The sequence below is a fragment of the Arthrobacter sp. CMU6 genome (assembly GCF_059090205.1).
The window spans coordinates 56,253-113,923 of sequence record NZ_JBNHFL010000001.1 but is presented as its reverse complement, the minus strand read 5'-3'; the positions used below and the strand labels follow the sequence as shown (position 1 = coordinate 113,923).

Here is a 57,671-nt window from a genome sequence, read left to right as displayed (position 1 = left end):
AGCACGCGTTCAACCGAGGCACCCGCTGCTGCGTTCTGCTCGCCGGCCGCGGCAGCCGCATCAACGCCACGGCGCATGCCGATGCCGTGGTCGCCGTCGCCGGCAATCGCGTCCAGGTCGCCGAGTTCCGCTTCGTGTTCGACGACGACGTCCCGCACCTGGGCGAGGACGGCGGCTGCCAGCCGTCCCAGGTCAGCGGACGCCGCGGTTGCCTTTTCGGTCTCCTCGGCAGCCGTGGCTTCGGTGCCGGAGAGTTCGCGGCGGGCGCGCGGCGCGGTGTTGCCCTTGCGGAAGGCCGGGGTGTCGGCCGGCGCCGCCCAGAACTGCTCGAGTTCGTCGTCGAGCCACAGCAGGGTGAGCGAGAGCCCGGACATGTCCAGGCTGGTGACGAGTTCGCCGCACTCCGGTTCCACGATGGTCAGGTTGGCGGCGCTGAGGAGCTTTTCGACCTTGCCGAAGAGGAGGAAGAGTTCGTCGTACTTGACGGTTCCCAGGCCATTGACGATGGCGACCACGCGGTCGCCGGCGTCGTCCGGCTTGTCCTCGAGCAGCCGGGACACCAGCAGTTCCGCGAGTTCGGACGCGGTGGGCATCGGGTGCTCGGAGATGCCGGGTTCGCCGTGGATGCCCAGGCCCAGCGACATCTGGCCGGGCGGCACGGTGAAGAGCGGCTCGGAGGCGCCGGGAAGGGTGCAGCCGTCGAAGGCGACGCCCAGCGACCGGGTGCGGTGGTTCGTCTTGATGGCCAGGCGCTCCACCTCGTCGAGGTTGAGGCCAGCTTCGGCGGCGGCGCCGGCGATCTTGAAGACCGTCAGGTCGCCGGCGATGCCGCGGCGTTTCTCGATCTGGTCCAGCGGGGCGCTGGCGATGTCGTCCGTGACCAGAACAGTGCGCGTCTCGATGCCTTCGGCGTTGAGCCGAAGCTGTGCTTGGCCGAAGTGCAGGACGTCGCCGGCATAGTTGCCGTAGCTCAGCAGCACCCCGCCGCCCGCGTTGGCGGCCTTGGCCACGCGGTAGACCTGCCCTGCGGCAGGTGAGGCGAACATGTTGCCGCACGCTGAGGCTGCAGCCAGGCCGGGGCCCACGAGCCCGGCGAAGGCCGGGTAGTGTCCCGAGCCGCCGCCGATCACGAGCGCCACCTGGCCGGAGGCCATTTCCGTGGAGCGGACGACGCCGCCGTCGACGCGGGCAACGTAACCGCGGTTGGCGGCGACGAAGCCGTCCAGTGCCTCGTCTGCGAAATCAGCGGGATTGTCGAAGATCTGGGTCATGGTTCCTCATTGAATCCGGGTTGGTTGGTCGGTTCTGGTGCGCTGTTTTAGTGGGCGACGGCGGCGGGCTGCTGCCGCCCCTGCGCCACCTGGCTCTTGCCGAGGGCGTAGCCATCCTTCTTGGGCAGCACGTGGCGGCGCAGGTAGTCCTGGTTGCTGGCCGTCACGGAGAGTCCGTCGCCGCCGTAGTGTTCGGTGCAGATGATGCCCTGGTAGCCGACGGAAAGGGCAACCTTGAACGCCTCGCGGTAGTTGATAAGGCCGCTTTCCATGGGGGCGGGCATGGCAACGTACATGTCGCGCGCCACGTCCTCGTCACGGATGTAGTTCTTCATGTGCCAATAGTTGGAGTACGGCAGGGTCTTGGCAACAAGTTCCCGCCAGTCCTCGATGGGCCGGTGCAGGCGGATCAGGTTTCCGATGTCCGGGTTGAGGCCGACGTTGGACATGCCGATGTCCTGGACGAACTGCACGGACGAGTCCGCGGTACCGATGTAGGTGTCCTCGTACATCTCGAGCGAGAGCAGGACGCCCACCTCTGCGGCGTGCCGGCCAAGTTCCTGGAAACGGGCGACGGCGTTGTTCCAGGCTTCCTTGTCGCCAACCGGATCCTTGTGGCCTTCGACGGTCCAGAACCAGAGCTGCTTTTGCTGCTCCGGGGTGATGGCCTGGTGCAGGCCGAAGGAGGCAACTTCGCAGCCGAGTTCAGCGGCCGCGTCGATGGTGCGGTGGCTGTAGGCCAGGTTGTCCTCCCACTTGCCCTCCTCGATCACACTCTGGCGGATGGCGGAGATGACAGGGATGCCAATGCCCACGTTGTCGGCGGTCTGCTTGAACTCGGCGAGGCGCTGCTTGCTGAGATCGCCGGGACGGACCCAGCTGTCAGTGAGGTCGGCGTTGGCGAAGCCGGCTTCCTTGACCTCCGTGAAGACTTCCGCCCAGACAGAGGCGTCGGCGTCGTTGATGTGGGTGCCCTGGGCGTCGACGCCCGGAAACTGCAGCAGTGCCGCGGTGATGGGCCAGTTGTCGGCGGTATAAGCCATGGTATTCACTCCCTTGTGGAATCCTGTTTCCTATAGGATCTACTATCGACTAAGAGTTGTCAAGGTCACATTGCCCGCCTGCGCGGCGTTTCACAGCCATCGAAGATCCTATAGGGATGGCGTCCGCATGTGAAGAGCCTCACGCTCGAGGCATCAAGTCATTGCACCTTCCACGCTACGCCTCCCTGAACCAAGTAGCAGCAGAGGGCGTTCCCACGGCTGAGAACGCCTCTGCTACCGAGCTGGGACGCGCCGTCCCTCAGGGCGCGCGGTTGCCTACGTGCGGGTGCCGCTACTCCTCCGAAGCGTCCGCCATGGCGCGTTCGCGGACCTTCTGAATGTGGGCCGCCATGGCGGCTTCTGCCTTGTTGGGGTCGCCGCTAGACAATGCGTCCAGGACGGACTGGTGCTCGGCGATGGCATTCTCGGCGTCGGTGATTCCCACGCCCCCGAAAAGCCGGAAGCGCTGGACCTGCCCGCCGAGTGCGGCGTAGGCGCCGACGAGGAACTGGTTGTCCGTCTGCTGGGCAATCAGCTGGTGGAAACGCTCGTCCGCCTCGAGATAGTCCTTGTACTCGGCAAAGGACGGGCCGCGCGGCGCCGCCTTCAGGTCGGCGACTGTTTGCTCAAGTTCGGCGAGCCGGTGCGGGTTCAGGCGCGCGCAGGCAAGCCGGGCATTGACGGGCTCGATCGCAAGGCGGGCCTCCATGAGATCCGCAAAGTCCTCGCGGGTGAACACCGGCGCGACGCGGTAACCCTTGAGCGCCACCCTGCGGACCATGCCGGTGTGCTCCAGACGGGCCAGTGCTTCGCGGACGGGGGTCGGGGAAACGTCCAACTCGCGGGCAGTTCCGTCAATGCTGACCGCGGCCCCGGGTTCCAGCCTGCCGTCCATGAGCGAGGCCAGCAGCTCCTCGTACACGTGGTCGGCCAGGACCTGGCGGCTGACCGTCCGGCCTCCCTTGCGCCCGGTCTGATCCTCGGGCCGGCTGCCGGGGCGGGTGCCGTTGGACGCTTTTTGCATGATCAGATCCTATAGGGGCGCTTCAGGGAAGGCCGCACCTACGTCCTTCAGATGACTCGTTTGCTCCGTCTTACGGCTGCTAGAGAAAGAATGGTCAGGACTCTGGGCGGCCAAGAGATCAGGATTCGCTCAAGAAAAAACGCGCGGTTATGCCAAAGGAACCGCCCGGCGAACGGGCGGTTCCTTTGGCTGTTTTGAAAGGTGTGCTGAACCAGCGCGAGGGCTAGGCTGGCTGGTATACGGGGTAGTCGGTGTAACCCTTCGCGCCTTCGCCGTAGAACGTGGACTGGTCCGGTACGTTCAGCGGCAGGCCCTCGCGCCAGCGCCGGGCGAGGTCCGGGTTGGCGATGGCGGGCCGGCCCACCACGACGGCATCCGCGTGCCCGTCGGACACGAGCGACAGTGCTTCCTCGCGCGTGGTGATGAGGCCGAAGCCGGTGTTGACCAGAAACGTGCCGTTGAAGCGGGACCGCAGATCCTGCACCAGGTCACCGGTGGGGTCGGCGTGCAGGATGCTCAGGTAGGCCAGGTTGAGCGGAGCGATGGAGTTGACCAGCACTTCGTAAGTTGCCCGGACGTCGGCGGCGTCAGTCTCTTCGATGCCCTGGACGTTGTGCTCGGGTGAGATCCGGATGCCGACGCGGTTGGCACCCAGGGCCTCGACGACGGCGTTCACCGTCTCAATGACGAAGCGGGCGCGGTTTTCGGGCGAGCCGCCGTAGCTGTCGGTGCGGACGTTGGTGTTCGGCGCCAGGAACTCGTGGAGAAGGTAACCGTTGGCGGAGTGCAGCTCAACGCCGTCGAACCCTGCCTCAATGGCGTTGCGCGACGCCGTGACGATCTCCTCGCGGACCACAGGCAGCTCATCGGTGGAGAGCTCGTGCGGGACGGGGTGCTGCTGCTTGCCGTTGTAGGTCCGCGTTTCACCTTCGACGGCAATGGCGCTGGGGGCAACGACGCGGTGGCCGCCGTTGATGTCCTCATGCGAGACGCGGCCACCGTGCATGATCTGGGCAAAGATACGGCCGCCCTCGGCGTGGACCGCGTCGGTGACCTTCTTCCAGCCGGCGATCTGTTCGGGCGTTACCAGACCGGGCTGCCCCGGGTAGGAGCGGCCCGCCGGGGTGGGGTAGGTTCCCTCGCTGACGATCAGGCCGAGCGTCGCGCGCTGGCGGTAGTGCTCCACCACTAGCGGTCCGGGGACGCCCTCTTGGCCGGTGCGGACCCGGGTCAGCGGCGCCATGACGAGGCGGTTGGGAAGTTCAAGCTCGCCGAGTGTCAGCGGGGAAAACAGCATGCGGAGTTCCTTTCAGAATGCATCAGGTTCACCCGCAGTAACTGCCACGCGTGTGCAACTATTCCGGGTGTGGCGGAGTTCACCCATGCTGAGTTAGGAATGTCCGACGGCGGCACCCAAGGTGGGTGCCGCCGTCGGGCGTCTGCTTGCTGGCCCGCTCACCCTAGGGGTGAACGATGATTTTGACCGCGGTGTCGTTGTGGTTGATCAGGGTGTCGAATCCCTTGTCCACGAGGTCGTCCAATGCTATTCGTCCCGTGATGAACGGTTTCAGGTCCACCTTTCCTTCCTGGACCAGCTTGATGGCCGCGGCATGATCCCCCTTATAGGCGATGGTGCCGCGAAGATCGACCTCCTTGAGCACGACCTTCTGCATGTCGACCGTGGCCGGGCGGCCCCAGATGGAAACGTTGACCACAACACCCGCTGGCTTCACGACGTCCAGCATCGTGTCGAGCACCGCGTTGACACCGGCGCACTCGAAGGTGGCATCGGCTCCGCCGCCGCCGGTCAGTTCCAGCACGCGCGCCTTCACGTCCTGCACGCTGGGATCGATGACATGGTCGGCAACGCCGGATGAGACTGCCTTCTCCTTGCGGGCCGCGGACAGCTCAGTGACGATCGTCGTGATCTCAAGGCCCTTCAGGACGGCAGCAGTCAGTAAACCGATGGGGCCGGCCCCCCCGACGACGGCCACATCCCCGGCCGTCAGGCCGCTCCGGCCAACTGCATGGTAGGCGACGGCCAAGGGCTCGATAAGGGCAGCCTCGTCCAGAGGAATTGAGCCAATTGGATGGACCCACCGGGCATCGACGACGATCTTCTCACTGAGTCCTCCCCCGCCTCCTGCCAGCCCGATGAAGCCCATGCGCGTGCACAGGTTGTAATTGCCCGCCCGGCAGGGCTCACAGTCGTCGCAGACGAAGTATGGTTCGACCACGACGTTGTCCCCCACCGAGAGGCCGGCCACCCCAGCGCCCAGTTCCTTGACGGTCCCGGAGAACTCGTGGCCCATGGTCACCGGCGCCTCTTCGCCTGTGAGCGGGTGGCCATGGCCGGGCGACGGGATGAAGATCGGCCCCTCGAGGAATTCGTGGAGGTCGGTTCCGCAGATGCCGCACCAGGCTACTGCGATCTTGACCGCTCCGGGGCGCAGCTCCGGCTCCTGTACGTCCTCAATGCGCAGGTCACGCTGGCTGTAAAACCGTGCAGCTTTCATGGCGGGGCCCCTTTCAGCGGGTGTGGTGGGATGGCTGCAGCTCGTACACCGGAGTGGGAAGGCCTTCCATCCTGGCCTTGAGCTGCAGCGCCAAATACGTGGAGTAGTGCCTGCTCTGGTGAAGATTTCCGCCGTGAATCCAGAGGTTCTCCACGTTCGTGGGCTTCCACATGTTGCGCAGCTCCCCTTCCCATGGGCCGGGGTCCTTGGGCGTATCTGAGCCGAATCCCCAGCACTTGCCGACTGCGTCAGCCACCTCGGGCGAGACGAGATCGGCAAGCCAGCCGTTCATCGAGCCGTATCCGGTGGCATAGATGATGACGTCGGCTTCGAGCTCTGCGCCGTTATCGAGGACGACGGCGTTGCCCGTGATTTTGCCGACCTGGCCGTTGGCGAGCTTTACCCTGCCGTCGATGATCAGCTGCGAGGCGCCGACGTCGATGTAGTAGCCGGAACCGCGCCGCAGGTACTTCAGAAACAGCCCGGAACCGTCCACGCCGAAGTCAAGGTTGAAGCCGGCGGCCTCAAGCTGGGAGTAGAAGTCGGCGTCGCGCCGCGCCATCTCCCGGTAGACCGGGATCTGCGCCTCAGGGAGGATCCGGTACGGCAGCGAGGCGAAGAGCAGGTCGGCTTTTTCAGTCGTGACACCGTTGGCCAGGGCCTTTTCCGAGTAAAGGTCGCCGAGTGCAAGGTCCATGAGGGACTCACTGCGGGCGATGTGCGTGGACGAGCGCTGGACCATGGTGACGTCAGCGCCGTGTTCCCAGAGGTCGGCGCAGATGTCGTGGGCGGAGTTGTTCGACCCGATCACTACGGCTTTCTTGCCCGTCCAGTCTCCACCGCCCGGGTGCTTGGACGAGTGGTACTGCTCCCCCATGATCGTCTCGGCGCCGTCAAACTTGGGAATATTGGGGTAGCCGGACACGCCCAGCGCGAAGACGAGCTGCTTCGGGCGCAACGTGACCGGTTCGCCGTCGCGCATTACGCTGACTTCCCACTCACGGGTGTCCTCGTCCCAGCGTGCATTGGTGCATTCGGTGCTGGACCAGTAGTTGAGCTCCATGATCCGCGTGTAGTGCTCCAGCCAGTCGCCGATCTTGTCCTTGGCGGCGAAGACGGGCCAGTCATCCGGAAACTTCATGTAGGGCAGGTGGTCGTACCAGACGGGATCGTGCAGGTGCAGCGACTTGTAGCGGTTCCGCCAGGAGTCACCGGGACGAGCGTTTTTCTCGATGATGATCGTGGGGACGCCAAGCCGGCGGAGCCGTGCGCCGAGTCCGATGCCGCCCTGGCCGCCGCCGATGATCACCGTGTAGGGCTGTTCCTCGTAGCCAAGCTTGGCGGCCTGCTCCTCCTTGAGATCGAGCCAGGACTTTCGGCCCTTCTCGATGCGGTGGGCCACGCCCTGCTCGCGGTTGGGCCCCTTCTTCTCCTCGAACCCCTTGAGCTCCTGCATGGTGGTGAGCAGGGTCCAGCACTTGCCGTCGCGAAGGCGCAGGTGGGCGTAACCGCGGGCCCGCACAGTTTCGAATGTCACCCAGGCCTCGGTGCTCAAAGCATCGCCGGTGGCGTCCTCGGCGAGCGCCCAGTTATGCGGCCCGACGTCGTTGAGGGTCGCATCGAGCATTCGCCTGATGCTGTCCTTGCCTTCCATCGTCTTGAGGTTCCAGGTGAAGGACACGAAGTCGCGCCAGTAGGACTCTTCGTCGAACAATTCGAGCACGGCTTCGGTATCCTTCGTGCGCAGTGCTTCGTCGAACTGCTCCAGCCAGCCGGCGACGATGCCGTTTGGTGTCTCGGGCATGATTCCTCTTTCCTTTGATGACCCGGCCATGTGTTGGCCCGGCGCCACGGTGCCGATGATAGGAGCGCCACCCCAATCCGCCTCCGTGACCCGCATCACAAGTAAATGCCAGGGAGGGTTACAATCGGGTTGCATGTTTTCGTCCGCTGATGGGCGGTCCTAGGCACGATTCAATGGCGAGTTGGGAGGAGGCGTATGCCGAAGTCCTACGCTGCCGCCAAGACACGGGATCTCCGATTCACGTCTCCGCTCGAATACGCCAAGGCGCTGCGGCGTGCCCACGAGGCCACCATTTCCGGGCGTTCCGATCCGCACATCGCGCCGTCGCTGGTGAGCTCCTGGCAGCGGTCCCTGGCGCTGGGCATTGATCCCGACCGGCACCGCCCCGTCCACCGCCACGAGGTCAGCGAAGCCCGCCGGCTCGGCGCCGACCACCGCCTGGCAGCTGTTATGCCGGCACTGTCCCAGTTGATTGCCGACGAGACGACCGATGGGCAGCATCTGCTCATCGTCACGGACCATCTTGGCGAGGTTCTTTGGCGGATCGGCAGCAGGCATGCGCTGCGGCAGGCGGATTCCTTGGAGTTCGTGGAGGGCGCCGACTGGTCCGAGGCCGGTGTGGGAACCAACGCCATCAGCGAGGCCCTCATCACGGGCACCCCGGCCCAGCTGTTCTCCGCGGAGCACCTCGTCCGCACGCACCATGACTGGGCCTGCACCGCGGCCCCGATCCGAGATCCGTTCACGGGCGACGTATTGGGCGTCCTGGATGTCTCCGGCCCGATCGAATCCGTGACGCCAGACAGCCTGCGGATGGTGCGCTGCGGGGTCCGGCTGGCCGAGGAACTGCTGAAGTCAACAGGCGCGCCAACGATCGGCACGGCGCCCGGGCGGTCGCCTGCCAAGCCGGTGGCTAAAGCCCGAAGCGAGGCTCGCACACTGACCCTCCGGATATTGGGTGACAGGCCCACAGCAGAGGTCGACGGCGGGGCGCCGCTTGCGCTAACGCTGCGCCGTGCCGAAATCCTGGCGATGCTTGCATCGCGGTCCATTGGCTGGAGTGCCGAGGAACTGGCCTACGAGCTCTACGGCGAGGACGGCGCCGCGGCATCGGTCCGGACTGAGATGCACCGTATTCGCGGGCTTCTTGGGAACATTGTGGAGCCCAATCCGTATCGGTTCACCGCTGGGGTCCAGGTGGAGACCGACGCGTCGGTGGTGGCTGCCCATCTGCGGGCGGGGCGCGTGACCGAAGCACTGGCCGGGTATCCGGCGAAGCTTCTGACCCGTTCAGCCAACTTCGCTATCGAACTCATGCGCGATGAACTGAATGAGGCAGTGGCAGCCTCTGTGCGCGCCAGCGGTGAGGCTGCCCTGATCCTGGAATGGTGCTCGACAGACATGGGCGGTACCGACTCCGCAGCCGCTGCCGTGGTTGAACGAACACTTGGGGCGGCTGATCCTCGGCTTCAATTGCTGCGGGCCAGGATGGCACGGATGGATCGAGAGTTGCGGGCATAGGTAGGGCCGGCGCTGTTCAGCGTTTCCCCGGAGCAGCGCTTGGGCAGCCTTCACCGCCTGGATTGGTGTTGCAATCGTCGGCATAGTTGCGGGTGACCGAGCGCCAGACACTCACCGTTTGGGGCGGCGAACTGAACTGTCCTTGGTTCGGTATGGGAAGGTTCGGGCCGCCGTTTACGGAGTACGTCCCCCGGAAGTAGGTGGTGAGGACGACGCTGAAGTCGCCGGTCGCGGCGTAGGCGTGACTGGTCCGGGTCTTCTCACCCCACCTGTCCTGCGGAAGGGGTCCGCCCATGGTGGTCGTGGGGCCGAGTGAGGTTCCGTCGCCATAGTCCCAACGGTATTGGACAGGTTTGGCGATGATGTGAATTTTTTGGGCCAGGATGGTGATGTCGAATGGCTGCTCTGTGGCCTTGGCGTAGAAGTTGGTCTCGGCGCCACGGAGTGTGTGCGGGCTGGGTTGCGCAGTCAACGTTCCCGGAGCGACGGGAAGCCTGTCGAATTCCCTCTGGATGAGAGCGGCGATTCGCGGAAGCAGGTCTTCGGGATTCCTGTCGTAGAGGCACGTCGGTCCGCCGCCATTGCCTTGCCAGTCGGTCCAAGTCGGGTTCGCAATGGATCTCGGAGCGACTTTCCAGATCACAGGAACGCCGGGCTTCCCATCGGCCCTGGGCGGACATACGCGTTGCTTCGCCAAGCAATCGATGGCCAAGTTGCCATCGTCTACTTGGCACTGTGGAAAGGCGTTGTATTGGTTGGGGTCGTTGCTGACGTAGCCGGGAGGGGCTGGAACAATTTCGCCGGTATCCTCGTCGCGGACCCAGTTGCTTGCGTTGACGTCAATCCCGGTATCTTCGAACCCGACAATCGGAGTTCCATGCGCGTAGGCTGCGGGACCGATTTGGGTCAGAGCTACGAACAACAGGGACGCGGCCAACCAGTTCCGCCTCACGAGCTTCATGGTCAGCGAATTAGACCGAGGTCAATCACGGTCCAACCCGACGAACCGTACTTAACCACGGCCAGCGATCCGGTATTGGTCTGTTTGGTCACGTCAGGGAATGGCACCCCATCCGGCTTGTAGATGGTGATCTCCTGCTGAATGACTTGAACTGTCGCTTTCTGCGACGTTGCGCCTTCTTTGAATAGCCCTTTCACTGACGGAGTTTGTATTTTCCCTCCGACAATCCATTGTTTACCTTGCCAGGCATTATTGATGTTATCCCTAAGGCCATTGCAAAAGCGGCAGTTAGGACCGCTTCCTGCTTCTAACAACTCAGTATTGCCAGTCTCGTAGGCGTACGAGAGGGCTTGAAACCAGTACTTCGTAAACGCCTCCAGCCCCTCCTTCGTGTTCTTATCAGCCAAGGCTGGTTTGACCGGCACAGGGACGTTCCGTGCCCTCCCCTTGGCGTCGGCTGGCTTGTAGGCGGGCTTCGGTTTGGGCGTGGCGGTGGCGCTTGGCGTGGCAGAAGCCGACCCCGAAGCGGACTGGGCCGGCGACGCGACGGCCGAAGCAGTTGGACCGGCCTGGGGGTCGCCTCCACCGCTGCAGCCGGTGATCGCCAGGACGGACACAGCGACGGCGGAAATCAAAGGCAAACGGAGGCGTTCAGAAATGCAGGTACGAGAAGTCATGCGCTAATCCCCCCGGATAGGTTTCAAGACATCTGTGTCCGAACTATGGTTAAAGGGTAACTGAGATCACACCCTTCGGCTCAAAGTTATCCACAGCCCCTTCGCCGCCTAGCCGAACCACCAAGTCGCCACGGCACAACTCAAAACGGGCCCGGTGAGAATCTCACCGGGCCCGTTTCAGTCCCAATCACAGCACCGGCGGCACGGCGCCGCCCGGGCTTCACATTGCGCTACCCCGGGGCTGTGCTGGCAGGACCAACTCCCCTGTCTTGTCCGTCGACAAGGCGAGCGACGAAACGTACTGGGGTTCGCCGTCGGGCCCGTCCTGGGCGGAACGCACCATGTCCGGGCGTTCGAACTCGATCCCGGTCACATGGCAGAGCAGTTTTGCGTCGCTCGGGTTGCCGTCGGCGTCGTACATCGGCAGGTCAATGCCGTCATCGGTGCGGCGCAGGTAGTACCTGCCCCTGGTCAGGACGGCCAGGGCCGGCGGAAGGACGAGCGCCAGGCCCACTGCGAAAATCGGCGAGTACGGCTGGATCCCTGAACCAAAGGCCCCGAAGAACACCCCGATTGAAACCCCGGCAGAAACCAGCAGGGACACAAATCCAACCGGGTTCAGGGCGTAGAGCATGCCGCGCCGGAATTCGGGCGCCTTGGGTGAGACCTTCAGCAGGTACTTGTTGATGGCGATGTCCGAGGCAACGGTGACCACCCAGGCCATGGCGCAGTTGGCATAGAAGCCCAGAATCGTGTTGAGGAAGTCGAACATGTTGGCTTCCATCAGGACCAAAGCGATCAGCAGGTTCACCGCAACGAACACCATCCGCCCGGGGTAGGTCTTGGTCACGCGGGTGAAGCTGTTGGTCCACGCCAGCGAGCCCGAGTAGGCGTTGGTGACATTGATCTTGATCTGCGAAATGACCACCAGCACCACGGCCAGGCTCATGGCCAGCCACTCCGGCATCATCTCCTCGTAGACGCCGAGGAACTGGTGCACCGGTTCATTCGCCGTCGCCGAGGCGGCCGGATCCAGCTTGGCCAGCAGGTAGACGGCGATGAACATGCCCACGATCTGTTTGACCGCACCGAACAGCACCCAGCCTGGCCCGGCAAGGATCACGGCACGCCACCACGCGCCCTTGTTCTCGGCGGTCCTGGGCGGCATGAACCGCAGGTAGTCGATCTGCTCCGCGATCTGCGCCATCAGAGAAAGGCAGACGCCGGCGGCAAGCATGACCGAGGCCAGGTTGGTTCCGGCAACACCGGAATTGCCCGTGTAGGCGAAGAAGTCATCAATGCTGCCGGGGTGGGACACCAGCAGGTAGCCGACCGGAACCACCATGAGGAGCAGCCACAGCGGAGTGGTCCACACCTGCAGTTTGGCCAGCGTATTCATCCCGTAAATGACGAGCGGAATGATGATGACCGTGGAGGCGGCGTATCCCAGCCATTGCGGGATTCCCAGCCCCAGTTCGAGACCCTGCGCCATAATCGATCCCTCCAGCGCAAAGAAGATAAACGTGAAGGTCGCAAAGATCACGTTGGTCACCACGGAACCGTAATAGCCGAAACCGGAGCCGCGCGTAATCAGATCCAGATCGATGTTGTAGCGGGCCGCATAATAGGCGAGCGGAAAACCCGTGGCGAAGATAATCACGGCGGCCACGACAATCCCGAGGATCGCATTCATCGTGCCATAGGCAATCCCGATATTTGCCCCGATCGAGAAATCAGCCAGGTACGCAATTCCTCCCAGCGCACTCGTCGCCACCACGCCCGCGCTCCACTTGCGATAGGAACGCGGCGCGAACCTGAGGGTGTAATCCTCCAGGCTTTCCTTCGTGGCACTCAACGCGTCCGCGTTAGCGGCCGCCGGGTTGCCGGCAGCCCTTGGCCGCTTGGCCTCCAGCCCGACGGCGGGGCGTCCGACGGCGTCACCGCTACCCGGGCTATCCAACAGTTCGCTGCCCCTCAGGTCATTAGTCATGAAGCTCCGCTTTCGTCATCGGTTTGTCTTGGCCGACGCTAGTCACGCCGTGCGACAGGGCGGTTCCAGCGGTATTACAGCGATGTAAAGTGTCCTACGCGTCCGTAAAATCGCCACTCAGCCCCGTGGCACAGCGCGGCGCTTGCTGCGAAAATCTGTTCATACCCCTATCGTTTTTCTACAGCCCGTAGAAGAATGGAGCTCATGATGTTCAACCACACCGACGGCGATCCCATCCTGATCCTCGATGAAGAGCAGTGCTGGCAGCTTCTGGAGGGCACCACGCACGGCCGCTTGGTGGTCACCGTGGCGGGTGAACCGGATATCTTCCCCGTCAACTATGTGACCAGCCGGCGGAAGCTGTACTTCCGCACAGCCCCGGGCAACAAGCTCGCCCAGGTGACCATCAACGACAGGGTCCTGTTTGAGACGGACGGCATCCTGTCGGACCAGGCGTGGTCGGTGGTGCTCCGCGGCACGGCCCGTGTCCTGAGCAAGTCCGCCGAGATTGCCGAGGTCGAAGAGCTGGGGCTCGCGTCCTGGGTGCCCACGTTGAAGGACTTCTACGTGGAGATCGACCCCGGCTCCGTGAGCGGCCGGCACTTCCAGTTTGGCGAGCAGCCGGAGCGCGATTTCTAGCCGAGCTGCCGGCCTAGACTGGAATTATGGCGGACCGGCTGACACCTGAGCAGCGCAGCTGGAACATGTCCCGGATCCGGGGCAAAAACACCAAACCCGAACTGCTGGTCCGCAGCCTCCTGCACGCCAAGGGCTACCGGTACCGTCTGCACGGCGCCTCGCGCGGCATCAAGCTGCCCGGCAACCCGGATCTCGTCTTCGCCGGCCGGCGCAAAGTCATCTTCATCAACGGCTGCTTCTGGCATTTCCACGACTGCAAGGTGGGCCAGCACTCCCCCAAGGCCAACGCCGAATTCTGGGAAACGAAACGGACCCGCACCCGGGACCGCGACGCCAGCCAGCGCCGTCAGCTCGAAAACGACGGCTGGGAGGTGCTCACCGTCTGGGAGTGCGAACTCAGGGACCTGTCCACCGTCGAGAAACAGCTGGAGCTGTTCCTCGCGGCCAGCTGAGCGAACTACGCGGGGCCCAGCTTAGTTCTCAGCCGGTGCCAGCCGGTAGCCCACGCCGCGGACAGTCTGCAGCCAGCGCGGATTCTGCGCGGAATCGCCGAGTTTCTTGCGCAGATTGCCCATGTGCACCTCAACAGACCGTTCGTCCGCCTCGCTGATGTAGCTTCCGACGTCGTACGGTTCGTCTCGCAGTCGGCGCACCAGATCCGCTTTGGTACGGACCATGCGGCCCGCCTCGAGTAGGGCGTGCAGCAGGTCGAACTCCGTACGGGTCAGGCTCAGCTCCTGGCCGTCAACGGCCACGGTCCGGGATTCGTAGCTCAAGTCGAGCCCGTTGTGGGTGTACTTCCGCCCCTCGTTCGCGGCAGCGGCCGGTGACCCGGCCTCTTCGGCGGGATCCGGCGTCGAACGCGGACGCCGCATCATGGCCGCAACGCGGGCACGCAACTCACGCGGACGGAAAGGTTTGGTCAGGTAATCATCGGCGCCTGATTCAAGTCCGATCAGGGTGTCCAGCTCCTCCGCACGGGCAGTAAGCATGACGATATAGGCGTCGGAGAACTGGCGGATCTGCCGGGCCACTTCGAAGCCGTCGATGTCCGGCAGCCCGAGGTCAAGCGTGATGACCGCCGGGTCCAGTTCTTTGGCGGCGAGAACGCCCTCGGCTCCGCTGCTTGCGGCGCGCACCTCAAAACCGGCCTGCGTCAGAACAACGCGCACCAGTTCGCGAATATCGTGGTCATCCTCAATGACCAGCCCCACGCGTGTATCACCCATCGCAGCCCCCTCAGCCCGCTACATCCCGTCTGCAGTATAGCTCCCGGCGGATATCCTGCTCCTATGCGTTTCTCACGCCCCGTTCAGACGGTCCATCGCCCATGAGCAGTATCGCCTGGAAAGATTCCTCCGGCCGGCTCCTCCTCTTCCGGCGGCCCTTCCACGAGTATTCGCTGCGGGGCAGAGTAATGCTGAGCCAATTGCCGCTTTCCGTGACGGCAGGGATTGCTGCTTTCCTTATTCTGGCGTTCTTTCCTGACACGCTCCGCCATCCCCTTTTCATCAGTTTTCTGCTGTCACAGGCAGTAATCCTGATTCTTTGCTATGCCGTGCCATGGCACCGGCTGCCCTATCCATCTTTCCTGGCAATACCGCTTCTGGACCTGGTATCGATCTGCCTGGGCAGGGAAGGCGGCCAGGACAGCCTGACAGGTATCAGCCTTATGGCCGTTTTTCCGGTCATATGGCTGTGCGCCTCCGGGTTGTACCCCAAAACCGCGGTGGCGGTCTCCTTCCTCGGCCCTCTGGGAATCATCTGGGTGCCGCTGTTTCTCCGCGGCGCTGTCTCCGGCCAGGATTTGGCCCGCTCCTTCCTGCTGCCGGTGATGATGCTGGGCGTCGGCGTGACCGTGTCCGTCATGACGCTCAGCATGGTGCGGCAGCAGCGGGACTTGGAGGAACAGCAGCGGGACCTCGAAGAAAAGGACTCCCAGCTCCGCGGCGTGCTGACCGGAAGCAAACGCCAGGAGCGCCTGCTGAACACGGTACTGGACACGGTGCACCTGGGCGTCCTCGCCGTCGACGCGCAGGGCAATGACATCCTGATGAACCGCAAGCAGCGCAAGCATCACCAGCTGGCTTCGCCGCCCACCATCGAGGACCCCAACGAGTCCCAATTGCTGGTGTTCGCTGCCGACCGGACCACCCTGGTCCCCACCGACCAGCGGCCAGTCCGGCGTGCAATCCTGGGCGAGGAATTCACCGACTACCTGGTGTGGCTGGGAGCGGGCGACGAACAACGCGCGATATCCACCAGCGCGAGGCCCATGAAGGACCAGGACGGGAATTTCGCCGGATCCGTCATAGTGTTCAGCGACGTCACCGAGCTGGTGAACGCCCTGGCCGCCAAGGACGATTTCGTCTCCAACGTCTCCCACGAATTCCGCACTCCGCTCACGTCGATTCTTGGCTACGTCGAGCTTCTGTTGGATGACGACGACGACCTCACCGACTCCCAGCGCGGCCCGCTGGAAATCATCCGGCGGAACTCGGAACGGCTGCTCACGCTGGTCTCGGACCTGCTGTCCACCCGCAACGGCCAGCTGCTCGTCACCCCCGAGGCTGTCAATGTGGCAGAGCTCGTACGCAGCAGTGTCACCGCTGCACTGCCGCGCGCCGCCGAATCGGGCATCCGGCTGCGGGCCGACGCACCGGAGAGGCTGGAAGCCCGCATCGATGCCGCGCGCATCTCCCAGGTGCTGGACAACCTCGTCTCGAATGCCATCAAATACTCCCCAGACGGCGGTGACGTGCTGGTGTCGCTGCGGTCCGAAGACGGGCACATGGTGTGCAGCGTGAGCGATACGGGAATGGGGATGAGCCAGCAGGACCAGGAGGAGGTCTTCGCGAAGTTCTTCCGGTCCGCAGCCGTGCGCAATTCAACGATTCCCGGCGTCGGGCTGGGGCTGTCCATCAGCAAGGCGATTGTGGAAGCCCATGGGGGCCGCGTCTCACTGGCCAGCGAAGTGGGGAAAGGCACGACGTTCACCTTTGCCGTGCCGGTGCAGAACTGACTTGTTGCCCGGCTTCACCCGGTCGACGGCCGAGCTTTGGTGGCGACCTCCCGGCTTTGCCGGCGGCGAGCGCCCTTGACGCTTACGCCCGGTGGCTCTCGATCAGCCAGACGGCCAGCTGGCGGGCACGCTGGGCGGCGTCTAGGTCGCCTTCCGCCGCGGAGATGATGGAGCCCTTCATGAGGATGTGCCAGGAACGGGAGAAATCCTCGGTCCGCTGCAGCCCTGCCTCGTCCGCGAGCTGCTTCACGTGTCTGCGGATCCTGGCCAGGTAATCGATGCTGGCCCGCCCCAGCGGGTGCGTGGCACCCATCTCCAGCAGCACGTTGATGAACGAGCAGGCTTCAAAGTCGCTGCGGTGGAACCAGTCGGTGAAGACGTCAAAGATGGCAAGCAGCTGTTGCTCCGGAGTGTCCGCCCTGCGCCTGGCCTCCCCCACGATGGCGTTGACTGTCCACACTTGGTCGCGCTTCTCCAGGAACGCCAACACAAGCTCGTCCTTGGAAGCGAAGTGGCGGTAGAACGTGGCCTTCGCGACGCCGGAGCTGCTGATGAGTTCATTGATGCCCACGTCCCGGACGCCACGCCTGGCGAATAGGTCATAGGCCGCGTCAACGATTCGTTGGCGCATTCTGGAAGCACCGGACGCCGCAATCTCCTCGCCACTCAACGGGTTTCCCGAATGAGCGGGATTTCCCTGTGTGGCGGCCGGCTGCGGTCCAGTCTGAAGCCCTCCGAAAGGCACTCTCCCGGCGCTCCACGGCTTAGAGCTGGGTACCTCTGCCATTACGAACAGTCTATCCCAAATAGCAAGACAGACCTGTCTGTCTTGCTGACATTGTTCTCAGCGTCATCTAGTCAGTTCCTGAGGTCAGTAACCCGCACTGTGCCGGCGCCAGGAGCCAGCTTCGGCATTGCCGAAGGATCCGCAGGACTAACGCCCAAGGCTTGCCTGGCGCACCACTTCTCCCCAGGACTGCTCCGCAAGGTCGGCCACCGCTGCCAGGATCTCCGACGGCGGCCTGGAAAGATCCAGCGGAAACTCCACGATGTCGATGTCGGTGTTGAGGATCCGCCGCAGCTTCACCTCGCCCGCCCCCGCGTAGACCAGCCAGGCCGTGGGCACCCGCAAGGCCGTGCAGTAGGCCAGCATCTGGAAGTGGTCCCCCGACAGTGACGCACCCTGGTCGCTTCCGGCCCGGTACTTGGCGTCATACACCACCACCGGCCGGCCGCCCAGCAGATGGACAGCATCGGGCCGCACGGTCAGCCGGTCCGAATCCCGGACGGCCTCATTCAGCATTGCGTTGTACTGCAGCCTCATCTCCCCGGGAAACGCGGCCATGGCCCGGCGCAGCGCCGCGCCGACGAAGTCCTCGAAGACCTTGCCCATGTCCACGACGAAGGACGCCGTCTGCTGCTTGCCCTCCCCCGCCTCCGCGGAGGCATTGCGCAGGATCACCTCGGAGAGCTTCAGCGCCGCGTGGTACCGGAGGTTAATCCGGCTGGCCCGCCACTGCGGAAGTGGAACGCCCGGCCGGAGCCGTGTGACGCCGTCGAGCTTTCCCTTCAGCTGCCGCAGGCGGCCGAGGACATCCGGACGCACGCCAGGGACCCGGGACATGCGGTCCAGGGCGGCACGCAGGATCCGGTTTTCCGGGATGTCCTCGGTGAACTCGTCGTAGGACACCTCAAGCGGCACCAGCATCCCCGGCCGGCGCGATATCTGGTCGGAGATGCGGATGCGGCCCTTGACGGTCCGCAGCGAGTCGTCGACGGTGACGTAACCCTGCAGGACGCCGCGCTGCAGGGCGCGTTCGGCGAGCTGCACCAGGGACGCCGCCAGCGCGCTCCACAGCTCGGCTTCCTCGTCGGCCGCCACGGTGTCGTCGCGGAAGCCCTGGTCCCCGGCGTAGCTCAGCAGGAAAAGCAGACGGCTCAGCCCGAGCCGATCCTTGGGCCGCACATCGAGCTGCACCAGCGGGGTACGCACGGACCCCACCATGCCGACGGGTTCGATCCTGAAGAGCCCCATGCCCATGGGCGTTGCCTTGGCCAGGCCGCTGGAGTTCAGGAAGGCGGCGCTGTCCGGGTCGAGCTTCTCCACAGTGCCCCGGGAAAGCTCGTCCAGGACGATGTGCCGCAGCGCTTGGGCGGAACCGCGGCTCCCGCCCGTTCCGGGAGCGGAACCGGCCGGTCGCGCGGAGCCCGCCGCGGAACCGGTCACGGAGCCCACAGCCTTAGCGGACACATTGAAGCCGGCGGACACACCGAAGCCGGCGGGGCTAGCGAGCCGCAAGGCGTCCCAGCAGCTGGTCCAGTCCGAAGCGCTCTTCCAGCTGGGCCCGGTTCAGCTGACCGTGGTAGTGCTCCTCCAGCAGCGGCATGAGCTCGTACTTCCAGATCCGGCGGAGGCCTGCGGGGGTCTGGGCAGCCTTCTTCATGAAGTAGGACGGCCCGATCATGAGGTCGCGGTCCCATTCGTCGATGGCCTGGTTGAGCGCGTCCAGCAGCAGCGCCGGCGTGGTGTCCAGCTGCCGGGCCTCCAGGAACCTCAGCAGCGATCCCTTCACCGGCTCGGTCTGCGGGTGCAGTTCGATGAACGCGAAGCGGCGGCGGATGGCGGCGTCCATCATCGCGATGGAGCGGTCTGCGGTGTTCATGGTGCCGATGATGTACAGGTTGTCCGGGAGCGTGAACGGCTCATTGGGGCTGTACTGCAGGTAGATCCGGTCATCGCGGTATTCCAGCAGGAAGTACAGCTCACCGAACACCTTGGCGAGGTTGGCGCGGTTCATCTCGTCGATGATCAGGAAGTACGGCTTGGATTCGTTGCCCGGCTTCGCCGCCTCCTCCGCGAGCCGGCGCAACGGGCCGGCCACGAGCTTGAAGGAGACCTGCCCCTCGTCGGTCTTGTCCGGCCGGTACCCCTCGAAGAAGTCCTCGTAGGCGTAGGACGGATGGAACTGGACGAGCTTCACCCGCTCGTCGGTGCTGTCCTGCGCCAGTTCGGCGGCGAGGTGCTTCGCCAGGTAGGTCTTGCCGGTTCCCGGCGGGCCGTACAGCACCAGCTGCCGGTTTTCCTCGAGCAGATCGGCGATCTCCTGCAGGGGCTCCACCTCCATGTGGAGGGAGTCCGCGAACTCCCGCGTCACCGGACGGAAGCCGCCCAGCACGGGGAGGGCGACGGTGGCCGGTGAGGCATCGGCGTCGGGCTCGGTTTCCGCCTCGGCGGGCACCAGCGCCTGCAGCGCCTGCACCACCCGGGTGACGTCGACGACGATGCCCGGGGTGGCCAGCTGGCGCTGGATGTGGCGCGGCAGGTCAGTCACGGCGTGGGCTTCATCGAACCAGCGCACCTTGCGCCGCATCCGCCGGCTGTCCCCGTTGTGGTCCGGCTCCCCAAGCACGACGCCGATCCGGACGGCCCCGGCGTTCTGGTACAGCGCGAGGTCCCCGGGTTTCATGACGGTGAGGAAGGCGAAGACGGCGGTCTTGGTGTCCTCCCGCTCCACGTAGCCGAGGTGCTTGTAGTCCTCATCGACGGCGTGCTGAACCAGCCCGGCGGTAACGCCGGCGTCCAGCAGGCGGAGGTGTTCGACGTCGAGCGTCACCTTCTCCTCCGCCTGCCAGGCGGCCAGGAGCTCGGCGTTGTCGTGGTGGGTGCGCAGCAGCCAGGCGCGACGGCCCGGGTCCCCGACCTTCCGCCACTGGCTCACCAGCTGCCGGGCGTACCAGTCGATGCGCTGGCCGGCCTGCTCATCCAGGTGCAGGCGGATGCGCCGGATGTCAGCGGTGATTTCCTCCTCGCTGTCCCCCTTTGCGCCACCGACGAGGGAGGCGAAGGCGTCCCGGATCTCCTGGCGTTCGATGTCCGCCACCACCGGCTCGAAGTAGCTGGGCCAGGCTAGGTATTCGATGCTGCGCCGGATGGCTGGCTGGTCATCGGGCGTTCCCGCCGCCAGCAAATGGAAAGCCAGCGGATCCTTCAGGGCTTTGCTGATTTCGGCCGTGGACTGCCGGTCGACATGCTGGACAAACCGGCACAGCCATTTCAGGTGGTCCCAGATGGTCCAGTTGAATTCGGCAGTCCTGTCGCGGATAACGCCATGGTCCGTCATGCCCTTGTAGAGCTCCTCGGGGAGCTCCAGGGGCGGCTCCAGCCAGGACGCCGCCTCGGCCACCCTCGCCCGCTTGACCTTGAGCGACTTGACCTCGTGGGCCAGCGGCAAGGACTGCAGGAAGAGGAGCTCCACGGCCAGCTGCTTTGCCGAAGGCGACGCGTCCGCCAGGTTGTGCCGCAGGTTGGTCATCATGGGCGCCTTGGCGTCCGCGACTCCCCGTTCAAGCCGTTCCAGCAGTTCCGCCGCGGCCTCCGCCGTCCACGTCTGCGTACGGCCGTCCAGCGCCGACGGCCTGCCCTGCAGCCCGGCGCCTAGCACGAACCAGGCGGCGTCCTCAATCTCTTTGGAGATTCCGAGGGCGCGGTGCATGGCAGGCTTTGGGGCGGGGGTCATGCCTTCAAATTTACAGGGTTAACCTGAGCGCCAGCACCATGCCGGGCCAGAAAGCTACTGGCGGGTAACAGCGGCCGGCCGCTTCCGGCCGAAGGCGAAATAGCAGCCCGGGCCGATGAAGTTGACCAGGGTGGCCAGCCGCCAAAACATCTTGGAGCCGCGGATCTGCTCGGCGGGACGGCGCGAAAGATCACGCTGGGCCGCGGTGAGGAAAGCGAGCTGCGCGGCCCCGATCACGATGGTGCCGATGCGGGCAGCAGGCGGAAGTTCCTTCCAGGACTTCTGTTTCTTCCATTCCGCTTTCTTGCTTCTCGGGTTCCTGCTTCCCACGGTCAATGCTCCTTGCGCTCTTGGAAGGGCTCCAGCAGCTGCTTCTGCTTCGGAGTCAGCCGCAGCACCCTTCCGGTGGCTTCATCGACGAAGGCCAAATGGCTTGAGGCCTTCACACAATCGTCGCCAGTTACGGGGTCCTGCACAAGGTAGTGAATGTCGAAGCTCGCACCCTTGACGGCGCCGATCCACACCTGGACCGCCGCCGGAATGTTGCGGTACTCGAGGGTCTTCACATACCTGATGCGGTGGTCCACCACGAGCGCCATGGTGCCCGCGGGAAGGTCGTTGAACAGCGGCACATGGGGATCCGTCCCGGGCAGTCCGGCACCGGCAGGCGGCCCGAAGGCGGCGATGCGTGCCTCCTCCAGCATGCGGACGATCTCCACGTTGTTGATGTGCCCGTAGGCGTCCATGTCCCCCCAGCGCATGGGCACGGGTACCTCAATGCGCCGAGAGTCGGGGTGGCCTCCGGGGTTCGCGGCGCTCAGCTGTGCACCGCCGTCGAATCGTCGACGGGTGACTCCTCCGCATCCGCGCCGGCGAACTGCGACATGTACAGCCGGTAGTAGGCGCCTTCGGCGGCCAGGAGGGTCTGGTGGTTGCCCTGCTCCACGATCTTGCCGTTCTCCATGACCAGGATGGTGTCGGCGTCGCGGATCGTCGACAGCCGGTGTGCGATGACGAAGCTGGTCCGGTCCGTGCGCAGCGCAGCCATGGCCTTCTGCACCAGGAGTTCGGTGCGGGTGTCCACCGAGCTCGTTGCCTCGTCCAGGATGAGCAGCGACGGGTTGGCCACGAAGGCGCGGGCGATGGTGATGAGCTGCTTTTCGCCGGCACTGACGTTATTGCCCTCCTCGTCGATGACGGTGCTGTACCCGTCTGGCAGCGCCCGGACGAAGCGGTCCACAAATGTGGCCTTGGCCGCGGCCATGACCTGGTCCTCCGTGGCGTCGAGCTTGCCGTACCTGATGTTGTCGTAGATGGAGCCGCCGAACAGCCAGGCATCCTGCAGCACCATGCCTACCTTGGAGCGCAGCTCGGCCCGGCTCAGCTGGGTGACGTCCACGCCGTCGAGCGTGATGGAACCGGAGTTGAGCTCATAGAAGCGCATGACCAGGTTCACCAGCGTGGTCTTGCCTGCACCGGTGGGGCCGACGATGGCCACGGTGTGCCCGGGCTCGGCGGTGAAGGACAGGTTTTCGATCAGCGGCTTATCCGGGGTGTAGCTGAACGTGACGTCCTGGAACTCGACGTGGCCGTCGGTCTTGGCCGGCAGGTGCTGCGTGACGGTCTCGGCGTCCTGCTCCTCCGCGTCCAGGAACTCGAACACGCGCTCGGCGGATGCCACGCCGGACTGCAGCATGTTGGCCATGCCCGCCATCTGCCCCAGCGGCTGGGTGAACTCGCGCGAGTACTGGATGAAGGCCGTGGCGTCGCCAAGGCTCATGCTGCCGGAGGCGACCCGGAGGCCGCCCACGACTGCGATGCCGACGTAGCTGAGGTAGGAGACGAACTGCATGACGGGGAAGATGATGCCGGACACGAACTGCGCGCCGAAGCTGGCCTTGTAGAGGGCCTCGTTGCGCTCCTCGAAGCGCTCCAGCATGTCGGCGTCGCGGCCGAAGACCCGCACCAGGTCATGCCCGGAGAACGACTCCTCGATCTGGCCGTTCAGCTCACCCGTATTCTTCCACTGCGCTGCGAACAGTTTCTGGCTGCGCGCGCCGATCACGCCGGCCGCGGCCCCGGACAGCGGCAGGGCGATGAGGGCGATCAGTGCCAGCTGCCACGAGACGATGAACATCATGATGACGATGCCGACCACGGTCAGCACAGAGCTGATGAGTTGCGCGAACGCCTGCTGCAGCGCCTGCTGAACATTGTCGACGTCGTTGGTTACCCGGGAGAGCACGTCGCCGCGCTGGCGGGTGTCGAAGTAGTTCAGCGGCAGCCGGTTGAGCTTCTTTTCCGTGTCGTCGCGGAGCTGACGGATCACCTTCATGACGATCCTGTTCAGGATGTAGCCCTGGAGCCACAGGAAGATGTTGGCCACGAAGTACATCAGCAGCACGGCCGAAATCAGGACGGTCAGCTTCTGGAAGTCGATGCCGGTTCCGGGCACCAGCTCCATGCGGGAGACCATGTCCGCGAAGTTGTTCTGGCCCTGCGCCCGAAGCCCCTCGACGAACTGGTCCTTACTGACGCCGGCGGGCAGTTGCTTGCCCACCACACCGCCGAAGATGACGTCCATGGCCTGACCCAGCACCTTGGGCGCAATGACATTGAGGATCACCGAAACGATCACCATGCCGACCACGACGTAGATGCCGGCGGCTTCCGGTTTCAACAGGCCCAGGAGCCGCTTGGCAGACGGCCAGAAATGCTGGGGCTTCTTGGCGGGCATCGCACCGAACATGCCGCCGTCGGCCTCGCCCGGCTTGTATTCCTCCTCGACGAAGTCGTCGTCCTCGAGGGCGGGGGCTTCCGTGGATGCCTGTTCCTGGAGCTTCCCGGCGTTCTGGCCGGTGCCGGCGTCCTGCGGATACGCGGAGTCCTGCGGGTGCACTGCGTCCTGGCCGGCGCCGGGGTTCTGGCTGGTGCCCTTCTTGTCGGCGCTCATGCCAATTCCTCCACGCTCAGCTGGGACTCAACAATTTCCTGGTAGGTGGGCGACGTTTCGAGGAGCTCCTCATGCGTGCCGCGATCCACGATCCTGCCGTTGTCCAGCACCAGGATCTGGTCCGCCTCCGTAATGGTGGAGATGCGCTGCGCCACGATGATGACGGTGGCATCGGCGGTGGTCCGCTTGAGCGCGGAGCGCAACCTGGCGTCGGTGGCGACGTCCAGCGCCGAGAAGGAGTCGTCGAACAGGTAGACCTTCGGCCTGGTGACCAGGGCACGCGCGATGCACAGCCGCTGGCGCTGGCCGCCGGAGACATTGGTGCCGCCCTGGGCGATGCGGGACGCGAGCCCGTTTTTCTTTTCCTTCACGAAGCCGTCGCCCTGGGCCACATGCAGCGCATCCCAGAGTTCGTCGTCGGAAGCCTCCGGCTTTCCAAAGCGGAGGTTGTGCTCAATCGTTCCGGAGAACAGGTAGGGCCTCTGCGGAACCAGGGCAACACGCCTGGTGATTTCCGCCCGGTCCAGCTGGCTGACGGGGACGCCGTCGAGGAGAACTTCACCGTCGGCCACGTCGTAAAGCCGCGGCAGCAGCGACAGCAGGGAGGTCTTGCCGGCACCGGTGGAGCCGATGATGGCCAGGGTCTCGCCGGGCCGGGCTGTAAAGCTGATGTTGCTCAGGACCGGGGCCTCGGCTCCGGGGTAGGCGAACGTGACGTTGCGGTACTCCACCACGCCCTCCAGCTGGCCCGGGGTGACCGGCCGCTCGGGGTCATGGATTGACGGCTCGACGTCTAGCACCTCGCCGATGCGGTCCGCGCAGACGGACGCGCGCGGGATCATCATGGCCATGAAGGTGCCCATCATTACTGCCATGAGGATCTGGAGCAGGTACTGCAGGAACGCTGTCAGGGAGCCGACCTGCATGTCGCCGGAGTCCACCCGCTGGCCGCCGAACCAGAGCACAGCGGCGGTGGACAGGTGCAGGATCATGCCGATGGCAGGAAACATCAGGACGAACAGCGCGCCGATCCGAAGCGATACGTCCGTCAGTTCCTTGTTGGCCTGGCCGAAGCGCCCGGTTTCGTACGGTTCCCGGACGAAGGCGCGGACCACGCGGATGCCGATGATCTGCTCGCGCAGGACTTCATTGATGCGGTCGATCTTCTTCTGCATGGAGCGGAACAGCGGCATGAGGCGCACCACGATGTAGCCGACCACCACAATGAGGACCGGAACCGAAACCCAGACCAGCCAGGACAGGTTGATGTCCTCGCGCAGGGCCATGATGATGCCGCCGATGCACATGATCGGCGTGGACACCATGAAGTTCAGGCCCATCAGCACCAGCATCTGGACCTGCTGGACATCGTTCGTGCCGCGGGTGATCAGGGTGGGCGCGCCAAAGGCGTTGACATCCTTGGCCGAGAAGCTGGTCACCTTGCGGAAAACGCCGCGGCGGAGGTCGCGGCCCACCGCCATGGCAGTTTTCGATCCGAAGTAGACGCCGGCAATGGCGGTGCCCACCTGGAGGAAGGCCACGAGGAGCATGACGGCCCCGGTACGCCAGATGAAATCGGTGTCACCACGGGAGACGCCCTCGTCAATGATCTGGGCGTTCAGGCTGGGGAGGTAGAGCGCCGCAATGGTGGATGCCAGCTGGAAGGCGATGACAGCCAGGATGTACGGCAGATACGGTCTGGAGTAACGCCGAATGAGGGTGACGAGCATGCTCACGGATCCTTCGGGAGAGCGCGAATGAGTTAAGAGAAGTAATAGCAGACGGGTCTGACAGCCCAAGCCTTCCAACTCTACGAAATCTGTTGCCCGTGCGAAACGTCGCCGGCGAAGATCATCCCAACGGACGACGCCGGCTCACGCCTCAGGCGCAAACGGACACTTAAGCCCCACCCCAACAGCGCCCACCCGGCGCGAACGGACACTCAAGCCCCCGGGCCGGCGCCCGCCGTCGTACCCCCGCCCACCCCAGCCGGCGCCAGCCGTCGTAGCCCCGCCCGCTTAACCAGAGTGCGCGCGATGGCTACTCGCCGCGGTGCCTGCCGTGTGAGGCGATGTAGTGTGCGGCGGCGCTTTGGAGCTTCCGTTCCTTGGCCAGTCGCCGGCTCAGTTCCTTCAGTTCGGCGCTGACCCGGGCTTGCTCCTGCGCGATGATCCGCTGCTGCTCGGCCTGCCGGGCGACGGCGTTCAGTGCCGCGGCCAGCTGAAGCTGCTGTTCTGCGAGAAGCCCTTGCGTTTCCTGGATGAGCGGCACCAGGTCCGCAGTTTGGTTGTGCTTCTCAGCCAGCATGGTCCGGGCCCGCGCCGGCGGTTCGTTCATCGGCAGGACGGGTTCCGCCGGCCGCTGCCTGCCGGGATAGGACGGTTCCTTGGCGTCGTCGGCCAGTTGGCGGGTCAGCACCTCCGCGAACTCACGCTCGAGGTCGTCGTCGTTATATTCAGCAGCGGGCAGTCCGGAACCCTCTTCGGAGTCCCGGGCGGGACCCGCAGCGGAAACGGCGGAGGCCGGAGCAGCAGCATCCGGGCGGACATCAACGGTCTGGCGCAGCGGCTGTTCCTTGATGAGGAGCACGGCGACGAGGGCAACAACCGCGATGGCGCCGGAAATCAGGAAGATCTCGGCCGTGGCATCGCCGTAGGCCGCCCGCATGATGTCCCGGATCGGAGCGGGCATGTCGGCCAGGTCGAGGCTGGCGCCGGAAGTGCCGGCGCCTGCCCGGATGCCGGCGTCGGCAAGCCCCTGGGTGGCCAGTTCCTTGACCCGGTTGCTCATAATGGCACCCAGCACGGACACACCGATCGCACCGCCCACTGAACGGAAGAAGGCTACAGAGGCACTGGCCGTGCCGATGTCGCTGGCGCTGACGGTGTTCTGGACGGCCAGGACGAGATTCTGCATGAGCATGCCGAGCCCGAGGCCCAGGATCGCCGTGAAGACGCCGGACTGCCACAGATCCGTGGTGTGGTCCATGGTCCCGGCAAGGCCCAGTCCGCCGATCAGCAGGACCGAGCCGGCGATCAGGTAGCGCTTCCATTTGCCGGTGCGGCTGATGAGCTGGCCGGAGAACACGGAGCCGATCAGGTTGCCGGCGATCATGGGCAGGGTCAGCAGGCCGGCCTCGGTGGGTGTTGCGCCGCGTGCCACCTGGAAGTACTGGCCCAGGAAGGTCGAGGAGCCGAACATCGCCACGCCCACGGCCACAGAGGCCCAGATGGCCAGGGCGGTGGTGCGCTCGGAGATGATCTTGAGCGGAATGATGGGCTGCGAGACCTTTGATTCCACCACCACAAGCAGTGCCAGCAGCACCACACCGCCGCCCACCATCAGCGCCGACTGCCAGGACCACCAGTCGTAGTAGTCGGGGTTTCCGGCGAATGACACCCAGATGAGGAGAAGGCTGACGCCAGTGGTGAGGAGGATGGAGCCGAGCCAGTCAATCCTGGCCGGCCGCTTGATGTGCTGGATCTTGAGCGTGATCTGCAGCAGGATGAGTGCGACGACGGCGAGCGGCACGCAGACGAAGAACGTCCAGCGCCAGCCCAGGGGGCTGTCAACGATGAAACCGCCAAGCAGCGGGCCACCGGCCGTGCCGACGGCCATGACTGCGCCCATGTAGCCGGAGTACTTTCCGCGGTCCCGCGGCGGGATCATGGAGCCGATGATCGCTTGGGACAGGGCAGTCAGGCCGCCCATTGCGATGCCCTGGACAACGCGGGCTGTCAGCAGCAGCGGGATGGTCTGCGACAGGCCGGCCATTACCGATCCCGCAACGAAGATCACGATGCTGAGCTGGACCAGGACCTTCTTGTCGAAGAGGTCAGCGAGTTTGCCCCAGATTGGCGTGGTGGCCGCGTTGGCCAGCAGGGCGGCGGTGATGACCCACGCGAAGTCCGTCTGTGTGCCCTTGAGTTCGGACATGATGGTGGGCAGCGCGTTGGCCACGATGGTGCTGCTGAGAATCGCGGTGAAGAAGGCAGCCAGGAGCCCGGTCAGGGCCTCCATAATCTGCCGGTGCGTCATGGGGGCCTGGGACGGGTGGGCCGAAGGGCGTGACGTGGCCGTCGTGGGGACGGCAGCGTGGCTAGCCAATGAACTGCTCCTTGGATTTGGTAGTGGTTGCGATGGGGCCGGCCGTCGTTGCCCGGGCGGATTCCCGAAGGGATTCCGCGAGTTTGGAGAGTACTTTCGCCGTCTCCTCGGCGTCCTGCTGGCTCCAGTCCTGCAGGAATTCCTGCAGGGTGGCCACGCGGTGATCCTCGATCTCGACGAGCTTCGCGCGGCCGGCGTCGGTCAGGGCGACCAGCTGCGCCCGCCCGTCGTCGGGATCGGGCCTGCGGTGGACCAGCCCGAGTTCCTCAAGCTCGGCGATATGCCGGCTGAGGACGGGCGCGCTGACGCCCAGCCGTGCGGCCAGGTGCGTGGCGCGGGATTCCCTCTCCCCCACGAAACGGAGGACGCCCTGCAGCGCGACTCCCGCTTCCATGCCGCGCGAGTTTGAAACAGCCACGCACCGGACGGCGCGCTGGAGGTCGAAGATCTGCCGCACGAGTTCGGCCGCGGTGTTTGGCTCGACTGCCATGGTGGATTAGCCCCTTATTGCTTGCCTTAGGCAACTATAACAATAAATGGTTGCTTTAGGAAACTAAGCAATGTGAGGGCGGGCCCGCCGGATTAAAAAGCAGCAGCGCGAACGGACACCTGAAGCCCCATAACCGGGTGGAAATGGGGCCTCAAGTGTCCGCTCGCGCTGTGGGTGGGTGCCCAAATGTCCGTTCGCGCTGGGAGGGCGCGGAAGCGGTCGGGGTTAGCCGTCCAGGTGAGTCGGGGCGAACATTTTGAGCAGTGTTTCAACGACGACGACGTTCGGGCCGTCCCCGGCGAAGCCCGCCTTGAGCGCGTCTCCCACGTTTTTCGGGGCCACCCGGGTGGCGGGAACGCCGAAGGATTCGGCCAGCTTCACGAAGTTCGGCCGGGCAAGTTCGGTGGCCGTGGCCTTGCCGAAGGCGCCCACCATGTATTCGCGCAGGATGCCGTAGCCGCCGTCGTCCACGATCAGCCAGGTGACGGGAATATTGTGCTGCTTGGCGGTGGCGAGTTCCGCGATGGAGTACATGGCCGAACCGTCGCCGGAGACAGCGAGCACCCGTGCCGAAGCCGCGGACTTGCCCACTGTTTCCAGGCCGACGGCCCCGCCAATTGCCGCGGGGAAACCGTAGCCCAGTCCGCCGGCACCCTGGGCCGAGTGGAACTGGCCTTCGCGGGCGTCCCAGCAGCTCCAGCCCCAGTACGCCGAGATGGTCATGTCCCAGAACGTCTGCATGTCCGCGGGAACGGCCTCGCGGATATCGGCCATGAACTTCAGTTCCTTGGCCAGGTCCTGCGATTCCAGGCGGTCCTTCACCTTGCGCAGCGACTCCCGGACGAGGTCCTCCGGCGAGGTCCCGTGCCAGTCAGGCCGCGAATCGGCAGGCATCGTCAGCGAGGCGTCGAGGGCTGTGAGCGCCTGGCCGGCGTCGGCGCGGATCCCCAGGCCGGGCCGGTTCGATTCCAGGACGCGCGGTTCGGCGTCGATCTGGATGATCCTGCCGCGCGGTTCAAACGTGAAGTAATTGGACGTGACCTCGCCGAGTGACGAGCCGATGACCACCAGGACGTCAGCGTCTTCGAGGAGGTCCGTCATGTGCCGGTCCTCGATCCACGACTGCAGCGACAATTCATGGTTCCACGGGAAGGCCCCGTTGCCGCCGGGCGTGCAAATGACGGGAGCCCGGAGCTTTTCCGCTATCGAGAGCAGCGACTTCTCCGCCCGGCCCCGGCGGGTTCCGCCGCCGGCGATGATGGCGGGACGCTTCGCCGCCGACAGCCATTTCACGGCTTCCCGGACAAGCTCGACGCGCGGTGGGTTGTCCGCCGCCTCGGCCAGCGCATCCTCCACCGGCGGAACCATGATGGGGTCAAGCAGCACGTTCTGCGGGACCTCGAGCCAGACCGGGCCCTGCGGCGAGGAAATCGCCTCTGTCCATGCGTCCTGGATGGCGGACGGTATACCGGAGGCGTGCTGGATCAGGCGCTGGCTCTTGGTGACATTCGCGGCCGACGCCTTCTGATCGTCCAGCTGGTGCAGCATGCCCTTCCGGCGGGCGCCCAGACCCTCGAGCGGGATCTGGCTGGCAACCACCACCATGGGCACGCCGGTGGCGTAGGCTTCCTGCAGCCCGGCGAGCGACGTCAGCGCGCCCGGTCCTGTAGACAGGAACAGCACGCCCACCTCCCCCGTGGCCCGCGAGTAGCCGTCGGCGGCGAAGGCGCTGTTGTTCTCCACGCGGGAGGACACGAACTTGAGGTTGCCCCGGCCCATCGCGTCGAAGAGGCCCAGCGCGTGCTGGCCGGGGATGCCGAACACCGTCTTCGCGCCCAGCGCCTCCAGGGTCTCGACGACGAGATCCCCGCCGTTGCGGACGCCGGGACCGGCGTCCGCCCCTGCCGGAGCAGGCGCCGCGCCGGACTCGACGGCGGTCACTTGGAGTACTCCCCCACAGCGGCACGGACGGCGCCGTTGTTGGCCGGCGCGGGCGAGGCTGCGGCGAACCCTGCCGGACGGCGGGCTTCCCGGCCCAGCGCCTGTGCGGCATAGCCCGTCTCGGCACCGAAACGGTCGCCGGCGACGGTGTTGTCCGCCATGAGGGTGACCAGTTCGTAGGCAACGTGACTGGCGGCCACGCCGGTGATCTCGGCATGGTCGTAGGCGGGGGCCACTTCAACGACGTCGGCGCCGACGAGGTTCATGCCGCGGAAGCCGCGGATGATCTCCAAGAGCTCACGGCTGGTGATGCCGCCGGCTTCGGGTGTGCCGGTTCCGGGCGCGTGGGCGGGGTCCAATACGTCGATGTCCACAGAGATGTACAGCGGACGGTCTCCGATCCGGTCCCGCACCTTGGCCACAGTCTCAAGGACGCCCTGATAGTAAACGTCCGCGGAGGTGACGATGCCGAACCCGAAGCGGTGGTCGTCGTCGAGGTCCTTCTTCCCGTACAGCGGGCCGCGGGTGCCGATGTGGCTGATGGCCTCCGTGTCGAGGATGCCTTCCTCCACGGCACGGCGGAACGGTGTTCCGTGCGTGTACTCCGCACCGAAGTAGGTGTCCCAGGTGTCCAGGTGGGCGTCGAAATGCAGCATGGCGACGGGGCCGCCGGCGCGCTCGGCTGCCGCGCGCAGGAGCGGCAGCGCGATGGTGTGGTCACCGCCGAGCGTGAGGAGCTTGCTCCCGCCCGCCGTCAGGTCGAGGGCGTTTTGCTGGATGGTCTCGATCGCCTCGTTGATGTTGAACGGGTTCACGGCCATGTCGCCGGCGTCGGCCACCTGGCAGTTCTCGAACGGGCTAACGTCCCAGGCCGGGTTGTACGGCCGGAGCAGCCGGCTGGCCTCACGGACATGGTTGGCGCCGAAGCGGGCACCGGGCCGGTAGGAGACGCCGGAATCAAAGGGCACGCCCACCACGGTGATGTCGGACTTGGCCACCTGGTCCAGGCGCGGCAGGCGGGCATAGGTTGCCGCCCCGGCGTAGCGGGGAATACGGGATGAATCGATGGGGCCAAGGTTGCCGTTGGCTTCGATGCGCAGCTCTTCCAAAGGAACGCCTCTCCTTCGAGGATGAATTATCGAGGGTGGGTTGTGACAGCCATCATACACTCGAAGTTGCCCAATGTGCACCGAGTGTTTACAAGGAACCTTCGAATCGGCACAAAGAAAAGCCCGGGACCGCCACAGTGGCGGGCCGGGCCGAGTCCAAAAAGTCCTACCGGCTGGCAGCCGGCACCAGCACCCAGAGCACCTCGACGGGCTCATCGGTCGGATTGACCCAGGTGTGGGGCTCCCGGCCGGGGAAGGTGACGGTATCGCCCGTGGTCAGCTCATACTCCTCGTTCGTGAGGATGAGCTTGATGGTCCCCTTGATCACGTGCAGGACATCGACGTCGCAGTCAACGGCATACAGCTCCGATTCGCCGCGGCCCCGCGGATCGATGACGGCCTGGATGATCTGCACGCGCCGTTCGGACCGAGCGGTCAGCAGCCGCTCCACGATCCCCTCACCGCCCAGGGAGATGCGGGGGCCGGCGTCGCGCTTGGTCAGGTGGGTTTCCGGCGCGGCAAATAGGTCGCCGATGGAGATGGACAGAACCTGGCACAGGGTGACGAGGGACGCCACGGACGGCGAGGTGAGGTCCCGTTCCACGCGGCTGAGGAAGCCTTTGGTCAACCCGGTGGCGTCGGCCACCTGCTCGATGGTGAGCCGCTGTGACTGGCGCGCGGCACGGATTCTTGAACCGATGGCAACCGGAACATTGCTCGGCTCAACTGGTAGTGCCTTCATTTACGAACCTTTCACGGCCGGCCACCCGGCCCCATTATTGGAGTCATATTATCGGCCCGGCCCTGTTGAGACGCGGGGCAAACCGCACCGCGGAGGTTTGCGTCTTGACTGTTACTCGAATCACAGCCTACGCTTAATGAAACAACTGTTGCTTGTGAAACAACTCCCACGAGGAGACGCCCAGCAAGGAACCCAGCGTTCCCCCCGATTTCCATTCAGTGCAGCGCCAGCCGGTCAGCCCGATTCCAGGGCCCGCAAAGCTGCCAAAGCTCCAAGGATCCCCAAAATCATGGACGCAAGTTTCGTCAATATCGCCATCGTGGTGGTCTACCTGGCCGCCATGCTGGCCTTCGGCTGGTGGGGCAAGTCCCGCACCAAGAACAACAGCGACTTCCTGGTGGCCGGTCGCCGCCTGGGGCCGTTCCTCTACACCGGAACCATGGCCGCGGTCGTCCTGGGCGGCGCCTCCACCGTTGGCGGCGTCGGTCTAGGCTACAAGTTCGGCATCTCGGGCATGTGGCTCGTGGTGGCGATCGGTGCCGGTGTCCTGCTGCTGAGCCTCCTCTTCGCCGGCACCATCCAGAAGCTGAAAATCTACACCGTGTCGCAGATGCTGACGCTCCGCTACGGCAGCCGGGCCACGCAGACCTCTGGCATCGTGATGCTGGCCTACACCCTGATGCTGTGCGCCACCTCCACCGGCGCCTACGCCACCATCTTCGTCGTGCTGTTCGGCTGGGACCGTGCCCTGGCCATCGCCATCGGCGGCGCCATCGTGCTGGTGTACTCGACCATCGGCGGCATGTGGTCCATCACCCTGGCCGACCAGGTCCAGTTCGTCATCAAGACCGTGGGCATCTTCATCCTCATGCTGCCGTTCACGCTCAGCGCCGCCGGCGGCCTGGACGGGATCCGCAGCCGCGTTGACGCCAGCTTCTTCCAGATCGACGGCATCGGCGTCCAGACGATCATCACCTACTTCGTCGTCTACACCCTTGGCCTGCTGATCGGGCAAGACATCTGGCAGCGCGTGTTCACCGCCAAGACGCCCCGGGTTGCCCGTTGGGGAGGTGCCACCGCCGGAATCTACTGCATCCTCTACGGCGCGGCCGGCGCCCTGATCGGCCTCGGCGCGAGGGTGGCGCTGCCCAACATCGACGTCGCCACCGAAGGCAAGGACGTTGTCTACGCCGAAGTGGCACAGAACCTGCTGCCCATCGGAATCGGCGGCCTGGTGCTCGCCGCCGCTGTGGCGGCCATGATGTCCACCGCGTCCGGCGCCCTGATCGCCGCCGCCACCGTGGCCCGCGCGGATGTGCTGCCGTTCGTGGCCAGCTGGTTCGGCAAGACCATCAACACCGACGACTCCGACAACCCCGAGCACGACGTCAAGGCCAACCGGATGTGGGTCCTCGGGCTGGGCATCGTGGCCATCCTGATCGCCATCATCACCAAGGACGTCGTGGCGGCCCTCACCATCGCCTACGACATCCTGGTGGGCGGCCTCCTCGTAGCCATCCTCGGCGGTCTCATCTGGAAGCGCGGCACCGGCATCGCGGCGGCGGCGTCCATGGCCGTCGGTTCCGTTGTCACCCTGGGCACCATGATCGTTTTGGAGATCAATGCCAAGGAACCGTTGGAGGGCATCTTTGCAAACGAGCCGATCTACTACGGCTTGCTCGCCTCCGCAGTGGTTTACGTGGCAGTGTCGCTGCTGACCAAGCCCACGGACCCCGCGGTCATGACCCGCTGGTACCGCCGGGTGGCTGGCAGGGATACCGAGGAAGTGCCGGTTTCGGCCCCCGTGCTGTAACTGTCCGGTAAAGCGGCAGTGCCGCTACCCTGTCTGGTAAACCTGCCGCAGGTCTAGCAACTCAGGTTCAGCAATAACGTACGACGACGGCGGTGCCCCCCAGCGCGAGGAGGCACCGCCGTCGTGGTTTAAAGGGTTGGGGTAAAGCAGGAGGGAATTGTTCAGGGGCGAACGGAGGCCGGTGCTGAAACGGACGCTTTAGGCTTCGTAGTCTTCGTCCGCGCGGAACTCGTCGTCCGCGTCCCGCGGAACGACCCTTTCGTCATCGTCCACTGCCGCGGCGCTGGCGGGAACAACCCTTTCCTCGGAATCAAGGAATTCGTCCTCCGCGTCCCAGTCGTCGTCGACCGGCGCGTCCTCGGCAAAGTCGTAGGCGGGATCGGACTCGATGGTGTAGCGGGTGTCCGGCTCGGGGCGCGATCCGTTGGTGTTCATCAGGCAGACCTCCGTGTGGTTGGACTTCCGTACCCGCCGTCGGCGGGGCATATTTTCATCAGATCACCGCGGGTGCAGGCGGTCAAGGGCGTCCGGGCGGGCCGGCGGCCTTGCCCGTCCGGCCGGATTTATTGAGGTTTCCCTAAACTTTTGGCTAAGGGTTACCGGCCGAAAAACCCCGGAATTACGCGGTAAAGTGGGCGATGCAATGGGGCCGCATCACGTCCCATCTACCCAGGAGTTCCCGTGTCTCAGCACGCCAAATCTGACCCCCACGCCACCGGTAATGCGTCCGCCTCAACAGACGGCCCCGCAACCAGCCACGCCCCGACCGACGGCGCCGCACCCCGTCCGGAACCCACAGCCGCGGACATCAAGCGCTGGCGCCAGTACCTCGCCGACGAACGGGCCGAGGCCGCCGTCTACCGCGACCTCGCCCAGAACCGCACCGGCGAGGAGCGCGCCATCCTCCTGGCACTGGCCGAGGCCGAAGGCCGGCACGAAGCACACTGGCTGAAGCTGCTGGGCGAGCACGCGGGCAAGCCCCGGCACGCTTCCCTGCGCAGCCGCCTTCTGGGCTTCCTCGCCCGGCATTTCGGGTCCGTGTTCGTGCTCGCGCTGGCGCAGCGGGCCGAGGGCCGCTCCCCCTACACCAAGGAACCGTCCGCCACCCCGGCCATGGCGGCCGACGAACAGATCCACGAGGAAGTAGTCCGCGGCCTGGCAACACGCGGGCGCAACCGGCTGGCCGGCACGTTCCGGGCCGCGGTCTTCGGAGCCAACGACGGGCTCGTCAGCAACCTCGCGCTGGTCATGGGCATGGCCGCCACGGGCGTTGGCAGCGGAGTGGTCCTGCTCAGCGGCATTTCAGGACTGCTGGCCGGAGCATTCTCCATGGGCGCCGGCGAATTCGTCTCGGTCCGTTCCCAGCGCGAGCTTCTGGACGCCACACGTCCCACCCAGGTGACGCTGGTGGCGGCACCCCAGCTGGACATCGAACACAACGAACTGCTGCTGGTCTACCTGGCCCGCGGCATGTCCCGCGAGGCGGCCGAGCACCGCGTGGCCGAGCGCATGGGCCTCTTCACGTGCGACTGCGACCCAAGCCTCTCGCTCCATCCCGAACTTCCCGACACCGAGGACGAGCACGAAGCCGTGGGCACTGCCTGGGGCGCCGCGCTCTCCAGCTTCTGCTTCTTCGCCTCGGGCGCCATCGTGCCCATCATTCCCTTCCTTTTCGGCATGACCGGGATCGGCGCCCTCATCGTGGCGGCAGTCCTGGTGGGCATCGCCCTGCTGGCCACCGGCGGCACCGTCGGCCTGTTGTCCGGCACCTCGCCCCTGACCCGCGGACTGCGGCAGCTCGCCATCGGGCTTGGAGCGGCCGGCGTCACGTACCTCCTGGGCATGGCGTTTGGCGCAGTCATCGCCTGATTGACCGGACAGCCTGGTCCTCCCGGATCCCCCAGCGGGTTTCATGGCCAGGAGGGCTGAACTGTAGAGTAGGCCTGTTTGCCGTGAAAGGGGTGCAGTGGAAAGTCAAGACCCCGGTCACGTTCAACGTCACCGGCCGCGCCACTCGGGTCCGGCCACCGCGGCAGCGAAGTTCATTCGCCGCCTGATCGTCCTCGCTGCCCTTGGCTGCGCGGCGTTCCTTGCGGCGGGAACGGCGTACGGGGACCCCCGCTTTGCCGGTGTGCTGAACTTCCGTATCGGTTCCGGGGACCAGCCCGCGTCCCGGCAGGATGATTCCGGACAGGATCAGGCTGGGCAAGATCCGGCCGGGCAGTCCGGGCCGGGCGGACATTCCGGCGGCGCTGGGACCGGTGCGGCTGGTGGGCCAGGCGGAACCGTCGGCGCGCCACCGGCGGGCCGCGAGGAGGCAGCCGCTCCCCTGGGCACAGCCGAGCCGCCTGCGGAGCCAAGCAACTCCTACAAATTTCTGGCCGTTAACAGTGATGGCTCCCCCGTGGGCTACTCGCCATGCCGTCCGCTGCACTATGTGGTAAATGCCAGGCTTGCGCCCGAAGGTGCGGCAGGCCTGGTTCCCCTGGCAATCCAGGCCATCTCCAAGGCCACCGGCATCCAGTTTGTCGACGACGGCGCCACCGACGAGCAGCCCTCGGCACAGCGCGCCCCCTACCAGCCCGGGACTTACGGCGAGCGCTGGGCACCCCTGCTCATCAGCTGGACCACGCCGGACGTGGCCCCCAAGCTGGGTGGCAAAGTCATCGGCACCGGCGGCAGCACCCATTACAGCTACGGGAACGGGCCCAAGAGCTACGTCACCGGCAGCCTGGAGCTGGATGCCCCGCAAATGGCCACGGAACTGGAACGACCCGACGGCACGGCCTACGCCACCGCCGTCATCCTCCACGAACTGGCCCACGTGATGGGGCTCGAGCACGTTGACGACCCCGTGCAGCTCATGTATCCGGAGATCGGCGCGCCCGACGGCCTCGCGGCGGGCGACCTGAACGGGCTCTACCAACTCGGCAAGGCAGCCTGCCGCAAGGACCTGTGAGCCGTCTTCGATTCAACCCGATTTAGATGGCAGGCCGCGGCTTGGCTTTGGCGTTCATTCACCAAGGACCGCGAGCGCCTCATCCACGCTGTCCACCAGGAAGATCCGCTGTTCCATTGCCCGGCCCGCGGCGAGGCTTTGCAGCATGGGCCAAGCCGGGAACCGCTGCTCCCAGTGCTCCCTGCCAACCAGCACCATGGGGGTCATGGTCTCCGGGGCGCCGTAGTAGTTCTCACAGGCATCCTGGAAGATCTCCTGAACCGTACCCGCCGCACCCGGCAGGAACACGATCCCTGCGTTGCAGACCTCCAGCAGAATAGCCTCGCGGACGGCGTTGGCGAAGTACTTGGCGATATGGGTGGCGAAATAGTTCGGCGGTTCGTGGCCGTAAAACCAGGTGGGAATGCCCAGGGACGCGGTCCCGCCCGGAAAGCGTTCGACGGCGGCTGCCGCAGCACGTGCCCACGCGGACACCGAAGGGCGGAAGCCGGGGACGGCCGCCAGCTCTCGAAGCACACTGTGGAAATCGTCGTCCTCGGCTGTGCTGAGATAGGCGCCCAGGTTCGCGGCCTCCATGGCCCCGGGGCCGCCGCCGGTGGCCACCAGGTGGCCGCGGCGGGCCAGGAGCCGGCCCAGCGTGGCAGCGGCGGCGAAGCCACCGGTCCCCCGCTGCAGGGCATGGCCTCCCATCACCCCGACGATGGAACGGCCCCCGCTGTTGAGGGTCCGGACGAATTCCTCCAAGGCGTCGCCGACGGCGTGATCGTGCAGGGCTGCCGCAAGGGTGGAATCGAGGCGGTTCCGCTGGCCCGGCCGCATGCTCCACTGGTAGACCAAAGCGTCGGGTGTCTTCTCGTACGGTTCATCAACGATGCCTGCGTACAGTTCCTGCGGGGTGTAGAGCCCTGCCCGGTACGGATTGAAAGGAACACCGGTGAGCCGCGGGAAGATCAGGGCGCCGCGGCTGCGGAGTGAAGCCTCCACTCCCGGGTCGAAGGTGCAGCCCAGGAAAACCGCGCCCTCAGCGTCCAGGGCTGCCAGGGCGGCGCCCCGTCCGCGGAGGTCCAGCGACTGCGCGTGCCAGCCGTGCATCGCCCTGGCCCCGGCGCTTACCAACCGGTCGAACCTGGCGATGCTATCCACCTCAAGGGTCCGCGGGCTCGGGTTCAGGCTGCCGGAGGGGTTCATGCTGCCCAGCCTAGTGCGGTGTTCTGCCCGGCGGCCGAAACCAAAGCCCAGAACGCAAAGACGAAGTGCCCCGCCGGGAATTCCGGCGGGGCACTTCGGATGAATCAGCAGCGGGTCGGGAGACCGGGTCAGGAAACCTGGAGGCCGCCGTTGATGTCGTAGGTGGCAGCGGTGATGTAGCCCGAGTCCGCACCCAGCAGGAACGAGATCAGCGCAGCTACCTCTTCGCGCGTGCCCACGCGGCCCATCATGATGCCCTCGGACATCTGGGCCTTGCGCTCCTCGCTCAGCGTGCCGCCCATGATGTCGGTATCGATCGGGCCCGGTGCAATGGCATTCACGGTCACGCCGAACTCGCCCACTTCGCGGGCCAGGGCGCGGGTGAAGCCGATGATGCCGGCCTTGGAGGCGCTGTAGGCCACCTTGGAATAGGTGCCGCCACCGCGCTGGGCGGAGATGGAGGAGATGCTCACGATCCGGCCGAGCTTGCGTTCGATCATGCCCTTGAGCACCCGCTGGGAAACAACGAAGGTGCCGCGCATGTTGATGGCGAAGACCTTGTCCCACTCCGCAACCGTGGTTTCCATGAAGGGGGTCGGGGAGCTGATGCCGGCCAGGTTGGCAAGAGCCACGATCGGCGGCAGGGATGCTTCGATCTCCGTGATCGCCCGGTCCACGGATGCTTCGTCGGAGACATCGGCGCCCACTCCGATAGCCTTCACGGCACGGCTGGACCCGATCTCCGCGGCTGCCGCCTTCGCGTCCTCGGCGTTGATGTCCAGGATCGCGATGGACCAGCCTTCGCTGGCCATCCGGTCAGCGGCTGCGCGGCCGATGCCGCGGGCGGAGGCCGCGCCGGTCAGCACAACGGTGCGCTCTGCGGGGAAAGGGGTGACTGAACTCATTGCGGGTATTCCTTCGGGTGGTTCTCGGGCGGTTCTTTAGCGGGTGATGGTGACTTCAGCAGCAGCCTTGACTGCGGGATCCAGCGCGGCGTCGCCCTCAGGGCGCCTGCGTGCATAGAGGTAGGTGGCCACAGCCGTGACGCAGAGGCAGAAGGAGAGGAACAGCAGGCCGCTCTGGTTGTTGCCCGTGGCATCGTTCAGCAGGCCCACGGCGTAGGGGGCGACAAAGCCGCCGAGGTTGCCCAGCGAGTTGACGAGGGCCAGGCCGGAGGCGGCTGCGGCGCCGGTCAGCGCCGCGGACGGCATGGACAGGAACGGGGCGATGGCGCCGTAGATGCCCATGGCCGCGGCGGTCAGTGCGATCAGGGCAAGGACAGGGTTGACCGGCAGCAGGTAGCCGGCCGCCAGCAGGCCCATGCCGGCGAGAATCATGCTGATAGAACTGTGCCAGGCACGCTTTCCGGTCTTGTCGGCACGCTTGCTCCAGAAGAACACGAAGACTGCGGCGACGGAGTAGGGAATGAGGACGATGAACCCGACCTGGGCGGTGGAGAACTTGCCGAGGGCCGCGACGATGGTGGGCATCCAGAGACCCAGGCCGTAGATGCCGCAGACCAGGCCGAAGTACAGGGCAGAGTAGACGAGGGTGCGCTTGTCCTTGAGGCCGGCCAGGAAGTTGTGGCTGCCGCCCTTGGACTTGGCTGCAAGTTCGGCGTCCATGGTGGTGGCAAGCCATTCGCGTTCGTCGGCGTTGAGCCACTTTGCGTCCCGCGGGCGGTCCGTCATGAGGATGGGGGTCAGCAGGCCGAGGAGGATGGCGGGGATGCCTTCGATGATGTAGAGCCACTGCCAGCCCTGCAGGCCCAGGATGCCGTCCATCTGGAGCAGCAGGCCGGATACCGGGGCGCCGAGGGCGTTGGAGATCGGCTGGGCCAGGATGAAGATGCCCAGCACCGTGACGCGCTGCGCCGCCGGGAACCATAGCGTCAGGTAGAAGAGGATGGCCGGGAAGAAGCCGGCTTCAGCGGCGCCGAGCAGGAACCGAATGATGTAGTAAGTGGTTTCACCGTTCACCAGCGCCATCGCCGTGGCGAACAGTCCCCAGGTGATGAGGATGCGGGCCAACCACTTGCGTGCGCCGAAGCGGTACATGCCGGCGTTGCTGGGAACCTCAAGGAGGGCGTAGCCGAGGAAGAAGATGCCGGCGCCGAGGCCGTACGCGGCCGCGGTCAGTCCGATGTCCTCGCTCATGGTGAGCTTCGCGAAGCCCACATTGTTGCGGTCGAGATAGGCAACGAAGTAGAGCAGGACAATCAGGGGCATTACACGGCGGCGGACCTTGCGGAGCGTGCGGTCGCCAAGCTCGCCGAGTCCGAAGGACTTTGTGGTTAATGAAGTCATCATCGACCTTCTGTTTGGCGGTTCCCGGCCCGGCGGCTTCGCGGTGGGAATCCGCTGCTTGTCTTTGTGAAGGTTCTTTCGGGTTCAGTGATTACATCTTGCTTATCTGATGTCAGACATCTGACGGAAGAACATGAGCAAAAGCATAGGAGGGTGATGTGCATTACGTCAAGATGAAAAAGGCCGCCACGGAAAGAGAGCGGCAGAGGAGGCGGGCGAACCGGCAGGATGCCAGGACCCAGGAGGCCCGGAGCCTAGGAGCGTTGGCCGTGAACGTAACGCTCGTAGTCCTCGAAGGTCTGGTCCATGTGCTCGTCCATCGCCTTGCGCGCCAGCTCGGCGTCGCCGGTAAGGATGCTCTCCAGCACGCGCTGATGAAAGGCGATGGCGTGGCGCTGGATTTCCTCGATGGCCGACGTCTCGCGGCGGGCGCGGTAGAGGGACTGGCCCAGCTGTGCCAGCAGGGCGCGGACAAACGGGTTGCCGGACGCCTTTAGGACGGTGTCGTGGAAGGCAATGTCCGCCGCCACGAATCCGTCCAGGTCTCCCGCCTGGTGATAGCGCTTCATGTCCGCGATGGACGTCCGCATCTCCTCGGCATGCTCGGGGGTGTGGCGCCCGGCGGCGAGCGCGGCTGCGCCGGTTTCCACCATGCGCCGGACCTCGATCAGGCCGCGGGATACTTGGTCGTCCGCGTTGCCGTGCGAGGCCGCCTTGATGATGGCGTCGAGTCCGGTCCAGTTGTCGGCCGGATTCACGAAGGTCCCGCGGCCCGCTTTGACGTACAGGATGTTCTGCGCCCGGAGTGCCTTCAGCGCTTCACGGGCGGTCAACCGGCTGACGTCGTAGGCCTTGGCGATGTCTGCTTCCGGCGGCAATGCATCGTGCGGTTTCAGCCTGCCGTCGAGTATGTCATCCAGCAGACCGTCAACGAGGTCGTCAACAAGTGTCCTGCGCCCCACCGACTGCCCTACTTTCGCCTTGCCTATTGCTCCCAACACTACCGAAACCGGGGCGGAGGCAGTAAAACGGCGCCGAGTGCGTCAGCTTGTGGCTTGGGCGCCCGTAACGTACGAGTCCAGCCTGGCCAGCGTCCTGTCAATATTTTCCGGATGGCGGCCCAGATAGCCGACAAGCCGAAGCAGGAACTTGCCGCGGACATGCCGTGCATCCCACTGTTCGGTCACGAGTGTTCCGGGCACGCCGCTGCTGTCCGTGGCCGGTTCCAGCAGGTAACGCCACACATGCCCGTAGAAGTGGCGCCAGGCGATCCGGTGGCCCTCCTCGAACTCCGTGACGGTGTTGAGGATGCGGTAATCAACTGCGATATTCATTTCCATGCCGAACTTGGCGCCGGGGCCAAGACGCCCCGGACCCCTCGGCTGGGCGCCCTTGACGGTGCCCGACCCGTCGATCTCGCTGTGCAGTGCGGGTGTGGCCAGGACCTCGAAGATCCGGTCCGGCGGCGCCGCGATGAAACGGTCCCGGGACACCAGGTAGCGGTTGTTCATCAGCCCAGCCTAAACCGCCCCGTTATGGGGCAGAATTTGAGGATGCAGAATTCAACGCGGAATTCAGGAACAGGGCAGACTCCAGACACAGAGCAGACTCTGGACACGACACAGGCCCCGGATGCAGACGCGGCACAGAGTGCGGTCCCGGGCGGTGCGCGCCGGCCGCGGATCGGGATTCCCGTCCGGCTGAGCAGCCCGGCGGCAGATCCGGACCCGCGGGTGGCAAAGGCCAGCAGCCTCTTCGGCTGCATCGTCAGCCTCATCCGCGATGTCGGCGGGGAGCCGGTCCTGCTGACCTCCAAGTCACTGGAGGGCGGACTCAGCGCCGAACGCGACAGTGGAACGGCCGGCAGCGGCGCATCGGGCAGTGAAACGGCCGACGGCGGAACTTCCGACGGCGTTAGGGTAGCGGACGCGCCCAAGGCACTTGACGGCGTCGTACTTCCCGGCGGCGGCGACCTTGACCCGCGCCTCTACGGCGAGGAGCCGGGACCTTCCCTCTATGACGTCAACGCGGAACAGGACCGGCTGGACATCGCGGTGGCGCGGCGCGCGCTCGATGCCGGCACGCCGGTGCTGGGCATCTGCCGCGGACACCAGCTGCTCAACGTCCTGTATGGCGGGACGCTGGTCCAGGACATGACGCCGGGTACTGTGCCGCACCGCCAGATCCCGGCAGCTGCCAACAGGCCCTGGGTGTGGCACGAGGTGACGATCAGCCCGGGGTCCAAAGTGGCGAAGATGTACGCCGCCGTCGCTACTCCCGAAGCCGGCGAAACGGCGTCCCCCGATGCCGCTGCTGCCGCGGATGATACAGCGGCGGGTGAGCCAGGCGCCATTGAGGTCAAGATCGCTTCCGGCCACCACCAGGCAGTGGACCGGGTGGCGCCGGGGCTGGTGGTGACCGCGGTGGCGGACGACGGCACGGTGGAGGCGCTGGAGGATCCAGATCGGTGGGTTGCCTCGGTGCAGTGGCATCCCGAGGCCCTGGAACTGACCGAGGAGCAGCGGCTTGCCCCGTTCCGGGTGTTCGTGGAGGCCTGCCGCACTCGCTGACCGGGCCTTGGCTGGCCGGATTCCTTGACTGCCGGCGGCTCCCTGCTATGATCAAAATCAGAGTATGTCCTAACAATCGGACATGCACTGACATACAGGCTTCTGGACGCGGAAACCTGCAGCACAAAGGGAGCACTCAATGGCGAACCAACTACACCTCAGCATCGACCGCTCGTCGCCGGTGCCGCTGTACCACCAGGTCGTCCAGGGCATTGAAGCTGCCATCCACACCGGCCTGCTGGAACCCGGCAGCCGGCTGGAGAACGAGATCGATCTCGCCGCCCAATTGAACCTCTCGCGCCCCACCATGCGCAAGGCCATGGACGAGCTGGTCCGCTCGGGGCTGCTCGTCCGCAAGCGGGGTGTCGGCACGCAGGTGGTGTCGAGCCAGGTCCGCCGCCCGCTTGAGCTGTCCAGCCTGTACGACGACCTGACCAACAACGGCAGCAAGCCCACCACCGAGGTGCTCACCTTTGCGCACGTCGAGGCCGACCCCGCCACCCGGGAAGCCCTGCACCTCACCGCCGGCGCCAAGGTCTACCACTTCACCAGGCTCCGGAAGGTGGGCGGCAAGCCGCTGGCCCTGATGGAAAACTGGGTGCGCGACGACATCACGCACATCGACGAGGACCTGCTGAAGACGCAGGGCCTGTACAGCATCCTGCGCAGCGGCGGCGTCAACTTCCGACTGGCCACGCAGCGCATCGGCGCGGTGGTGGCCAACGATTACCAGGCCCCGCTCCTGGAAACCGAGGCCGGCTCCGCCCTGGTCACCATGGAACGCACCGCCGTCGACGACACCGGGCGGAACGTGGAGACCGGTCACCACGTCTACCGCGGTGACTCCTACAGCTTCGAAATGACACTGGTCCAGCGCTAGGGCGGTCAAGCGCCAGGGCAATCAAGCGCCCGACCCAGTTCAGCGGCGGGCCCGCACGGCGTTACGCCGGGCGGCTCCTTCAGCGCGGGTTGGCGTTTTTCCTGCCCTTGCGGCGGGCTGCCGTGCCGGACCCACCACACATCCGAAAGGAACATGAACTTATGGCCGAATGGGTATACCCCCTGGGCAGTGCAGCCGAAGGCTGCTGGGACGTTTCACTGGGAACGTCGGACTCGAAACTGGCCGTGGAAGGCTGGGAACACACCGGACTGAAGGTGGCAACGCTGGCCCCGGGCGCCGCCGTCGAACTTCCGCCTGCGGCTGAGGAACGGATTGTCATCCCGCTGAGCGGGGCGTTCACCGTGGCCGTCGACGGGCTGGACTACCCGCTTGCCGGGCGGTCCAGCGTCTTCAGCGGCCCCACCGACGTACTTTACTCCGGGACGGACAAGGCTGTCAGGGTCACGTCGTCCGACGGCGGCCGGGTGGCGATCGCCACGGCCCCCGCCAAGGTCCAGTACCCCACGCGCCTGATCACTGCGGCGGAGACGCCGGTGGAGCTGCGCGGGGCTGGGAACTGCTCGCGACAGGTCCACAATTTCGGCACCCCCGCCGCGCTGGAAGCCGACCGCTTCATCGTCTGCGAGGTCCTCACGCCCGCCGGCAACTGGTCCTCCTACCCTCCCCACAAGCATGACGAGGAGAAGGAAGGCGAGACCCGGCTCGAGGAGATCTACTACTTCGAGACGAGGGTGGCCGACGTCCCCGGCTTGACCGGCCTGGGCGAGAACGCGGATGCCATCGGCTACCAGCGGGTCTACGCCTCCGACCACCGGCCCATCGACGTCGCAGCCGAAGTCCGCACCGGCGACGTGGTGCTGGTGCCCTACGGCTGGCACGGCCCGGCCATGGCCGCGCCCGGTTACGACATGTACTACCTCAACGTCATGGCCGGACCCGGCCGCGTGCGGGACTGGCTCATCAGCGATGACCCGCACCACGGCTGGGTCCGCCAGACGTGGCAGGGCCAGAACGTGGACCCCCGGCTGCCTTTCGGGGCGAAGTAGGCGGACCTTTCGCCGCTTGGAGCCAGGGGTTACGGAGCGGGCGAGGTAGGCGGACTTTCCGCTCTCCGGAGCCCGCGGGGCTAACGGACGGAAACGGGTCCGACGTCGGCCGGTTCAGCTTCCGCCGAACCGGCCGCTTCCGTCTCCACGCTGTTTTGGGACGCAACGGTCGCGGGTGCCACGGTTGCAGACGCTACGGCTGTATCCGGAGCCGGAACCTGGCGGGCCGTTGCCTTGGCCCGGAATGCAGCGCCCGCCATGACCGCCAGGCCCAGCAGCGTGATGCCCGCCCCTGCCCAGATGGGCGAGGTGTATCCGAGGCCGGCCGTGATGGTCACGCCGCCGAGCCAGGCTCCCAGGGCGTTGCCCACATTGAACGCGCCGATGTTGGCTCCGGAGGCGAGCGTGGGTGCCTTGGCCGCGTACTTCATGACGCGCATCTGCAGACCGGGCACCGTGGCGAACCCGAAACCGCCGAGGAGCAGCAGCGAGGCGATGGTGAGCATCTGGTTGCCCGCGCTCAGGGCGAAAACCACCAGCACGACGACGAGGACCGAGAGCACGGCCAGCAGGGTGCGGTCGACGTCGCGGTCGGCCGCCCTGCCGCCGAGGGTGTTGCCGATAAAGAGGCCGACGCCGAAAACGATCAGCAGCCACGGCACCGTTGAAGCGGCGAATCCGGAAACTTCCGTGAGCGTGAAGGCGATGTAGGTGAAGGCGCCGAACATTCCGCCGTAGCCGAGGATGGTCACCAGGATGGACAGCCATACCTGGCCGGAACGGAAGGCGCGCAGTTCGCTTCGCAGTCCGCCGCCGGCGGTGTCACCGCTGCCCGCGTTGGGCACCAGGGCCAGGATTCCGGCCAGCGCGAGCACGCCGATGCCCGTGATGGCCCAGAAAGTGGAACGCCAGCCCGCCGCCTGGCCCAGGAGCGTGCCGAGCGGAACTCCCAGGACGTTGGCTGCCGTGAGCCCGGTGAACATAATGGCGATGGCGGCGGCCTTCTTCGTCGCCGGGACCATGCCGGCGGCCACCACCGCACCGATTCCGAAGAAGGCGCCGTGCGCGAGGGCGGCGACCACCCGGCCAGCCATCATCGCCCAGTAGTCAGGGGCAGTGGCGGACAGCAGGTTGCCGGCAATGAACAGCACCAGCAGCATGGCCAGGACGGGCTTGCGCCGGAAGCGCGAGACTGCAGCGGTGAGTCCCAGCGCTCCCACCACGACGGCGAGGGCATAGCCGGAGATGAACCATCCGGCGGACGCTTCGCTGACCCGGAAGTCGGCGGCCACTTCAGGGAGCAGGCCCATGATGACGAATTCGGTGAGTCCGATGCCGAACCCGCCGAGGGCTAGGGCTATCAGGCCAACAGGCATAGGTGTGCTCCTTCGGAACTGTACTGAATGGGGAGCGCGACGTAAGCTAATAGTTGCAAGCGCGCTATATTTTGTTGCACAAGAAAATATTGCACAGAAAGATATAGCGCGCAAGCAACTATCTACCGCGCTCTGTTCCGAGTGAGCCGGAGAACAAAAGGAGGAGGGCCCATGGGCATCAAGGACGACGCCGTAGAGGTGCGCGCCCAGGGCTGGCGCACCCTGGCGGCCCTGCACGGTCTGATCGAGGCGGAGCTGGAACGGTCGCTGCAGGGGCAGGCCCGGCTTTCCGTCGTCGAATACACGGTGCTGGACGCGCTCAGCAGGCAGGACGGGTGGCACATGCGTATGCAGCAGCTGGCGCGGGCCACGGCTCTGAGTGCGAGCGCGACCACCCGCCTGGTAAACCGGCTGGAGGACCGCGGCCTGCTAACCCGCATCCTGTGCGCTGACGACCGCCGCGGCATCTACACCGAGCTCACCGACAGCGGGAGCAAGCTGCTGGCGGAAGCCCGGCCGATCCACGACGCCGCGTTGGAGCGGACCCTGGCCGAGGCGCAGCAGGTGCCGGAGCTGGCGCCCCTGGTGGACGCCCTCCCCCGCCTCCACGCCGGCGTCTAGCTTCCGGCGTTTACCCCCCCGACGTCGTCCACCTCGCATGACTTCGCCGGAGCGACCTCATCTCGCGCCTACGGAGTTTTTGTGCAGATAATGCCCCTTCGAAGGCCTCGAGAGGGCATTATCTGGACAAAAAGTCCGGTGGTTTAGTGGGTGTTGCTGCTAGTGCGCCGGGGTTCCTGTTTCGACGGCGGGCTCGGCGTCGGAGGTCTTTGCTTCGGCGGTCTTTGCTTCGGCGGGGACGCCGGCCTGGTGCTTGAAGTAGTGCTCCACGTCCTCGAGGCTCTTGTCCTTGGTCTCCGGCACGTACTTCGCGGCGAAGAGGATAGCCCCGACACCCAGGACGGCGAACACGAAGAACGTGTTCGAGATGCCGATGGCCGCGAGCAGCTGCGGGAAGCCGAAGCCGATCAGGAAGTTCACGGTCCAGAGCACGAAAGCCGACGCGCCCATGCCCAGGCCACGGAGCTTCAGCGGGAAGATCTCCGAGAGCATGAGCCAGGTGACCGGTGAGATGGCTCCCTGCTGGAAGGCGAGGAACGAGACGGTCAGCGCCAGGATCACGTAGCCTCGCCCGGTGCCCTCGGGCAGGACCAGCGAGAACAGGCCGATCAGCAGCAGGGCCGAGGTGGTCCCGACCTGGCCGGTGATGAGCATCCGGCGCCGCCCCACCTTGCCGAGGAGCCAGATTCCCGCGAAGGTGGCCAGCACGGAGATGACACCGTTGGCGATGTTGGCGCTCAGTGCCGCTTCCCGGCCGAAGCCGGCATCCGCCAGGATCTGTGTGCCGTAGTACATGATGGAGTTCACGCCTGTGATCTGCTGGATCACCGCAAGGCCGACGCCGACGAAGAAGATCCGCCGCAGCCAGGGAACCTGCAGGTCCTACCAGGACCCCATCTTGGACTTGTAGTCCTCCACGGCCATGGCCTTGACTTCATCGAATTCGGCCGTGGCCTGGGCCTTGGAGCGGATGCGCTGAAGCACGCCGAGGGCCTCACCGAAGCTGCCAATTGAGGCGAGCCAGCGGGGGCTCTCGGGCATGAAGGCCATGCCGATCCACAGCGCGACTGCCGGCAGCGTGGCGATCACCAGCATCCAGCGCCAGATGCCCCCGGCTTCACCGAACGTGTTGCCGAGGTAGGCGTTGAAGATGAAGGCGAGCAGCTGGCCGGTGACGATCATAAGCTCGTTCTGCGTCACGATCCGCCCGCGCCGGGCCGACGGCGACACCTCCGCGAGGTACACCGGCACCGTGACGGACGCCCCGCCCGCGCCGGGCCGACGATGAACCGGGCCGCCACCATGAACTCGGTGCTGGGGGCCAGGGTGCAGCACAGCGTGCCGATCAGGAAGACGACGGCCAGAACCATGATCATCTTGCGGCGGCCGTTCCGGTCCGCCAGCCGGCCGCCGAACAGGGCACCGAAAGCGGCACCGAACAGCAGCGAGGACGTCACCATACCCTCGGCCAGCGGGGTAAGACCAAGGTCCTCCTGCATGTACGGCAGGGCACCGTTGATGACGCCGGTGTCGTAGCCGAAGAGCAGGCCGCCGAAGGTGGAGACGATGGTGACGGTGCGCAGTGCCCCCTTGTGTTTTAAGTCAGCCTTCCCAGAAAGCCGCCGTCATACGCTGACCTTCTGCACGTACTGCTTCATGGTGTCCAGCTGGAAGCGGGAAACCTCCTCGGCATTCTGGTTTTCGGCGAAGACACTGGACACCATCACGGTGTTGTCCCGGTCCAGGAAGCCGATTTCCTTCAGGCCGCCGAAGAACTCATCCCAGTTCACGTCGCCGTCGCCGATCTTCAGGTGCTGGTGCACCCGGACGGCGTTGCCCGGCGGGTTGGTGATGTAGCGCAGTCCGTGCGAGGCGTGGTGGTCCATGGTGTCGGCCACGTGGACCAGGCGCAGCTTGTCCCCCGCCGCGCGCATGATGTCCAGCGGCGAGTTCTTCATGTGGAAGCTGTGTGAGGCCACGTAGACCATGCCGACGTTCTTCGAGTTCAGCCCGCGGATGACGCGGATCGCGGCCAGGCCTTCTTCCACGAAGTCGTCCGGATGCGGGTCGATGAGCAGGTCGATGCCTTCACGCTCGATGATGGGGAGCAGTTCCTCCATGGAGCGGTAGAACGCGCGCTCGGATTCCTCGGCCAGTTCCGGCCGGCCGCTGAACTCGGTGTTCATGGTGCTGACGCCCAGGTCCACGGCGATCTGGACGGCGCGCTTCCAGTAGCGCACTGCTGCCTCGCGGGCATCCTCGTCCGGGCCGGACCAGCGGAGCACGGGCAGGATGGACGCAATTTCGATTCCGGCGTCGGTACATGCCTTCTTCAGCTGGCCCACCAGTTCGTCGTCGGCCTTGGGGTGGTTGTAGAACGGGATGAAGTCCGGGTGCGGGGTCATCTGCATGTACTTGTAGCCGAGGTCCGCCACCACCTTGGGGAATTCCAGCAGGCTGTGGCTGTGGTGGAAGGGGGTGGGATCAAGGGCGATTTTCACGAGAACACTCCATTGTGGAAAGAGTCGGGCCAAGAACCGGGTTTTTGTCCAGATAATGCGACCTTGAGGGGCTCGAAGGCGCATTATCTGGACAAAAACTCCAGGGGCGGGGTGGCCTAGCTGTAGAGGGCAGGCTTGGCGTTCAGCTTCACGGCGACCTTCTCGCCGTTCTTCTGGGCTTCCACGCCGGCTTCGCAACAGGCAGCCGTGGCGTAGCCGTCCCAGGCGCTGGGGCCGCCGATTTCGCCGCGGAGCGCGGCGTCGACCCAGGCCTGGATTTCGACGTCGTACGCGGCGCCGAAGCGCTCCTCGAAGCCGGGGGTGACCTTGCCGCCCCAGCGGCCGTTGCTGCGCGTGTAGGGTCCCTTGTCGCCGCCGATGCCGACGATCCCGTCCTCGAAGGAGGCCTGCGTGGCCACTTCGTAGCCGAACTTCGCGTTCACGTAGATTTCGACGTCGGCCAGGACACCGGACTCGGTTTCGATCAGGACGTGCTGGGGGTCGTGCTGACCTGCCGGTGCGTTCTTCGTGGCCTTGCCGAGGCGGACCTGGACGGTGGTGATCTCTTCGCCGGTGAAGTAGCGGATGGCGTCGAACTCGTGGACCACGGAGTCGTTGATGAGCATCTCGTTGGTAAAGCCCGCGGGGGTGCTGGGGTTGCGGTGCTGGTGGTGCAGCATCAGCAGTTCACCGAGCTCGCCGTCGCGGATCACGGAGCCCAGGGCGGCGTATTCGGCATCGAACCGGCGCATGAAGCCCACCTGGATGCGCTGGTGGCCCAGCTTTTCCTCCGCCTGGACGATCTTCCAGGCGGACTCGGCGTCCGGGGTCAGCGGCTTTTCGCAGAGGATGGGGATGTCCTTGGCGAGGGCCTTGAGCAGGATCTCCTCGTGCAGGAAGCCGGGCGTGGCGATCAGGACGGCGTTGACGTCGCCGTTGTTCAGCGCCTCTTCGGCGTCGGCCAGGGCAACGGCCCCGGGGATGCCCTCGATGGCGGCCTGTGCACGGGCGAGGTCAACATCGACGACGGCGGCCACTTCAGCGCCGTGGATGCGCTTGCTGAGGCGCTGGATGTGGTCCGCGCCCATGCGGCCGGCGCCGATAACGGCGACGCGAAGGGTTTCAGTCATTGTTCTTTCCTTACGTTTTGGGATGCCGGGGCGAAGGTTACTTGACCGCAGTGCGGGAGCCGCAGGACAGCAGGTAGTTGCGGGTGCGCTTGGCGATGGGCATCGGAACGTCGAAGGCCACCGGGTACATGTCCTGCTCCACGATGCCGAAGATCGGCCGGTCCAGGGCCTCCACGGCTTCGATGACCGCGCGCAGGTCGGGCAGACCGTTGGGCGGTTCCGTCATGACGCCGGCCAGGTTTGCCGCTGCCCAGGTCATGTTTTCCTCGTTGACCTTCTTGAGGACGTCCGGGTTGATCTGCTTCAGGTGCAGGTACCCGATCCGGTCCGGGTAGTTCTTGATGAGCTCCAGGCTGGAGGCGCCGCAGTATTCCGCGTGACCGGTGTCCAGGCACAGGTTGAGGTACTGCGGGTCCGTCGCGCCCAGCAGTGCTTCGATGTCCTCCTGGGCTCCGACGTGCGAGTCGGCGTGGGAGTGGAACTGCTGCCTGAGGCCGAAGTCCTCGAGCAGCGTCTTTCCGAGCCGGTTGTGGCCGGCGAGAAGGTCGCTCCAGGCCTTGTCGCTGAGTGTGCCGCTCTCCACAGCCTCGCCGGTGACGTCGTCGCGCCACATGGCGGGGATGACCACGATGTGCTCGCCGCCCATGGCTGCCGTCAGTTCGGCCACCTTGCGGGCCGGCTCCCAGGCCGTCTCCCACTGGTCCAGGCCGCGGTGGAAGGCGGTGAAGACCGTGCCCGCGCAGACCTGCAGGTCGCGCTGTTTGAGCTCCTCGGCCAGCCGGGCGGGGTCGGTGGGCAGGTAGCCGTAGGGGCCGAGTTCGATCCACTTGTAGCCGGATTCGGCCACTTCGTCGAGGAACCGCTCCCACGGGGTCTGCTTGGGGTCATCCGGGAACCAGACGCCCCAGGAGTCCGGCGCGGTGCCGATGATCAGCTTGTTCTCAGTCATGACAGCGTTGTCTTTCTCTTTGCTGATTGAGCCGGCAGAAACGCGATTTCGACAGGCTCAACCACCGGGGACTAGTTGGACGGGAAGTTGTAGGAGGCGCCGGAGGCGTGGGTGGGTTCGGGCCAGCGGGAGGTGACCACCTTGCCGCGGGTGTAGAAGGAGACGCCTTCGGGGCCGTAGATGTGCTTGTCGCCGAAGAGGGAGGCTTTCCAGCCGCCGAAGGAGTGGTAGGCCACCGGGACAGGCAGGGGCACGTTGATGCCGATCATGCCGACGGTGACGGAGCGCTGGAACTTGCGGGCGGCCGCTCCCGAGGAGGTGAAGATGGCGGTGCCGTTGCCGTAGGGGTTGGAGTTGATCAGCTTGATGCCGTCTTCGAGGGTGTCGACGCGGACGACGACGAGGACGGGTCCGAAGATCTCCTCCTGGTAGGCGGTCATCTCGGTCTTGACGTGGTCGATCACGGTGGGCCCGACCCAGAAGCCTTCCTCGTGGCCGGGGACGGCGAGGTCGCGGCCGTCCACGACCATCGCGGCTCCTGCGGCTTCGGCTTCGGTGACGATCTTCACGATCCGTTCCTTGGAGGCGGGGGTGATGACCGGGCCCATTTCCGCGCCGGGCACGGTGCCGTTGTTGACCTTGACGGCGACGGCGCGTTCCTCGACCTTCTTGACCAGCAGGTCCGCGGCGTCGCCGACGGCGACGGCGACCGAGATGGCCATGCAGCGTTCACCGGCGGAGCCGAAGGCGGCGGCGGCGAGGTGGTCTGCGGCGTTGTCCAGGTCGGCGTCGGGCAGGATGATGGCGTGGTTCTTCGCGCCGCCGAGGGCCTGTACGCGCTTGCCGTGGGCGGTGGCGGTCTCGTGGACGTACTTGGCGATCGGGGTGGAGCCGACGAAGGAAATGCCGTCCACGTCCGGGTGGGTCAGCAGCCCGTCGACGGTTTCCTTGTCGCCGTGCAGGACCTGGAACACGCCGTCGGGCAGCCCGGCGTCCTTCCACAGCTTGGCCAGCAGCAGGGACGCGGAGGGGTCGCGTTCGGAGGGCTTGAGGATGAACGCGTTGCCGGTGGCGATCGCCATCGGGGCCATCCACAGCGGCACCATGACGGGGAAGTTGAACGGGGTGATGCCAGCCACGACGCCCAACGGTTCGCGGAAGGAGAAGACGTCGATGCCGGTGGAGACTTGGTCGGAGTAGTCACCCTTGAGCAGGGACGGGATGCCGCAGGCGAACTCGATGACTTCCAGGCCGCGGCCGATCTCGCCCTTGGCGTCGGAGAGGACCTTGCCGTGCTCGGCGGTGATCAGCGCGGCGAGTTCGTTCACGTGCTCGGCGACGAGTTCGCGGAACTTGAACAGCACGGCGGTGCGCTTGGCCAGGGAGATGTCGCCCCAGGAGTCGGCAGCCTTGCGGGCTGCCGCGACGGTGTTGTCCAGGTCGGCGCGGTTGGCCAGGCGCAGCTCGGCGGTGACCTGGCCGGTGGCCGGGTTGTACACGGGCTGGGTGCGGTCACCTTCGCCTGCAGTCTCGGCACCGTTGATGAAGTGCTTGATGGTGGTGGTGACGGTCGTCGTTGACATAGAGATGACTTCCTTGGTCTGTGGCTTGGGGAGAGGCTGGGGGGAGGTTAGCCGAGCAGCTTGCGCTGGCGGTTCTTGTGGTCGGTGTAGGTCTTGTAGGCCTGCTGGGTGGATTCCAGTTCGGAAACGGCAGAGACGGGCACGTCCCACCAGGATTCGGAGTCCGGTGCGTCCAGCAGCGGGTCGGATTCGACGTGGATCACGATCGGGCCGCCGCGTTCCGGGGCTGCCTTGGCGTCGCGGATGGCCTGTTCGAGTTCGGCGATGGCCTTCTCGCCCGGCTCGATCCGGATCACCTTCACGCCGAGGGATTCGGCGTTCAGGGCCAGGTCCACCGGGAGGGTATCGCCCTCGTCGAAGGAGTGGTTTTCTTCGTCCAGGGCGCGGTACCGGGTGCCGAAGCGTTGCGAGCCGAGGGATTCGGAGAGCGAGCCGATGGAGGCGTAGCCGTGGTTCTGGATCAGGATCACGATCAGTTTGATCCGCTCGGCGACGGCGGTGACCAGTTCGGTGTGCATCATCAGGTAGGAGCCGTCCCCCACCATCACGACGACGTCGCGCTGGGCACCGCCCTTGGCGGCCTCGGCCAGCGCTGCGCGCTTGACACCCAGCCCGCCGGGGATCTCATAGCCCATGCAGGAGTACGCGTATTCGACGTGGTAGCCGAACGGGTCGCGGACCCGCCACATCTTGTGCAGGTCGCCCGGCAGCGAACCGGCGGCGCAGATGACCACGTCGGAGGCGTCCATGGCCCGGTTGGTGGCGCCGATTATCTCGTTCTGCGCCGGCAGCGGGCTGTGCCGGGTGTCGAAGGCCGCGTCCACCGTGGTGTTCCAGCGCTGCTTCTCGGCGGCGATCTTCTGCTCGAGGTCGGCGCCCACCCGGTAGCCGCCCAGGGCCTGGTTGAGCTTGACCAGCGCCTTGCGGGCGTCGGCGACGATCGGCAGCGAGGTGCCGTGCTTGTACGCGTCGATCGGTGCGACGTTGATGTTGATGAACTTCACCTCCGGGTTCTGGAACGCCGTCCGGGAGGCGGTGGTGAAGTCCTCGTAGCGGGTGCCGATGCCGATGATCAGGTCCGCTTCGGCGGCGATGGCGTTGGCCGCCGTCGTGCCCGTGGAGCCGATCGCGCCGAGGGAGAACTGGTGGTCCCACGGCAGGACGCCGACGCCGGCCTGCGTGTTGCCCACAGGGATGCCGGTCAGTTCGGCGAACTTCGCGAGTTCCTCATCGGCGTAGGCGTAGAGGACGCCGCCGCCGGCGATGATCAGCGGACGCTTCGCGGCCCGGATGACCTCGGCGGCGCGGCGGATGTCGCCGTCGTCCGCTTCCGGGCGGCGGATCCGCCACTCACGCTCGGCGAGGAACTCCTCGGGAACGTCGAAGGCTTCTGCCTGGACATCCTGGGGCAGCGAGATGGTCACCGCGCCGGTCTCGGCCGGGTCGGTGAGGACGCGCAGGCCGTGGTGGAACGCGGAGAACAGCTGCTCGGGCCGGGTGACCCGGTCGAAGAACCTGGACAGCGGCCGGAACGCGTCGTTGACCGTGAGGTCGTAGGCGTAGGGCTGCTCGAGCTGCTGCAGCACCGGATCAGCCGCGCGGGTGGCGAACGTGTCACTGGGCAGCAGCAGGACCGGCAGCCGGTTGGTGGTGGCCAGCGCGGCACCGGTGAGCAGGTTGGACGAGCCCGGGCCGATGGAGGTGCTGATTGCGTAGGTCTGGCGGCGGCGGGTGTGCCGGGCGTAGCCGACGGCCTGGTGCGACTGGGCCTGTTCGTTGCGGCCCTGGTAGTACGGCATGATGGTCGGATCGAGCTGCTGGTACTGCTTCAGGGCCTGGCCCACACCGGCCACGTTGCCGTGCCCGAAAATGCCGAACGTGCCCGGGATCAGCCGCTCGCGGAAATCGACCCCGGCAATGGAATCAACGGTGTACTGCTTCGAAAGATACTCGACCGCGGCCTGCGCCACGGTCATCCGGCGGGTTCCAGTTCCCATCGATTTACTCCGATACTTCTGCGGTGAGGGCTGATGTCGTGTGGTGGAGGAGTGAAGCGGCCGCGGCGACAGCTCCGGCAACATCGCCGTCCTGCGGGTACAGCAGGGTCCGGCCGACGGTCAGGCCCTGCACGCCGGGAAGAGCGAGGGCTGCTCCCCAGGTGGCGAACACCTCGTCCTGGGTGCCTGCCGGGTCTCCGCCCAGCAGCACGGTGGGCATGGTGGTGGCGGCCATGACGCGTTCCATCTCGGCCACCACCGGCAGCTTCATCCAGGTGTAGGCGCTCGTGGAGCCCAGGCCCTCGGCGATGGCGATGGACTTGATCACGGCGTCCGGGCTCAGGTCGTTGCGGGCCCGGCCGTTCTCGCGGACGGACAGGAAGGGCTCCACCATGGCGATGAGCTTGCGTTCGGCCAGCGAATCAATCGCTTTCGCCGTGGCCTCCAGCAGCGAGACGGTGTCCGGATCGCCCAGGCAGATGCGGGTCAGCATCTTGCCGCCGTCCGCGCCCAGTGCCTCCAGCGCCGCGGCGGTATGGCCGGTGAAGCGGTCGTCGAACTCGTTGACCAGGCCCGTCAGGCCGCCGCGGTTCATCGACCCGAAGACGAGCTTGCCCTCCAGCGCCCCGAGGAGCAGCAGATCGTCCATGATGTCCGGGGAAGCCAGGATGCCGTCCACCGCCGGGTTGGCCAGTGCAATCTGCAGCCGGTCCAGGAGCTGCCGGCGGTCCGCCATGGCCACCGGATCGCTGCCGACGGCGAGGGCGCCACGGGCCGGGTGGTCGGCTGCGACGATAAAGTTCTGCCGGCCGTGCTTCAGGCCGGGGTGGCGGCGGCGGGCCTTGGCGGCCCGGGCCACGGCGTCCGGGTCTTCGAGCCGGATGATGCTCAGGTGCTCGTAGCGGCGGGGGTCGTCATCCACCGCGAGGGCCGCGGTGCCGGGGTTGAGGCTCACAGGGCCGCTCCTTCAGGGATTGAGGCGCCGGGGACGAGGCGTCCGCGCTCGGCCAGCAGCGAGGTGACCTCGCCCGGAGTGGGCATGGCGTCCGCGCAGGACAGCCGGGAGGCGACAATGGCGCCGGCGGCGTTGGCGTAGTCCAGGACCTGTGCCAGCGGCCAGCCGGACAGCAGCCCGTGCACAAAGGCGCCGCCGAAGGAGTCACCGGCACCCAGGCCGTTGACGGTCTCCACCGGAACAGGGGCGGAGACCACGCGCTCGGTGCGGGTCTTAGCCATCACACCCTCCGGGCCGAGCTTAACGACGGCGATTTCCACGCCGGCGTCCAGCAGGCGGTCCGCCTGCTCATCCGGAGTGCCGGGGCCCACGGCCACGGAACATTCCTGGTCGTTGCCGATCGCGACGGTGACGTGCGGCAGGATCCGGGCCACCTGCTCGCGGGCTTCCTCCTCGGATGCCCAGAACATGGGCCGGTAGTCGAGGTCCAGGACGGTGTACTGGCCTTCCGTGAGACCGGTACGTGGCCGGGCCTCGTGCGCCTTGATGTGCGCCTCGCGGCTCGGCTCTTGGCACAGGCCCGTCACGGTGGACCAGAAGATCTGCGCCGCGCGGATGGCCTCCGTATCGAGCTCGTCAGCCTTGATCTGCAGGTCAGGCGCCGTGGGGAACCGGCCGTAGAAGTACAGCGGAAAATCGTGGGGCGGCTGGATGGCGCAGAACGTGGCCGGCGTCTGGAGACCCTGGACCGGGCTGACGAAGGAATCATCCACACCGAACTTTTCCAGTTCGCGGTGCAGGTACGTGCCGAACGGGTCATCGCCGGTGCGGGTGATGACCCCGGTCCGGCGGCCATGGCGGGCGGCGGCGACAGCAACGTTCGAAGGCGAGCCGCCGAGGTACTTGCCGAAGGACGTCACATCCTCCAGTCCCACCCCGATGTCATTCGGGTAGATATCAACGCTGATTCGCCCGATCGTGAGCAGTTCGTGGGTCACGGTGATCGTGGACCTTTCTTTTGGATCTCAACCTCTAAGCAGCCGAACGGCCAAGGCTCCGGCGTTCCGCGGCCCCGTGAGCGGGACCACATGAACTACTGTGCCCTAGAATTTATGTCCTGTCAAAAGTTTGTACTGACATACTTACAACAAGCAGAAGTTCGCATTAATCGCGAGTTGCGGAGCCGGATGCAGCGGCCGGCCGGAGTACTTTTTCAACCCCTACTTCTTCGGCACGGCGAGCTCACCAGTGACGTACTGGGCGCGGCCGAATCCGAAGGACCAGTCCCCCGCCGTGTTCTCGACATAGCCAATAAAGACGTCCTCGCCGGCGACCCCAAGCGCCGCCAACTTTTCCGCGACTGCAGCAAAGAGGCTCTGCTTCGCCTCCTGGCTACGCCCGCCCTGGGTGAAGATCTGGATCATGATGACGTCACGCGTGCGCTCGAAG

48 protein-coding genes and 1 pseudogene (2 of these 49 cut by a window edge) are annotated in these 57,671 nt (G+C 65.7%); 11 read left to right on the top strand and 38 right to left on the bottom strand.

All coding sequences use genetic code 11. The features are described from left to right. The 6 genes from dhaL to AC5RWD_RS00495 all read right to left on the bottom strand — a co-directional run. Positions 1–1,271, bottom strand: the 5' portion of a protein-coding gene (dhaL, locus tag AC5RWD_RS00520; RefSeq protein WP_494018159.1) for a dihydroxyacetone kinase subunit DhaL. 505 nt of this gene lie to the left of the window's left edge; 1,271 of the gene's 1,776 nt are visible here — the first part of the coding sequence; its start codon is at positions 1,269–1,271; its stop codon lies off the left edge, out of view. Between the two features lie 47 nt (positions 1,272–1,318). Beyond that, positions 1,319–2,314 carry a sugar phosphate isomerase/epimerase family protein gene (locus AC5RWD_RS00515; protein ID WP_494018158.1) on the bottom strand — a complete coding sequence of 332 codons (996 nt, stop codon included), beginning with the start codon at positions 2,312–2,314 and terminating at the stop codon, positions 1,319–1,321. Positions 2,315–2,606: 292 nt separating this feature from the next. Continuing rightward, positions 2,607–3,338 carry a GntR family transcriptional regulator gene (locus AC5RWD_RS00510; protein ID WP_494018157.1) on the bottom strand — a complete coding sequence of 244 codons (732 nt, stop codon included), beginning with the start codon at positions 3,336–3,338 and terminating at the stop codon, positions 2,607–2,609. 223 nt (positions 3,339–3,561) lie between these two features. Continuing rightward, positions 3,562–4,635: an alkene reductase gene (locus AC5RWD_RS00505; RefSeq protein ID WP_494018156.1), complete on the bottom strand. Its 1,074-nt coding sequence runs from the start codon at positions 4,633–4,635 to the stop codon at positions 3,562–3,564. A gap of 163 nt (positions 4,636–4,798) precedes the next feature. Continuing rightward, a complete protein-coding gene (locus AC5RWD_RS00500; RefSeq protein WP_494018155.1) occupies positions 4,799–5,854 on the bottom strand; it encodes a 2,3-butanediol dehydrogenase in 1,056 nt (351 codons plus the stop codon). Positions 5,855–5,867: 13 nt separating this feature from the next. Next, on the bottom strand, positions 5,868–7,658 hold the full coding sequence (locus tag AC5RWD_RS00495) for an NAD(P)/FAD-dependent oxidoreductase (RefSeq protein ID WP_494018154.1): 1,791 nt from the start codon (positions 7,656–7,658) through the stop codon (positions 5,868–5,870). A gap of 195 nt (positions 7,659–7,853) precedes the next feature. On the opposite strand from AC5RWD_RS00495, the gene AC5RWD_RS00490 reads away from it, so the two are divergent. After that, positions 7,854–9,179: a GAF domain-containing protein gene (locus AC5RWD_RS00490; RefSeq protein ID WP_494018153.1), complete on the top strand. Its 1,326-nt coding sequence runs from the start codon at positions 7,854–7,856 to the stop codon at positions 9,177–9,179. A gap of 16 nt (positions 9,180–9,195) precedes the next feature. Here the strand turns inward: AC5RWD_RS00490 and AC5RWD_RS00485 are convergent, their stop codons facing one another. The 3 genes from AC5RWD_RS00485 to AC5RWD_RS00475 all read right to left on the bottom strand — a co-directional run bounded on the left by AC5RWD_RS00485 (position 9,196) and on the right by AC5RWD_RS00475 (position 12,807). Continuing rightward, on the bottom strand, positions 9,196–10,140 hold the full coding sequence (locus AC5RWD_RS00485) for a hypothetical protein (RefSeq protein WP_494018152.1): 945 nt from the start codon (positions 10,138–10,140) through the stop codon (positions 9,196–9,198). A gap of 2 nt (positions 10,141–10,142) precedes the next feature. Further along, entirely contained in the window at positions 10,143–10,817 is a 675-nt protein-coding gene (locus AC5RWD_RS00480) for a DUF6318 family protein (protein ID WP_494018151.1), read from the bottom strand. 220 nt (positions 10,818–11,037) lie between these two features. Then, positions 11,038–12,807, bottom strand: a complete 1,770-nt coding sequence (locus AC5RWD_RS00475) for a purine-cytosine permease family protein (protein ID WP_494018150.1) — start codon at positions 12,805–12,807, stop codon at positions 11,038–11,040. A 204-nt stretch (positions 12,808–13,011) separates the two neighbouring features. Between AC5RWD_RS00475 and AC5RWD_RS00470 the strand changes: the two genes are divergently transcribed. Both AC5RWD_RS00470 and AC5RWD_RS00465 read left to right on the top strand, forming a co-directional pair. Continuing rightward, positions 13,012–13,446 (top strand): pyridoxamine 5'-phosphate oxidase family protein, encoded by a 435-nt coding sequence (locus AC5RWD_RS00470; protein ID WP_494018149.1) that lies wholly within the window; start codon positions 13,012–13,014, stop codon positions 13,444–13,446. Between the two features lie 26 nt (positions 13,447–13,472). Continuing rightward, entirely contained in the window at positions 13,473–13,898 is a 426-nt protein-coding gene (locus AC5RWD_RS00465; protein ID WP_494018148.1) for a very short patch repair endonuclease, read from the top strand. A gap of 21 nt (positions 13,899–13,919) precedes the next feature. Here AC5RWD_RS00465 and AC5RWD_RS00460 read toward each other — a convergent pair whose 3' ends face one another. After that, positions 13,920–14,675: a response regulator transcription factor gene (locus AC5RWD_RS00460; protein WP_494018147.1), complete on the bottom strand. Its 756-nt coding sequence runs from the start codon at positions 14,673–14,675 to the stop codon at positions 13,920–13,922. 101 nt (positions 14,676–14,776) lie between these two features. Here AC5RWD_RS00460 and AC5RWD_RS00455 point away from each other — a divergent pair, with 101 nt between their 5' ends. Continuing rightward, positions 14,777–16,468: a sensor histidine kinase gene (locus AC5RWD_RS00455; RefSeq protein WP_494018146.1), complete on the top strand. Its 1,692-nt coding sequence runs from the start codon at positions 14,777–14,779 to the stop codon at positions 16,466–16,468. Positions 16,469–16,550: 82 nt separating this feature from the next. On the opposite strand, the gene AC5RWD_RS00450 is transcribed toward AC5RWD_RS00455, so the two are convergent. The 12 genes from AC5RWD_RS00450 to AC5RWD_RS00395 all read right to left on the bottom strand — a co-directional run bounded on the left by AC5RWD_RS00450 (position 16,551) and on the right by AC5RWD_RS00395 (position 32,327). Next, positions 16,551–17,099, bottom strand: coding sequence for a TetR/AcrR family transcriptional regulator (locus AC5RWD_RS00450; RefSeq protein ID WP_494018145.1), 549 nt, complete (start codon positions 17,097–17,099; stop codon positions 16,551–16,553). Positions 17,100–17,402: 303 nt separating this feature from the next. After that, positions 17,403–18,599 (bottom strand): 5-methylcytosine restriction system specificity protein McrC, encoded by a 1,197-nt coding sequence (locus AC5RWD_RS00445; protein WP_494018322.1) that lies wholly within the window; start codon positions 18,597–18,599, stop codon positions 17,403–17,405. 154 nt (positions 18,600–18,753) lie between these two features. Beyond that, the gene (locus tag AC5RWD_RS00440; RefSeq protein WP_494018144.1) at positions 18,754–20,985 is read right to left on the bottom strand and encodes an McrB family protein; all 2,232 of its coding nucleotides are present in this window, start codon (positions 20,983–20,985) and stop codon (positions 18,754–18,756) included. A gap of 54 nt (positions 20,986–21,039) precedes the next feature. Continuing rightward, on the bottom strand, positions 21,040–21,315 hold the full coding sequence (locus AC5RWD_RS00435; RefSeq protein WP_494018143.1) for a hypothetical protein: 276 nt from the start codon (positions 21,313–21,315) through the stop codon (positions 21,040–21,042). Between the two features lie 2 nt (positions 21,316–21,317). Then, positions 21,318–21,746 (bottom strand): acyl-CoA thioesterase, encoded by a 429-nt coding sequence (locus tag AC5RWD_RS00430; RefSeq protein WP_494018142.1) that lies wholly within the window; start codon positions 21,744–21,746, stop codon positions 21,318–21,320. Positions 21,747–21,802: 56 nt separating this feature from the next. Beyond that, positions 21,803–23,734 (bottom strand): ABC transporter ATP-binding protein, encoded by a 1,932-nt coding sequence (locus AC5RWD_RS00425; protein WP_494018321.1) that lies wholly within the window; start codon positions 23,732–23,734, stop codon positions 21,803–21,805. Positions 23,735–23,934: 200 nt separating this feature from the next. Further along, positions 23,935–25,668 (bottom strand): ABC transporter ATP-binding protein, encoded by a 1,734-nt coding sequence (locus AC5RWD_RS00420; RefSeq protein WP_494018320.1) that lies wholly within the window; start codon positions 25,666–25,668, stop codon positions 23,935–23,937. A gap of 310 nt (positions 25,669–25,978) precedes the next feature. After that, positions 25,979–27,976, bottom strand: coding sequence for an MDR family MFS transporter (locus AC5RWD_RS00415; protein WP_494018319.1), 1,998 nt, complete (start codon positions 27,974–27,976; stop codon positions 25,979–25,981). Between the two features lie 61 nt (positions 27,977–28,037). Continuing rightward, positions 28,038–28,535, bottom strand: coding sequence for a MarR family winged helix-turn-helix transcriptional regulator (locus tag AC5RWD_RS00410; protein ID WP_494018141.1), 498 nt, complete (start codon positions 28,533–28,535; stop codon positions 28,038–28,040). A 225-nt stretch (positions 28,536–28,760) separates the two neighbouring features. After that, entirely contained in the window at positions 28,761–30,476 is a 1,716-nt protein-coding gene (locus AC5RWD_RS00405; protein WP_494018140.1) for a thiamine pyrophosphate-binding protein, read from the bottom strand. Continuing rightward, positions 30,473–31,585 (bottom strand): agmatinase, encoded by a 1,113-nt coding sequence (gene speB, locus AC5RWD_RS00400; protein WP_494018139.1) that lies wholly within the window; start codon positions 31,583–31,585, stop codon positions 30,473–30,475. Before speB ends, AC5RWD_RS00405 begins: the two co-directional genes overlap by 4 nt. A gap of 166 nt (positions 31,586–31,751) precedes the next feature. Then, positions 31,752–32,327: a helix-turn-helix domain-containing protein gene (locus tag AC5RWD_RS00395; RefSeq protein WP_003804566.1), complete on the bottom strand. Its 576-nt coding sequence runs from the start codon at positions 32,325–32,327 to the stop codon at positions 31,752–31,754. Between the two features lie 289 nt (positions 32,328–32,616). Between AC5RWD_RS00395 and AC5RWD_RS00390 the strand changes: the two genes are divergently transcribed. After that, a complete protein-coding gene (locus AC5RWD_RS00390; protein ID WP_494018138.1) occupies positions 32,617–34,140 on the top strand; it encodes a sodium:solute symporter family protein in 1,524 nt (507 codons plus the stop codon). A 198-nt stretch (positions 34,141–34,338) separates the two neighbouring features. Here the strand turns inward: AC5RWD_RS00390 and AC5RWD_RS00385 are convergent, their stop codons facing one another. After that, a complete protein-coding gene (locus AC5RWD_RS00385; RefSeq protein ID WP_494018137.1) occupies positions 34,339–34,575 on the bottom strand; it encodes a hypothetical protein in 237 nt (78 codons plus the stop codon). Between the two features lie 246 nt (positions 34,576–34,821). Between AC5RWD_RS00385 and AC5RWD_RS00380 the strand changes: the two genes are divergently transcribed. After that, positions 34,822–36,009, top strand: coding sequence for a VIT1/CCC1 transporter family protein (locus tag AC5RWD_RS00380; RefSeq protein WP_494018136.1), 1,188 nt, complete (start codon positions 34,822–34,824; stop codon positions 36,007–36,009). 97 nt (positions 36,010–36,106) lie between these two features. Continuing rightward, positions 36,107–37,099: a matrixin family metalloprotease gene (locus AC5RWD_RS00375; RefSeq protein ID WP_494018135.1), complete on the top strand. Its 993-nt coding sequence runs from the start codon at positions 36,107–36,109 to the stop codon at positions 37,097–37,099. A 54-nt stretch (positions 37,100–37,153) separates the two neighbouring features. Here the strand turns inward: AC5RWD_RS00375 and AC5RWD_RS00370 are convergent, their stop codons facing one another. From AC5RWD_RS00370 to AC5RWD_RS00350, 5 genes are all read right to left on the bottom strand, one after another. Beyond that, positions 37,154–38,287, bottom strand: coding sequence for an LOG family protein (locus AC5RWD_RS00370; protein ID WP_494018134.1), 1,134 nt, complete (start codon positions 38,285–38,287; stop codon positions 37,154–37,156). Between the two features lie 128 nt (positions 38,288–38,415). Then, the gene (locus AC5RWD_RS00365) at positions 38,416–39,192 is read right to left on the bottom strand and encodes an SDR family NAD(P)-dependent oxidoreductase (protein ID WP_494018133.1); all 777 of its coding nucleotides are present in this window, start codon (positions 39,190–39,192) and stop codon (positions 38,416–38,418) included. Positions 39,193–39,228: 36 nt separating this feature from the next. Continuing rightward, positions 39,229–40,596, bottom strand: coding sequence for an MFS transporter (locus AC5RWD_RS00360; RefSeq protein ID WP_494018132.1), 1,368 nt, complete (start codon positions 40,594–40,596; stop codon positions 39,229–39,231). Positions 40,597–40,847: 251 nt separating this feature from the next. Then, positions 40,848–41,555, bottom strand: coding sequence for a FadR/GntR family transcriptional regulator (locus AC5RWD_RS00355; protein WP_494018318.1), 708 nt, complete (start codon positions 41,553–41,555; stop codon positions 40,848–40,850). An 81-nt stretch (positions 41,556–41,636) separates the two neighbouring features. Then, on the bottom strand, positions 41,637–42,104 hold the full coding sequence (locus AC5RWD_RS00350; RefSeq protein WP_494018131.1) for an SRPBCC family protein: 468 nt from the start codon (positions 42,102–42,104) through the stop codon (positions 41,637–41,639). Between the two features lie 42 nt (positions 42,105–42,146). Here AC5RWD_RS00350 and AC5RWD_RS00345 point away from each other — a divergent pair, with 42 nt between their 5' ends. The 3 genes from AC5RWD_RS00345 (at position 42,147) to iolB (ending at position 45,110) form a co-directional block, all read left to right on the top strand. Continuing rightward, a complete protein-coding gene (locus AC5RWD_RS00345; protein ID WP_494018130.1) occupies positions 42,147–43,163 on the top strand; it encodes a gamma-glutamyl-gamma-aminobutyrate hydrolase family protein in 1,017 nt (338 codons plus the stop codon). A gap of 139 nt (positions 43,164–43,302) precedes the next feature. Continuing rightward, positions 43,303–44,043, top strand: coding sequence for a GntR family transcriptional regulator (locus tag AC5RWD_RS00340; protein ID WP_494018129.1), 741 nt, complete (start codon positions 43,303–43,305; stop codon positions 44,041–44,043). A 161-nt stretch (positions 44,044–44,204) separates the two neighbouring features. After that, positions 44,205–45,110: a 5-deoxy-glucuronate isomerase gene (gene iolB, locus AC5RWD_RS00335; protein ID WP_494018128.1), complete on the top strand. Its 906-nt coding sequence runs from the start codon at positions 44,205–44,207 to the stop codon at positions 45,108–45,110. An 80-nt stretch (positions 45,111–45,190) separates the two neighbouring features. On the opposite strand, the gene AC5RWD_RS00330 is transcribed toward iolB, so the two are convergent. After that, positions 45,191–46,486, bottom strand: a complete 1,296-nt coding sequence (locus AC5RWD_RS00330; protein WP_494018127.1) for an MFS transporter — start codon at positions 46,484–46,486, stop codon at positions 45,191–45,193. Positions 46,487–46,657: 171 nt separating this feature from the next. Between AC5RWD_RS00330 and AC5RWD_RS00325 the strand changes: the two genes are divergently transcribed. Further along, on the top strand, positions 46,658–47,107 hold the full coding sequence (locus tag AC5RWD_RS00325) for a MarR family winged helix-turn-helix transcriptional regulator (RefSeq protein ID WP_314195344.1): 450 nt from the start codon (positions 46,658–46,660) through the stop codon (positions 47,105–47,107). Between the two features lie 159 nt (positions 47,108–47,266). Here the strand turns inward: AC5RWD_RS00325 and AC5RWD_RS00320 are convergent. From AC5RWD_RS00320 to AC5RWD_RS00280, 9 genes and pseudogenes are all read right to left on the bottom strand, one after another. Continuing rightward, positions 47,267–48,690: pseudogene (locus tag AC5RWD_RS00320) on the bottom strand (sugar porter family MFS transporter). Between the two features lie 42 nt (positions 48,691–48,732). Then, a complete protein-coding gene (locus AC5RWD_RS00315; RefSeq protein ID WP_494018126.1) occupies positions 48,733–49,608 on the bottom strand; it encodes a sugar phosphate isomerase/epimerase family protein in 876 nt (291 codons plus the stop codon). 116 nt (positions 49,609–49,724) lie between these two features. Beyond that, positions 49,725–50,738, bottom strand: coding sequence for a Gfo/Idh/MocA family protein (locus tag AC5RWD_RS00310; RefSeq protein ID WP_494018125.1), 1,014 nt, complete (start codon positions 50,736–50,738; stop codon positions 49,725–49,727). 37 nt (positions 50,739–50,775) lie between these two features. Continuing rightward, a complete protein-coding gene (locus AC5RWD_RS00305) occupies positions 50,776–51,687 on the bottom strand; it encodes a sugar phosphate isomerase/epimerase family protein (protein WP_494018124.1) in 912 nt (303 codons plus the stop codon). Between the two features lie 71 nt (positions 51,688–51,758). After that, on the bottom strand, positions 51,759–53,270 hold the full coding sequence (locus tag AC5RWD_RS00300; protein WP_494018123.1) for a CoA-acylating methylmalonate-semialdehyde dehydrogenase: 1,512 nt from the start codon (positions 53,268–53,270) through the stop codon (positions 51,759–51,761). Positions 53,271–53,317: 47 nt separating this feature from the next. After that, a complete protein-coding gene (gene iolD, locus AC5RWD_RS00295) occupies positions 53,318–55,267 on the bottom strand; it encodes a 3D-(3,5/4)-trihydroxycyclohexane-1,2-dione acylhydrolase (decyclizing) (protein WP_494018122.1) in 1,950 nt (649 codons plus the stop codon). 4 nt (positions 55,268–55,271) lie between these two features. After that, positions 55,272–56,222, bottom strand: a complete 951-nt coding sequence (locus AC5RWD_RS00290; protein WP_494018121.1) for a Cgl0159 family (beta/alpha)8-fold protein — start codon at positions 56,220–56,222, stop codon at positions 55,272–55,274. After that, positions 56,219–57,220 carry a 5-dehydro-2-deoxygluconokinase gene (gene iolC, locus AC5RWD_RS00285; RefSeq protein WP_494018120.1) on the bottom strand — a complete coding sequence of 334 codons (1,002 nt, stop codon included), beginning with the start codon at positions 57,218–57,220 and terminating at the stop codon, positions 56,219–56,221. The genes AC5RWD_RS00290 and iolC overlap by 4 nt, the downstream gene beginning before the upstream one ends. A gap of 222 nt (positions 57,221–57,442) precedes the next feature. Continuing rightward, positions 57,443–57,671: the 3' portion of a tautomerase family protein gene (locus AC5RWD_RS00280; RefSeq protein ID WP_494018119.1), read on the bottom strand. Its footprint extends 176 nt past the window's final position; 229 of the gene's 405 nt are visible here — the last part of the coding sequence; the start codon falls outside the window, past its right edge; its stop codon occupies positions 57,443–57,445.

Bases quoted from the DNA above. Each gene is read 5' to 3' on its own strand.
- AC5RWD_RS00450 (WP_494018145.1), bottom strand. From the start codon at position 17,099: ATGCGCCAACGAATCGTTGACGCGGCCTATGACCTATTCGCCAGGCGT.
- AC5RWD_RS00500 (WP_494018155.1), bottom strand. From the start codon at position 5,854: ATGAAAGCTGCACGGTTTTACAGCCAGCGTGACCTGCGCATTGAGGAC.
- AC5RWD_RS00460 (WP_494018147.1), bottom strand. From the start codon at position 14,675: ATGGGTGATACACGCGTGGGGCTGGTCATTGAGGATGACCACGATATT.
- AC5RWD_RS00360 (WP_494018132.1), bottom strand. From the start codon at position 40,596: ATGATGACTTCATTAACCACAAAGTCCTTCGGACTCGGCGAGCTTGGC.
- AC5RWD_RS00390 (WP_494018138.1), top strand. From the start codon at position 32,617: ATGGACGCAAGTTTCGTCAATATCGCCATCGTGGTGGTCTACCTGGCC.
- AC5RWD_RS00395 (WP_003804566.1), bottom strand. From the start codon at position 32,327: ATGAAGGCACTACCAGTTGAGCCGAGCAATGTTCCGGTTGCCATCGGT.
- AC5RWD_RS00485 (WP_494018152.1), bottom strand. From the start codon at position 10,140: ATGAAGCTCGTGAGGCGGAACTGGTTGGCCGCGTCCCTGTTGTTCGTA.
- AC5RWD_RS00305 (WP_494018124.1), bottom strand. From the start codon at position 51,687: ATGACTGAGAACAAGCTGATCATCGGCACCGCGCCGGACTCCTGGGGC.
- AC5RWD_RS00455 (WP_494018146.1), top strand. From the start codon at position 14,777: ATGAGCAGTATCGCCTGGAAAGATTCCTCCGGCCGGCTCCTCCTCTTC.
- AC5RWD_RS00465 (WP_494018148.1), top strand. From the start codon at position 13,473: ATGGCGGACCGGCTGACACCTGAGCAGCGCAGCTGGAACATGTCCCGG.
- AC5RWD_RS00515 (WP_494018158.1), bottom strand. From the start codon at position 2,314: ATGGCTTATACCGCCGACAACTGGCCCATCACCGCGGCACTGCTGCAG.
- AC5RWD_RS00350 (WP_494018131.1), bottom strand. From the start codon at position 42,104: ATGAACAACCGCTACCTGGTGTCCCGGGACCGTTTCATCGCGGCGCCG.
- iolB (WP_494018128.1), top strand. From the start codon at position 44,205: ATGGCCGAATGGGTATACCCCCTGGGCAGTGCAGCCGAAGGCTGCTGG.
- AC5RWD_RS00415 (WP_494018319.1), bottom strand. From the start codon at position 27,976: ATGACGCACCGGCAGATTATGGAGGCCCTGACCGGGCTCCTGGCTGCC.
- iolD (WP_494018122.1), bottom strand. From the start codon at position 55,267: ATGGGAACTGGAACCCGCCGGATGACCGTGGCGCAGGCCGCGGTCGAG.
- AC5RWD_RS00420 (WP_494018320.1), bottom strand. From the start codon at position 25,668: ATGCTCGTCACCCTCATTCGGCGTTACTCCAGACCGTATCTGCCGTAC.
- AC5RWD_RS00410 (WP_494018141.1), bottom strand. From the start codon at position 28,535: ATGGCAGTCGAGCCAAACACCGCGGCCGAACTCGTGCGGCAGATCTTC.
- AC5RWD_RS00365 (WP_494018133.1), bottom strand. From the start codon at position 39,192: ATGAGTTCAGTCACCCCTTTCCCCGCAGAGCGCACCGTTGTGCTGACC.
- AC5RWD_RS00495 (WP_494018154.1), bottom strand. From the start codon at position 7,658: ATGCCCGAGACACCAAACGGCATCGTCGCCGGCTGGCTGGAGCAGTTC.
- AC5RWD_RS00510 (WP_494018157.1), bottom strand. From the start codon at position 3,338: ATGCAAAAAGCGTCCAACGGCACCCGCCCCGGCAGCCGGCCCGAGGAT.
- AC5RWD_RS00475 (WP_494018150.1), bottom strand. From the start codon at position 12,807: ATGACTAATGACCTGAGGGGCAGCGAACTGTTGGATAGCCCGGGTAGC.
- AC5RWD_RS00480 (WP_494018151.1), bottom strand. From the start codon at position 10,817: ATGACTTCTCGTACCTGCATTTCTGAACGCCTCCGTTTGCCTTTGATT.
- AC5RWD_RS00470 (WP_494018149.1), top strand. From the start codon at position 13,012: ATGATGTTCAACCACACCGACGGCGATCCCATCCTGATCCTCGATGAA.
- AC5RWD_RS00440 (WP_494018144.1), bottom strand. From the start codon at position 20,985: ATGACCCCCGCCCCAAAGCCTGCCATGCACCGCGCCCTCGGAATCTCC.
- AC5RWD_RS00430 (WP_494018142.1), bottom strand. From the start codon at position 21,746: ATGCGCTGGGGGGACATGGACGCCTACGGGCACATCAACAACGTGGAG.
- AC5RWD_RS00300 (WP_494018123.1), bottom strand. From the start codon at position 53,270: ATGTCAACGACGACCGTCACCACCACCATCAAGCACTTCATCAACGGT.
- AC5RWD_RS00340 (WP_494018129.1), top strand. From the start codon at position 43,303: ATGGCGAACCAACTACACCTCAGCATCGACCGCTCGTCGCCGGTGCCG.
- AC5RWD_RS00330 (WP_494018127.1), bottom strand. From the start codon at position 46,486: ATGCCTGTTGGCCTGATAGCCCTAGCCCTCGGCGGGTTCGGCATCGGA.
- AC5RWD_RS00505 (WP_494018156.1), bottom strand. From the start codon at position 4,635: ATGCTGTTTTCCCCGCTGACACTCGGCGAGCTTGAACTTCCCAACCGC.
- AC5RWD_RS00385 (WP_494018137.1), bottom strand. From the start codon at position 34,575: ATGAACACCAACGGATCGCGCCCCGAGCCGGACACCCGCTACACCATC.
- AC5RWD_RS00370 (WP_494018134.1), bottom strand. From the start codon at position 38,287: ATGAACCCCTCCGGCAGCCTGAACCCGAGCCCGCGGACCCTTGAGGTG.
- AC5RWD_RS00310 (WP_494018125.1), bottom strand. From the start codon at position 50,738: ATGACTGAAACCCTTCGCGTCGCCGTTATCGGCGCCGGCCGCATGGGC.
- AC5RWD_RS00325 (WP_314195344.1), top strand. From the start codon at position 46,658: ATGGGCATCAAGGACGACGCCGTAGAGGTGCGCGCCCAGGGCTGGCGC.
- AC5RWD_RS00425 (WP_494018321.1), bottom strand. From the start codon at position 23,734: ATGTTCGGTGCGATGCCCGCCAAGAAGCCCCAGCATTTCTGGCCGTCT.
- AC5RWD_RS00345 (WP_494018130.1), top strand. From the start codon at position 42,147: ATGCAGAATTCAACGCGGAATTCAGGAACAGGGCAGACTCCAGACACA.
- AC5RWD_RS00490 (WP_494018153.1), top strand. From the start codon at position 7,854: ATGCCGAAGTCCTACGCTGCCGCCAAGACACGGGATCTCCGATTCACG.